This is a genomic window from Acrocarpospora macrocephala (genome assembly GCF_009687865.1).
Classification (GTDB): Bacteria; Actinomycetota; Actinomycetes; order Streptosporangiales; family Streptosporangiaceae; genus Acrocarpospora; species Acrocarpospora macrocephala.
This window is the reverse complement of sequence record NZ_BLAE01000038.1, coordinates 57,672-106,230: the sequence shown is the minus strand read 5'-3', so window position 1 is coordinate 106,230 and position 48,559 is coordinate 57,672. Positions and strand designations below refer to the sequence as shown.

The following is a 48,559-nucleotide window of genomic DNA, read 5'->3' as shown; positions in this document are numbered from 1 at the left end:
GCGGCGCAGGAGCGTGCCGCCGCGCTTGCCGAGCTAGGGCGCCCGCCCTCCGCGTTGGAACAGCAAACAGCCCCTGCCGGTGTAGGCAGGGACCTGGCCGTTCTCGTCGCTGAGGTAGCCGTGCTTGCCGACGTACACGAAACAGGCCGGGAGCGGCACACCCGAGGTCAGCACCACGGGGAAGTCGTCGAGGGGAGAAGCCGCCGGTCGTAGTTGCGTTCGGTGGCGTCGAGAATTTCGTGCTGTGGCTCGTCGAGCCACAGCACGAACAAGCGTGAGGTCTCACCGGGTACGGCGATAGGGACGGCGGGGACATAGCCGTTCCGATTGATGTGAGTTGGCACGCCGGGGCCGATGCCTGTGACGTCGGCCAGGGTCAAGGGGGTGACTGGCCGAACGGCGTGGTTGACGAACTTGCGGTGGAGTTGGCTAGGGGCGGCGTTGAAGCTGACCGCGATCACGCGGTACCGCTCGGACATCGGCGCAGCGCCGAGCTGGTCGAGGTGGTCGTCCAGGCGGCCGAGGTCGGTGTCGAGCACCCACGCTTCGGCCGGCTCTCCATCGACCACGTCGAGGCGGGTGAACTGGCCGTCGGCGAACAGGCCAGACGTCGGGGGGATTCGGCCGGGATAGGTGCGGAGGCGTGTCAAGGGGTCGTCGGCGAACAGGTCGTCGACGTAGAACTCGGGCGCGCTCACGTGGCGTCCAGTTCGTACACCATGACGTGTCGGTCGCCCGGAAGCACGGAGACCATAACCCGGACGGGTCGACCGCTGGCGTCGTAGCCCGTTCGGATGCGCTCCGCAATGGGCGTTCCGGCGGGCTGGCCGACCAGTGCCCCGATCACGCTGGCCAGCTTGTCGGCGTTGTCCAGGCCCCACCGTCGCGAGGTAGATACCCATACCGGTCACCGCTGCGGCCGTCACCGCGGCCCCCGCCCAGACATGCACGCGTCTTGCCAAAACCGCCATCATCGTGACCACCACAGCCGATTCCCAATGGGTACGAAGCGCGTGGTCACGATTTCAAGATCTCATTTCCCACAGCACCGAAGCAGCCACCTTCGACACGCGACCCTTGGCAATCACCCCCGGAGTCGAAGCGTCTGGCTGTTACGTGGACGCGCGTCAGTCCATGACCGAATGCAGAAGGGCCATGATGCCCGTGCCGACGCCCACTCCCGTCGCCAGATTTGCTGTGGAAAGCCCGATCGCTACGCCTGCGGCTACAGCCACAGTGAAGATTAGGACCCATCGCTGCGGCAATCGAGTCGGCTCAGTAAGGCCATCGGGGTTATTCCGTGATTTCCTCTGGAATAGGCTAACCATCGAAACGTCCTTCCTTCTCGCGAGTGGTAGACGCTAGAATTCCCCGTATCGTTCGTTTCTTAGAACGACGCGCTCTTCACGCTATTTCATGGTGGCACGCGAATCCGTGGCATGGGTCAGGGCTTAATCACGGCCCGGTCTCGCATCGATGCCGTGGTATCTCGTTTTAGTAAGGTGCTTGTGGCCGCCGATCTTGTACGGCCTGGGCACAGGTCCGCTAGCTGTGCGAAGCGGCGTCTGGTGCCTTAACGTGCTGGTGCCGCTTCGGCTTGGTCGTGTGGTCCCGGGCCCGGCGGAGAAGCGACGTTGGTGTTGGTGCGTACGCCAGATCTGCGCCAAGTGCATCGTCGGACAGGACGCGGCAGTGCGGCGGCGTATCTCGGAGGCCCTGTCAGACGAGTGATCGTTGGGCAAGCATTGGGATGGATCAACCGCAAGCAGCGGCTGACAGCCGTTGATCGCCGGACGCGAAGAAGCGCCTGTGACCATCGTTCGTGCAGGTCACGGGCATTTTCGGTGGATACCCCCGGTAGAAATCGAACCCACAACACCAGGTTTAGGAAACCTGTGCTCTTCGGGCTGCGTAGCCGCGGGGGAATCTATCCTCGACGCCATGCAACGAGTGGTGTTTCTAGTCCGACTCTGCGAGTTCGGTGGTTTGGTCGGATTGTGGGGGGTGGAGGACGTCGAGGACTTGTTGGCCGTACTTGGCTAGTTTGTTTTCGCCGATGCCGCTTATTTGGCCTAGTTCGGTGAGGGTGGTGGGGGTGCGGGTGGCTATTTCGCGGAGGGTGGCGTCGTGGAAGATGATGTAGGCGGGGAGGCCTTGTTCTTTTGCGGTGGCGCCGCGCCAGGTGCGGAGGTTTTCGAAGATTGCTTGGGCGGTTTCGGAGAGGTCGGAGGCTTGGAGGCGGGTGGTGGGGGTCTTTGGGTCGGACTTTGAGGAGGAGCGGGAGGGTTTGCGTTCGGGTTCGCGGCGGAGGAGGACCTGGTGGTTGCCGCGGAGGACGTCGGCGCTGGCGTCGGTGAGGATCAGGGTGCCGTAGTCGCCTTCTACGGTGAGGAGGCCTTGGGCCAGGAGTTGGCGGATCACGCCGCGCCATTCGGATTCGCGGAGTTCGGTGCCGATGCCGAAGACGGTGAGGGAGGCGTGGTCGTGCTGGAGGACCTTGTCGGTTTTGCGGCCTAGGAGAATGTCGACTATTTGGCCGGCGCCGAATTTCTGGCGGCGTTCGCGGTGGAGTCGGAGGACAGTGGAGAGGAGTTTCTGGGCGGGGATGGTGCCGTCCCAGGATTCCGGCGGGGTTTTGCAGGTGTCGCAGTTTCCGCAGGGGGAGCTTTTCTGGCCGAAATAGTCGAGGAGGCGGACTCGGCGGCAGTCGATCGTTTCGCAGAGGGCGAGCATGGCGTCGAGGTGGGTGCCTAGGCGGCGGCGGTGGGTGTCGTCGCCTTCGGAGGTTTCGATCATGCGGCGTTGCTGGACGACGTCTTGGAGGCCGTAGGCGAGCCAGGCGGTGGACGGCTGGCCGTCGCGGCCGGCGCGGCCGGTTTCCTGGTAGTAGCCTTCGACGGATTTGGGCAGGTCGAGGTGGGCGACGAAGCGGACGTCTGGCTTGTCGATGCCCATGCCGAAGGCGATTGTGGCCACCATGACGAGGCCGTCTTCGCGCAGGAAGCGGGCTTGGTTGGCGGCGCGGGTCCGGGCGTCCAGGCCCGCGTGGTACGGCAACGCGGGGATGTTGTTCTGGGTCAGGAATTCGGCGATCTTGTCGACGGAGGCCCTGGACAGGCAGTAGACGATGCCCGCGTCGCCCGGGTGCTCGTTGCGCAGGAGGTCGAGGAGCTGGCGTCGAGGCTCGTTCTTCGGGGAGATGCGGTATTCGATGTTGGGGCGGTCGAAGCTCGCGACGAAGTGGCGGGCGTTCTCCAGGTTCAGGCGGGCGGCGATCTCCGCGTGTGTGGCCGGGGTGGCGGTCGCGGTCAGCGCGACCCTGGGCACGCTGGGCCAGCGCTCGTGGAGCGTGGACAGAGCCAGATAATCCGGCCGGAAATCGTGCCCCCACTGGGCGACACAGTGCGCCTCGTCGATGGCGAAGAGTGAGATCTTCCCCCGCTCCAGCAGTCGCAGGGTCGCGTCCACCCGCAGGCGCTCGGGCGCGAGATACAGCAAGTCGATCTCGCCCGCGACGAAGCACGCCTCGACCGCCTGACGTTCGTCGATCCCCTGCGTGGAGTTGAGGAAGCCCGCTCGCACACCAAGCGCCGTCAGGGCGTCGACCTGATCCTGCATCAGCGCGATGAGGGGCGAGATCACCACTCCAACGCCGTCTCTGACCAGCGCCGGAATCTGGTAGCAGAGCGATTTTCCACCACCGGTCGGCATCAGCACGAGCGCGTCCCCACCGGTTACGACATGCTCGATGATCTCCTGTTGTCCCTCCCGGAAGGAGTCGTAGCCGAAGATCTTCCGCAGCACGTGGGTGGCGGCACTCGCCGTGGGATCCGACGCCTCGACGTCTTCCACGGCCACGCCCTCGGGGGAAATCACCCGCCTACCCTACGAGACCGCCAACCCACCTGGATCCAACCTGTGGATAACTGTCCGAGCAGCTTCCCATCACCCCACGGAGTTCACATATCGATCTCACCACCCCTGGGAGGCGGGATCGCGCCAGCGCAATTCCTCCTTCATGCGGTGAGCTGCTGGCATCACCGTTGAGTACGCAGCAAAGCGAGTGCCGAACACATCCGCTGATCCCAAGATCGCATTGCTGGTGGGAGGCTGCGGACATTCCCGCGTCCACGGCGAGACGCACCGTCATGAGATACCAGCCGGCCCGCAGATCCTGCTTGTCACCCTCACCGGCCGCACCTGCGCCGTCCGCACGACAGCCTCGCCGGGGAATCGGGTCGGGCCTCATGGGCGGCGCGCACCCGCCTAGCGGAGGAATGCCGCAGATACTCCCGCGTCCACGGGGATGTGGAGGCCGGTGGTGTGGGTCAGCTGGGTGAGGAGGAAGACGGCTTGGGCTATGTGGTCGGGGAGGACTTCCTTCTTCAGGAGGGTGCGCTGGGCGTAGTACTCGCCCAGGCGGTCTTCGGGGATGCCGTAGACGGCGGCGCGGTTGGCGCCCCAACCGGAGGCGAAGATGCCGGAGCCGCGGACTACGCCGTCGGGGTTGATGCCGTTGACGCGGATGGCGTGTTCTCCCAGTTCGGCGGCGAGGAGGCGGACCTGGTGGGCCTGGTCGGCTTTGGCGGCGCCGTACGCGAGGTTGTTGGGGCCGGCGAAGACGGCGTTCTTGGAGGAGATGTAGATGATGTCGCCGCCCATGGCTTGGGCGATCATGACCCGGGCGGTTTCGCGGGAGACGAGGAAGGAGCCGCGGGGCATTACCTGGTGCTGGAGGTCCCAGTCGGCGGCGGTGGTGTCGAGGAGGGAGCGGGACAGGGAGAGGCCGGCGTTGTTGACTACCAGGTCGATGCCGCCGAAGGCGAGGACGGCGGTGCGGACGGCGCCGGTGATCTCCTCCTCTGAGGTGACGTCCACCTGGACGGCTATCGCGGATTCGCCCAGTTCCGCCGCTACTTTTTCGGCGGCGGTGAGGTCGCGGTCGGCGATGACGACGCAGGCGCCCTCGGCGGAGAGGCGGCGGGCGGTGGCGGCGCCGATGCCGGAGCCGCCACCGGTGACGAAGGCGACCCTGGTGGCGAGGGGGCGGGGTGGCGGCATACGGCGGAGTTTGGCCTCTTCGAGGTCCCAGTATTCGATGCGGAATTTCTCGTATTCGTCGATGGGGGCGTACGAGGAGACGGATTCGGCGCCGCGCATGACGTTGATGGCGTTGACGTAGAACTCGCCGGCGACGCGGGCGGTCTGTTTGTCGCGGCCGAAGGAGAACATGCCGACGCCGGGGATCAGGACGATGGCGGGGTCGGCGCCACGCATCGGCGGGGAGGCCGGGGTGGCGTGGCGTTGGTAGTAGGCGGCGTACGCGTCGCGGTAGGCGGCGTGCAGCTCGCGGAGGCGGGCGATCGCCTCGTCGAGGGGGGCGTCGGGGGGCAGGTCCAGAACCAGGGGGGCGACCTTGGTGCGGAGGAAGTGGTCGGGGCATGAGGTGCCGAGGGCGGCCAGGCGGGGGTGTTCTGCCCGGGACAGGAAGTCGAGGACCTCAGAATTGTCGGTGAGGTGGCCTACCATCGGGGCGTCGGTGCTGGCCAGTCCTCTGACCAGCGGAAACAAGGCGGCCGCGCGTTCGCGTCTGGTCGCTTCTGGGAGGGGGTCGAAGAGCGTGGGACCGAAGGGTTCTGGGCGGCCGTGCTGGGTGAGGTATGCGCTCGCGGTCTGGATGATCTCCAGAGAGTTGTGCTGGCACTGGGCGGAGGTGTCGCCCCAGGCGGTGATGCCGTGGCCGCCGAGAATGACGCCGATGGCGTCCGGGTTGTCGCGGCGGATGGCGGCGATGTCCAGGCCGAGCTGGAATCCTGGGCGCCGCCACGGCACCCAGGCCACCCGGTCGCCGAAGATCGTCCGAGTCAGGGCCGGACCGTCGGCGGCGGTGGCGATGGCTATTCCCGCGTCGGGATGCAGGTGGTCGACGTGAGGCGCGTCCACCAGTCCGTGCATCGCCGTGTCTATGGACGGCGCCGCACCACCCAGACCGTGCCGGCAGAAGTCGAAGGCGGCGACCATCTCGTCCTCACGCTCGACCCCAGGAAACACATCGACTAGCGCCCGCAATCGATCAAGCCGCAACACGGCCAGCCCGGATTCCGTTAGCGTGCCAAGATCGCCACCTGATCCTTTGACCCACATCAAGTCGACCTCACCACCGGTGACGGGATCGGTCGCCATTCCCTTGGCGGACGCGTTCCCGCCCGCGTAATTGGTATTGCGGGGATCCGCCCCAAGTTCATGGGCTCGGCTCAGCAGTTCCTCAACGGCGGGGTTCATCCCGTCTCCTTACTTGATCATTAAATAGAGAACCGAGCGACATCACCCTGGACAGGCGGGAACGAACGTCCGCTCGTCCGGTAGGTCCCGCCGGGAGAGGACGGCATCGGTCGAGACTTCCAACCCGAACGGGGGCGGGGTCACAGTGGTGCCGGATCCCGGTCGGATGAGTGGCGCCGACCCCACTCATCCGACCGGGAAGCCCAGGCACTCCAGCCTGCCAGGGTGCCGCACTCATCCGATCGAGATGGTCACGCACCCCAGCCTGCCTGAGCGCCGCCAACCCGTTCTGTGACGATTTTCTCGGGGTAGCCGGACGCGGCATAGGCGGCCATGGGGTCGGGGGCGAGGGACATTTCCTGGCGGAGGTCGGCCAGGAGGGGGCGGACGTCGGTGTTGTACGCGTCCATCAGGACGGCGTTGGCGGCTAGGACGTCGCCGGCGGTTTGGGCGTTGGCGAGGGCGGCGCGGTCGACCAGGAGGGCTTTGGCGGTGGCTTCCTGGACGTTCATGACGGAGCGGATCTGGCCGGGGATCTTGGGTTCGATGTTGTGGCACTGGTCGAGCATGAAAGCGATGCCGGAGGTGTAGCCGCCGCCGCGGATCACCTCGTACATGATGCGGAAGAGCTGGAAGGGGTCGGCGGCGCCGACCATCAGGTCGTCGTCGGCGTAGAAGCGGGAGTTGAAGTCGAAGCCGCCGAGTTTTCCCTCGCGGAGCAGGAAGGCGACGATGAACTCGATGTTGGTGCCGGGCGCGTGGTGGCCGGTGTCGACGACGACCTGGGCTTGAGGGCCGAGACGGAGGCAGTGGGCATAGGCGGTGCCCCAGTCGGGGACGTCGGTGGCGTAGAAGGCGGGTTCGAAGAATTTGTATTCGAGCAGGAATCGCTGGGACGGGCCGAGGCGGGCGTAGACCTCGGTGAGGGCCTCGGCCAGGCGGTCCTGGCGGGCGCGGATGTCGTCCTGGCCCGGGTAGTTGATGCCGTCGGAGAACCAGAGTTTGAGCGTGTCGGAGCCGGTGGCGTCCATGATGTCGACGCAGTCGAGCAAGTGCTGGATGGCTTTGCGGCGAACCCGGGCGTCGGGGTTGGTGACGCTGCCGAGCATGTAGTCGTCGTCCTGGAAGACGTTGGAGTTGATCGCGCCGATGCCCACGCCGAGCTCGCGGGCGTGCCGGGCCAGGTCGGCGTAGTCGTCGACGCGGTCCCACGGGATGTGCAGGGCGACCGTGGGCGCGACGCCGGTGAACAGGTGCACCTGCGCCGCGTCGGCGATCTTCTCGTACGGATCGCGCGGCACGCCACGCTGGGCGAACACCTTGAACCGGGTGCCCGAATTCCCGTACGCCCAGGAAGGAGTCTCGATGTGCTGCGCTCTCAACTGGGCCTTTATATCCACAGTCATCCCCGATTCAGTCAAGGTGGAAAACCTCGGTCAGTGGTCGCATGTCCTCGTCCGGCCGCCCGTCGAGGGCTTCGAAGTACGGCGCCATCTCGGCCTGCCAGCGGGCGTTGACCGACGTCGCCGCCATCCCCGAGCGGGCCAGCGCGAAGTCGTCGGTCTCCAGGTAGCCGACCAGCAGGCCGTCGTCGCGGAGGAAGAGGGAGTAGTTCCGCCACCCGGTCGCGCGGAGCGCGTCGAGCATGTCGGGCCACACGGCGGCGTGGCGTTCGCGGTATTCGGCCAGCCGCTCAGGCCGCACCTTCAGCAGGAAGCAGACGCGTTCCATGAGGTCCTTTCACGAGCCTGAGCGTGGGCCATCGGAATCGTCAGAAGTCGAAGTCGTCGATGTTGTCCTTGGTGAACACCGTGGGTTTGCCGAGCAGGATTTCGCCCTTCGCGCCGATGGTGTATTCGCCGAGCTTCCCGGCCTTGAACTTCTCGCCTTCGGCGCCGCTGATCTGGCCGGAGGCGAGCGCGGCGGCGGCGTACGACGCGAGGTAGCCGAGGTCACCGGGGCTCCACAGTTCGAAGCCGTCGATGGTGCCGTCCTTGACGAACTTGCGCAGCTGGTTGGGGGTGCCGAGGCCGGTCAGTTTGACCTTGCCCTTGAACGAGGAGTCGGACAGGTAGCGCGCGGCGGCGGCGATGCCGACGGTGGTCGGGGAGATGATGCCGGCCAGGTCGGGGTAGGCGCGGAGCAGGCCCTGGGTCTCGGTGAAGGACTTCTGGTCCTCGTCGTTGCCGTAGGCGACCTTGACGAGTTCCATGTCCTTGTATTCGGGTTTGGTCAGCTCGTCCTTCATGAACTCGATCCAGGTGTTCTGGTTGGTCGCGTTCGGGGTCGCCGAGAGGATGGCGATCTTGCCCTTGTGGCCGATCTGCTCGGCCAGCAGCTGCACTTCGGTGCGGCCGAGGTCTTCGGCGCTGGCCTGGTTGACGAACAGGTCGCGGCCTTCTGGCGCGGTGTCGGAGTCGTAGCTGACGACCTTGATCCCGGCGTCCTTGGCCTGCTTGAGGGCGGGTACGACGGCGTTGGGGTCGTTGGCGGAGATGACGATGGCGTCCTGTTTCTGCTGGATCAGGGTGTTGATGTAGGAGACCTGGGAGGAGGCGCTGGCCTCGGACGGGCCGACCTCCTTGCCTTCGCCGCCGAACTCCTTGGCCGCTTCGATACCGCCCCCGTTGGCGATCGTGAAGTACGGGTTGTTGACCTGCTTGGGCAGGAAGGCGATCTTCAGTCCGGGTTTGATGGGGGCGTTCGGGTCGGCGGCCGCCGAGGAGGCGGGCGCGGCGGCCGAGGCGGACGCCTGCTGGGCCACATCGTCCCTGGTGGTCCCGCCGCAGGCGGTCGCCAGCAGGGCGAGACCGGCTACGAGCGCCAGGGGGCGCCACACGTTTCGCGTAGTCATGGTGCCGATTTCCCTTCGAGTGGTGGTGAGGTGCGCCGCCGCCAGACCGCCCCGAGATTCGGCGCCAGCACGGACGCGACGAGCAGCAGGCCCGTCACGAAATTGAGGACTTCGTTGGCGACGTCGGCGAGGATGAGCGCGTTGCGCACCACGCCGAGCAGCAGCACCGCCATCAGCACGCCGGGGAGGGTGCCGCGCCCTCCGAAGATCGACACCCCGCCGAGCAGGACGGCCGCGATGACGGCCAGCTCCAGGCCGGCGCCGTTGTCGGCCCGGGCGGAGGCGTACCGGAATGTGAAGATCAGGGAGGCGAGGGCGGCCATCGCGCCGGAGGCGACGAACAGCCAGAATCGGATGCGTTTGACCCGGATTCCGGAGAAGAACGCGGCCTCTTCGTTGGAGCCGAGGGCGACGATGGACCGGCCGAGCGAGGTGAAGTGCAGGATCACCACGAATAGGACGGCCAGCACCGCGACCAGCAGCGTCGCAACCGGGATCGGGCCCAGGGTGGATCCGGCCAGGCTGGTGTAGGCGGGCGGGAGATCGGCTACCGCCTGATCGCCGAGGATCACGTAGGCCAGGCCGCGATAGAGGGCGAACGTGCCGATCGTGACGGCCAGCGACGGCAGTCCGAGCCTGGTCACCAGGAATCCGTTGAACGCGCCGCACAACCCGCCCGCGACCAGACAGATCGGCATGATCGCCTCAATCGGGAGCCCGGCGTTCCACAGCCATCCCAGAACCGCGCACGACAGGCCAAGCGTGGAGGCCACCGACAGGTCGATCTCAGCGGCGACGATGACCAATGTCATGGTCAGCGCCATCAGCGCGATCTCGGTCACGTCCAGCAGGAGAAAAGACACGTTCGAGCTGTTGGCGAAGCCGTCCACGCCAAGCGAGGCCCAGGTCGTCACCGCGACAAGCAGGATAAGGATCAGGCCTTCCCACCGGTGGAACAGGGCCGCCGGGGAAAAGGAGGCCGAGATCCCGCCGCCTCCAGAACCGGTGACCATGGCAACAGCGGGGAGCTCGGAATCAGCCGGGGCAGCCGAGTCTGCGGGATCAGCGGGCACCGCCGCATGCCCGGAGGCGGGAGGAGCCGAGGCGGCCAGGTCAACCGGAGCGGCGGAATCAACGGGACTCGCGTCATGTCCGGAAGAGGGAGACGCGGGGTCGGTCAGGGCAGCCGAGTCTGCGGGATCAGCGGGCATCGCCATATGTCCGGGAGCGGGAGGCGCGGAGTCGGCCAGGTCGGCCGGGGCGGTGGAGTCTGTGGGATCAGGTGGCATCGCGATGTCTCCTTCGGCGGAGAGTGGCGGCGACGCGGAGCGCGAGGAGGCGGTCCAGGACGATGGCCGCGATGATCAATGCGCCGTTGATGGCGGTTTGGGCTAGGGCGTCGACGCGGAGTACGGCCAGGGCGCTGCTGATTCCCGTGAGGAGGAGGGCGCCGAGGGCAGCGCCGTACACTGTGCCGCTGCCGCCGAAGATGGCCACGCCGCCGACGACGACCGCGGCGATGACGTCGAGTTCCTTGCCGGTGGCGGCTCCGGCGTCGACGGTGCCGAATCTGGCCGCCCACATGGCTCCGGCGAGTCCGGCCAGTGCCCCGCTCGCGACGAAGGCCGTGATGACGCGCTTTCGCACCGGGATTCCGGCTAGTACGGCCGCCGCCGGGTTGGATCCGATCGCGTACAGTTCGCGGCCGGAGCGCAGGTTGCGCAACATCCAGCCGACGGCCAGGAGCACCACGATCGCGACCAGTGCGAGCAGCGGAAACCCGAGGAGCGATCCGGAGCCTAGCGAGAGGAATGATTCGGGCATGTCGGCGGCGTTGACCTGGAGGCCGCCCGCCCAGGCGTAGTCGATGCCGCGGAAGGCGTACAAGGTGCCGAGGGTGGCGACCAGGGCCGGAACCTTGGCCGCGCCGACGAGCAGGCCGTTGATCGCGCCGCAGGCCGCGCCGAGCAGGACGCACCCGGCGACGACGACCACGATCGGCAGGCCAGGATTCTCGGCCAGGATCAGAGCGCCCCCGAACGCGGACAACCCGACCACCGAACTGACCGACAAATCCACGTTTCTGGTGATCACTACGAGTGTCTGGCCGACCGCCAGCATCGCGATGATGGAGGAGTTGAGCAGGATGTCGCGGAGGCTGTCCAGTCCCAGGAACTGCGGGTTGACCGCCCCCGTCACGCCGAACAGCACAGCGAGGGCGATCACGATGCCCAGCTCCCGAACGCGGGCCACCCGATCGACCAGCCCGCGCCCGCCATTCCGGAGCACGGTCCCGGACCGTTTCGCGGTAATGGTCACGCTCCTCCCCCTCCAAAACCGCACGATCCACGACTCGGCACCCCGTATGCCCGCGTCCCAGACGCCCGCATCTCAAACGGCCCCACCCAGAACGCCCGCGCCCCAGACAACGACGCTTCAGAAGGCCCCATCCAAGACACCCGCATCTCAAAGGACGCCGCCCTAAACACCCGCGCCCCAGACGCCAGCACCTCAGAAGGCCCCACCCAAGACACACGCATCTCAAAGGACGCCGCCCTAAACACCTGAGCTCCAGACGTCGGCACCTCTGGTGGCCACACCCAAGACGCCCGCATATCCGGGCGCCTCACGGCCGAGCCCCCGACCGGCGAGCCTCGATAGGCCTCCACCGCCGTAGGCGACATATCCGTCATGACGGAGCCCTTCCTGTTGCGGCAGCCATGACTGTTTCCTCGGTCGCGGATTCGCGAGGGATCTCCGACACCAGGCGGCCCTCGTGCATGACCAGGACGCGGTCGGCCATGCCGAGCACCTCCGGGAGCTCGGAGGAGATCATCAGCACCGCGATCCCGCCCACGGCCAGTTCGGACAGCAACCGGTGCACCTCCGCCTTCGTGCCCACGTCGATCCCCCGCGTCGGCTCGTCCACGATCAGCACGGACGGCCGCCTGGCCAGCCACTTCGCCAGCACGACCTTCTGCTGGTTGCCCCCGGACAGCACGTCCACCGCGTCGGCGAGGCTCCGATGCCTGAGCTGGAGCCGCTGCGCCCAGTCGGCGGCGCGCAGCCGTTCCGCGGCCCGGGAGATCAGCGGGCCGTGCCGTACTTCGGCGAGACCTGGCAGGGCGATGTTGCGCTCGATCGACAGGTCCATGACCAGGCCCTGCTGGCGGCGATCTTCGGGGACCAAGGCCAGGCCGAGGGCCATGGAGGCGGTCGGGCTGCCAGGGCGCAGGCGGCGGCCGGCGATCTCGACGGAACCGGCGTCCCAGCGGTCGATGCCGAAGACCGCGCGGGCGACCTCGCTGCGGCCCGCGCCGACCAGACCGGCCAGGGCGACGATCTCGCCGCGCCTGACCTCGAAGGAGATGTCGGTGAAGACGCCCTCGCGGGTCAGCCGCCGTACCTGGAGTGCCACCTCGCCGGGGACGGCGTCCTGCTTGGGGAACAATGCGTCGAGGTCCCGGCCGACCATGCGCCGGACCAGGTCGTCGGGGGTGATGTCGGCGATGAGGTCGCCCGCGACGTACCCGCCGTCCCTGAGCGTGGTCACCCGCTGGCAGAGGTCGAAGATCTCGTCGAGCCGGTGCGAGATGAACAGGACCGCGCAGCCCTGGTCGCGGAGCGAGCGGGCCACGCCGAAGAGCCGGGTGACCTCGGTGCCGGACAGCGCGGCGGTGGGCTCGTCCATGATCAGCACGCGGGCGTCCCGGGAGAGCGCCTTGGCGATCTCGACCAGCTGCTGGTCGGCGATGGACAGGCCGCGGGCGGGCTGCTCGGGGTCGAGCGGCACGCCGAGCCGGGCGAACAGGGCCCCGGCCTGGGCACGCATGGCCCGCCGGTCGATCCTGCCGAGCCGGCCGCGCGGCTGGCGGCCCATGAAGATGTTCTCGGCCACCGACAGGTCGGGGAAGAGCGTCGGCTCCTGGTATATCACCGCCACCCCGGCGGCCTGCGCGTCGGCGGGGCCGTGGAACTCGACCGGCTCGCCGTCCAGCAGGATCTGGCCCGCGTCCGGCCGGTGCACGCCGGAGAGGATCTTCACCAGGGTGGACTTGCCCGCGCCGTTCTCGCCCGCGAGCGCGTGCGCCTCTCCGGCGGGCAGTGCCAGGGAGACCTCACGCAGCGCGCGTACCGCGCCGAAGGACTTGCTCACCCCTCGGAGCGCCAGCACGGGCGGCGGCGTGTCGGCCATGAGCCCCTCCCGACTTAGAAAAACGTTTCAAAGTTGTGGAGGAGAGTAGGTCAGTGTTTCCGGACCGTCAATAGCCGGTTAAGGTGCGATTTCTCGCGACAGGCCCAGCCGACCAGGGGCTGTTCTTGCCTGCAGGACCGTTGTTACGTTTTAATCAAGCCTTATGCATAGCCCCGTGGGCATCAGGGACGTCGCCGAGCACGCAGGCGTGTCGCCGGGCACGGTCTCGAACGTGCTCAACCGGCCGGAGAAGGTGTCGGCGGCGACCCGGGCGAAGGTCGAAGCGGCGGTGCGGGAACTCGGATTCGTCCGGCACGGCTCCGCGGCGACCCTGCGGGCCGGACACAGCAAGACCATCGGCCTGTCCGTGATCGACATCGGCAACCCGTTCTTCACCGACGTCACGGCGGGGGTCGAGGAGGTGGCCAGCGATCTCGGTTACGCGGTGATTCTCAGCAATTCGGCGGGATCGCGGACCAAGGAGGAGCGCAACCTGCTCGTGCTGGCCGAGCAGCGGGTGCGCGGCGTGCTGATCACCCCGTCGGACGAGGATCCGACCCGGCTGGACCGGCTGCGCGAACGCGGCATCATGGTCGTCCTGGTCGACCATCCCGCGCATCGCCCCGACCAGTGCTCGGTCGCGGTCAACGACATCGCCGGCGGCACGACCGCCGTCACCCACCTGCGCTCCGGCGGCGCGACCTCGATCGCGTACGTCACCGGCCCGCTCACCATCCGCCAGTGCATCGACCGCCGGGCCGGAGCCGAGCGCGCCCTGGGCGGGGCGGAACTGCGGGTGATCGAGATGGCCGCGATGACGCCCCGCGCGGGTCAGCAGGCGGCGGCCAAGATGATCGCGGAGGGGGACCTGCCGGACGCGATCTTCTGTGCGAACGATTTACTCGCGCTCGGCATGTTGCGCGGGCTGACGCACGCGGGGATCCGGGTGCCGGACGACGTGGCGCTGATCGGGTACGACGACATCGATTTCGCGGCGGCGTCGGCCGTGTCGCTGACCTCGATCCGGCAGCCGACGCATCAGCTGGGGCGGGTGGCGACCGAACTCCTGCTGGACGAATGCGATCATCCAGACACGCATGCTCACCAGCAGATCATGTTCCAGCCGGAGCTGGTGATCCGGGAGTCCACCCGGTGAGCAGGTTCGCGGCGGTCGACCTGGGCGCCTCCAGCGGGCGGGTGATGGCCGGCGATCTCGACAACGGCCTGAGCCTGACCGAAATCCATAGATTCGCGAACGGCCCGGTGCGGGTACACGGCACGCTGCACTGGGACATCCTCGGCCTTTACCGCGAAATCTTGTACGGCCTGCGCGCCGCCGGGCCAACGGCTTCGATCGGAATCGACTCTTGGGCCATCGACTACGGACTGATCGACGCCCGGGGAGCCTTGATCGGGAACCCCGTGCACTATCGGGACGCCCGGACCAACGGCGTGCGAGAGCGGGTACTCGCCGAGATCACATCAGCGGATATGTACGACATATCCGGATTGCAGTTCCTGCCGTTCAACACGGTCTACCAGCTGCTGGCGGATCAGTTGGAGGACGCGGAGACGATGCTCCTCATCCCGGATCTGCTGAGCTATTGGCTGACAGGTGAGATCGGCGCCGAACTCACCAACGCGTCCACAACCGGACTGCTGGACGTCAGGACCCAGAGCTGGGCATATCCACTGATAGACCGACTCGGACTGCCGTCGAAGCTCTTTCCGCCTCTGCGGCTACCCGGCAACCCAGCAGAGTTCGGCCGGGATTTGCCGGAACAGACCGGAATCGGCGGGGCGCGGACCGATGCGGCCAAGCAGACCAGTTGGACCGGAAAGCTGTGGGCCGAAACGGAACAGCCGACCAATTGGACCGGCAGACCGACGGCCGAGCACACCAGCGGGGCCGAAATGCGAGGGGCCGAAGTGGGTCAGCCGACCGGTTGGACCGGCAGACTGACGGCCGAGCAGACCGGCTGGACCGGCAGGCTGAGGGCAGAGGTGGCCGAGGAGATCGGCTGGATGGGGAAAGTGACGGCGGTGGCTTCGCATGACACCGCGTCGGCTGTGGTCGCCGTGCCTGCGACAGATCCGGATTTTGCGTATATTTCGTGCGGCACGTGGTCGCTGGCCGGGGTGGAGTTGCCTGCGCCCGTCCTCACGGACGAAAGCCGGGAGGCCGGATTCACGAACGAAGCCGGGATTGACGGGACTGTTCGATATCTGCGGAATGTCATGGGATTGTGGCTGCTGCAGGAGTCGTTGCGGACGTGGGGTAACCCAGAGCTCGGCCCCCTGCTCGCCGCAGCCGCCCAGGCCCGCCCGTTCGCCGCGATCGTCAACCCCGATATGCCGATATTTCTCCCGCCGGGCGATATGCCTGCCCGGATCGCGGCGGAATGCCGCCGTACCGGCCAGGAAGCGCCCGGGGATCTGCCGGGCTTCGTGAGATGCGTCCTGGAAAGCCTGGCCCTCGGACACCGAATGGCCATACGCCAGGCGATCGCGCTGTCCGGGCACCGGGTGAACGTGATCCACCTGGTCGGCGGCGGAAGCCGGAACACGTTGTTGTGCCAGCTGACCGCGAACGCATGCGGCCTGCCCGTAGTGGCGGGTCCGACCGAGGCCACCGCACTTGGCAACGTTCTCGTGCAAGCACGAGCGGCAGGCGAGATCGGCGGACTGCCCGAGATGCGCGCACTGGTCGCGGCAACCCAGGACCTGAAGCACTACCAACCGCAAGGCGGCGACTGGGCCGAGGCCGAAGCCCGGATTCAGGGGTAATCCAGCGGCTCGCGAGTGGCCTCCTCGGGCCGAAGCCGAGATTCACAGATACGTCCAGCTGCTCCGCTTCGTCCCCCTCTGGCCGAGGCCACAGCCTGGATTCAGAGATAGATCCGCTGCTCCCGCTTGGCCTCCTCGTATCGGACTCTGGCCTCGCGAGCCTCTGGATTCTCGGCGACCTCGGCGACCGGCACATCCCACCACGCGCTCGCTCCAACGCCGGACCCGGTCTCCGGCCGGACGTACACAACGGTAGTCCGCATCGCCTCCCGCGCCTTGACCAGCGCGGAAACGAGCTCGGCGCGATCTCCGGCGCGCAACACGTCCGCCCCCAGACTGGCGGCGTTCGCGGCGAGATCCACCGGAAGCAACTCCCCGTCCAGCCCCCCAGAAGCCCCGCGAGCTCGATACGCGGTGCCAAGCCGCCGAGCCCCCACCGCCTCCGAAAGCCCCCCGATCGAGGCGAACCCATGGTTGTCGACGAGCACCACGATGAGCTTGACGCCTTCCTGCACGGCGGTGGCGATCTCCTGCGCCATCATCAGGTACGACCCATCCCCCACCAGCACGAACACCTCGCGCTCCGGCGCGGCGAGCTTCACCCCGAGACCGCCCGCGATCTCGTAGCCCATGCACGAGTAGCCGTACTCGACGTGATAGGAGTGCGGCCCGGCCGCCCGCCAGGCCCGATGCAGGTCGCCGGGCATCGATCCGGCCGCGTTGACGACGACGCCGTCCTCCCCCACCGCGTCGTTGACCGCGTCCAGCACGACGGCCTGCGTGAACCCTTCCAGCACGGCGCGCTCCGGCCGCTCGAACGTCCACCCGGCACGCCAGCCATCCGGCCCAAGCACCCGCAACGCCTCACGCGCGTCCGCCACCAGCATGGTGCCCGCGTGTTTGGCGGCGTCGAAGGCGGCCACGTTCACGTTCAGGAACCTGGCCTGGCCGAAGAGCGTACGGGAGGCGGTGGTGAAGTCGCTGTAGCGGGTGCCGATGCCGATGACCAGGTCGGCTTTGCGGGCGAGCGCGTTGGCGACGGCGGTTCCGGTGTGTCCGATCGCGCCGACGTTGCACGGATGGTCGTGGCGCAGGGACCCTTTGCCCGCCTGGGTTTCGGCGACCGGAACGCCGTACTCCTCCGCGAATTCGGCGAGTTCGGCGCACGCGCCGCTGTAGATGACCCCGCCACCGGCGACGATGAGCGGGCGGCGCGAGCTCCTGAGCAGGGTGCGGGCCCGTTCCAGCGCGGCCGGTTCCGGCACGGGCCGGGCGACATGCCAGACACGCCGGGCGAACAGCTCCTCCGGCCAGTCCCACGCCTCGGCTTGCACGTCCTGCGGCAGCGCCAGCGTGACCGCGCCGGTCTCGGCCGGATCGGTGAGCACCCGCATCGCCGCCAGCAGCGCCGACGGCAGCTGCTCCGGCCGATTGATGCGATCGAAGAACCGAGAAACCGGCCGCAGCGCATCGTTGACGCTAACGTCAAAGGACCGTGGATCCTCCAGCTCCTGCAGCACCGGATTGGCGACCCTGGTCGCGAAGACATCGCCGGGCAGCAGCAGCACGGGAATCCGATTGATCGTCGCCAGCGCCGCGCCCGTGACCAGGTTGGTCGCCCCAGGCCCGATCGACGTCGTGCACGCGAACGTGGACAGCCGATCCAACGTCCGCGCGTACCCCACCGCCGTGTGCACCATGGCCTGCTCGTTCCTGGCCAGATAGTACGGCAACGCGTCGCCGATCCCCGCCCCCCGCTCAGCCAGCGCCTGCCCGATCCCCGCCACATTCCCATGCCCGAAAATTCCGAAAACGCCCGAGATCAGCCGACGTTCCACGCCATCGCGTTCGGACCACTGGTTCGCCAGGAATCGCAGGAGCGCCTGCGCCACGGTGAGTCTCATCGAGCCGCCTTCGTCATCGGTACCCGCGGGTCGACCGCCTGATCGGCCCACGACGCCCGGATCCACGCATGCCGCGGATCATCACAGAACGCCATGGACCTCTCGTCAGCGGGACCGGCAAGCACATTCAGGTAATACAGGTCATACCCGGGCGCGGCCATCGATGGCCCGTGATACCCATGCGGGACAAGCACCACATCCCCGGACGAAACCTCGGCCAGCACCTCATGCGTGCCGTACACCCGCTGATACCCGGGCCCGCCCTCGAAGTAGTAGATCTCCTCCAGAACCGCCTCGCACTCGGACAGCTCATCGTGTTTGTGCGGCGGGTACGACGACCAGTTGCCCTCCGGCGTCAGCACCTCCACGGCCACCAGCCGATCACAGTCGAACGCGCCGGGCGCGCAGAAATTGTTCACCTGCCGGCTGGCCTGACCCGCTCCGCGCACTTCGACGGGAACGTCCGCGGCGGGGCCGTACCGGACCGGGAGACGCCGGGTCGCGCGCGCGGACGGCAACGCGACCCGCCCCTGCCCGGTGATCGTGACGCTGGTCCCGATCGGCAGGTACACGAAGTCGCTCACCGCGGCGAACACCGACTCCCGACCGTGCAGCGAGATGTTCACCCCGTCCGCGACCACGTCGAACGACCCCGAAAGCGGAAGGACCAGCATCTCCTGGTCGCCGGTCTCGAACTCCACGGGACCGTCGGCGATCCGCAGGCCGCAGTAGGTCCAACCGGCGGATTCCGGTGTGATCTCCACCGCCCAGGGGCCCGCGCCGGCCGTACCGAACGGAATATAGGTCACGTCTCCTCCAGCAGGCCCACGGCCGTGTCGACGGCGGCGGTCACGTCGTCATCGGGCGGGTAGAGCAGGGCGCGTCCGACGACGAGCCCGCGTACCTGCGGCAATCGCAACGCCTTGCTCCAGGACGCGTACACCTCGTCGGGCGCGTGCACGGGATCCCCGCCGAGCAGCAGCGTCGGCAGGGTGGTGGCTGTCATGATCTGCTCCATATGCGGCACCACCGGGACTTTCAGCCAGGTTCGCGCAGAGGTGGCCCCGAGTGCCTGGCCCACGGAGATCGCCCGGATCATCCCTTCTGGCGATAGATCGTGCTTCACCACGCCGTCCACCAGCTGGGACCAGAACGGCTCGACCATCGCCATCAGTCCGCGTTCCGCCAGTTCGGTGACCGCCTGCGCGCAGTTGGCCAGCGTGTCGGCGGTCGCCCGATCGTCGACCCCGATCCGGCAGAGCATCTTCCCGCCGTCGAAACCCATCCCCGCGATCGCCTGGGGCGTATATGCCGTGAACCGGTCATCGAACTCGAACGCGGTGCCCTGCAGCCCGCCGCGGTTCATCGACCCAATGACGATCTTGTCGTTCAGCAGCCCGAGCAGCAGCAGGTCCTCCAGCACATCGGGCGTGCCGAGCACTCCGTCCACGCCGGGCCGGGACAGCGCGGTCGCCAGCCGATCGAGCAGTTCCACCCGATTCGCCATCGCGGTCGGACGTGCTCCGACCCCGATCATCCCCCGCGCCGGATGGTCGGCCGCGATGATCAGCAACTGCCGCCCGGTGGCTCGCAACGGACGCCGCCGCCGGGCGGACGCCGCCTCCGCCACCCGCTGGGGCTGCCAGGCGCGCAGTTCCAGCAGGTCGCGGTAGTCCTGATCACGCATGTGAGGCCTCTCCGAGGGCGTGCTCGATTTCCGCGACGGTCGGCATGGCGGGAGCGCACGCGAGCCGGCCGGCCACGATGGATCCGGCCGCGTTCGCGTACCGGAGGGTTCTGGCCAGGGGCCAGCCCGAGAGAAGCCCATGGCAGAGCGCGCCGCCGAACGCGTCGCCCGCGCCCAGCCCGTTGACGACCTCGACCGGCACCGGCGGCACCTCGACCACCTCGTCCGCGGTCATCCCCAGCACCCCACCGCCGCCCTGCTTGACCACCGCGAGCGTCACCCCCGCCGCCAGCAGCGCCACCCCCGCCTGGTACGGCTCCCGCGTGCCGGTCGCCACCTCTACCTCGTCGAGATTGCCGACGGCGACGGTCACGTGCCGGAGCGCGTCCTTCACCCGTTCTTGGGCGTCTTTGCGGCCGCTCCAGAACATCGGGCGGTAGTCCAGGTCGAGGACGGTGTGGGTTCGGCGACCTCGGGCGTTCCAGGCGGCATAGTGCGCGTCGAGGGATGGCTGCTGGGACAACCCGGTCATGGTGGTCCAGAACAGGTCAGCCGAGGCGATCTCCGCGAGGTCCAGTTCGTGTGGGTGGATCTCTAGGTCGGGGGCTTTGGGGAATCGGTAGAAGTAGAGCGGGAAATGGTCGGGCGGGTGGATCTCGCAGAAGGTCACCGGGGTCGGCAGGTGGGCGACCGGGGTGACGTGCCGGTCGTCCACGCCGTATTCGCGAAGCGCGTCGTGGATGAACTCGCCGAACGGGTCCGCGCCGGTCCTGGTGATCACCGCACTCGACCGCCCCAGCCGCGCGGCGGCCACGGCCACATTGGTGGGACTTCCGCCCAGGTATTTCCCGAACGTCTCGACGTGACGCAGGGAAACGCCCACCTGAAGTGGATAGACGTCCACCCCGACTCGACCCATGGTCAGCACTTCGGTCACGGCCTGCTCCGCGGGGAATTCGGGCTGACACAGATGGTCGACCCTGCACCGCGAACCGGGAAGATTTCCGATTTATCGGTCATGACAGGTTCCATCTGCCGAGCGACGCGAACGATGACAGCTGCGGCGCGCAAGGCTGGAGGCGCGTCCACACCAACGCGGCCGATGGCGGATATGTCGGTCATGGCAGGGCCCGCAGGCAGTGGAAGCTGTGCGGACGATGACGGCCTCGGTGCCCAAGGCTGGAGAGCGTCCGTAGCGACCCGGGTGATGGCGGATATGTCGGTCATGACAGGGCTTGGAGGTAGTCGAGGCTGGTGCGGACGTTGGTGATTGGGCCTTCGCCTGGGGGTGGGGTGGTGGTGAGGATGACGTCCTGTTCCATGACGTACCAGCCGTCGTAGGAGGATTTGGTGAGGCTGGCGATGATGCCGGCGATGTCTACGTCGCCCTCGCCTAGTGGGCGATATATCCCGATTTTTACGGCTTCGGTGTAGCTGAGGGCGCCTGTTTGGACCTGGGCGGCGAGGGTGGCGTTCACGTCTTTGAGGTGGGCGTGGGCGATTCGGTGGGGTTCGCGGAGGGCCAGGTCCAGGGGGTCGGTGCCGCCGATGAGGAGGTGGCCGGTGTCGAGGCAGAGTTTGATGCCGCACCCGTCGAGGACGCGGCGGACTTCGGCGGCGTTTTCCACCATCGTGCCGACGTGCGGGTGCAGGGTGACCTGGCGCGGGAGTTCGGCGGTGATCCGGTCCAGGTTGCCGAGCAAGGTACGCCAGCCATCGGCGTCGAGGGTGGGTCTGGTGTCGTACCCGTCCGCGCCGGTGACAGCGGCGAGGACCACGACCGTCTCCTCCGCGAAGCTCTCGATGAGATCCTTCAGCCCCGGGAGAGGGTCATGCCCGGGTTGATGCAAAACCACAGGGACGAACCCCCCAATAGCCCTCATATCGTGATTTTTCAGGATATCGGGTGATAGGAAGCCGTCGGGGCCAAGTTCGGTGGCGGCGAGACCAAGGGCGCGCATCTCGGCGAGCACCCGATCGGGGTCAAGCTGGTGACCCCACCCGGGGACCTCGCAAACACCCCAGGAAATCGGCGCGGCCGCGATCTTCATATGACCACCTCGGACAGGCGGACCGGGCGGTCATGGTTTCTGGAGAGATCGGCTGCTTCGGCGATGTACAGCGCGGCCAGTGCGTCATCCACCGAGCAGGGGCTTTCCCCCGTTTCCTGCACCGCCGCCAGGAAGGCGATCAGCTCCGCCCGGTACGCGGCCTCGAACCTGCTCTGGAATCCCGGCCACGGATCCCCCGGCGGTTGCAGCCCTTCGGTGCTGGTCAGCGGCACTCGGGGGTCAAGGCCGACGGCTCGGGTCGCGATCGTTCCGGCGAGTTCCATCCGGACGTCGTACCCGCCGCCGTTGTACCGGGAACCCTGCAGGGTGGCGAGCGTGCCGTCGTCCAGCGTGAGCACGGCCGCGCTGTTATCGACGTCACCGAACTCTACGAAGAAGGACTCGCCCCGATTCGACCCGGTCGCGTAGACGGTCTCGACCTCACGCCCGGTGACCCAGCGCAGAGCGTCGAAGTCATGGATATGACAATCCCGGAATATCCCCCCAGACTTCGCGATGTACGCGGCCGGAGGCGGAGCCGGATCCCCGGTGATCATGTGAACCCGATCCAGCCGCCCCAGCTCCCCCTTGAGCAACGCCTCCCGCGCCGCCTGATATCCGGCGTCGAAGCGCCGCTGAAACCCGATATGCACCAGCACACCGCTGCGCTGCACGGCCTCCCGGACCTTCAACGTCTCTGGCACATCCGGCGCGGCCGGTTTCTCGCAGAACGCCGGAACCCCCCGGGCGCACGCCTCGATCAGCAACTCCGCGTGCGACCCGGTAGGCGTCGCGATCACCACCGCGTCGGCGTCGAACGGATCTCCCGTCCTCGCGTTCAACGCGATGGCAATACGGTCGGCCAGTTCCCCGTTCTCATCGTGGACGACCAGGTCTTCGACGAGCCCGGCCAGCGTTCCCGCATGAAACGCACCGATCCTGCCAAGACCCAGCAATCCCACACGCATGACGAAACTCCTTGTCCGGGGCTTCCAGTTCTAGTTCAATTTCCGGAAAGGAGTCAATAGTTTGTCCTGACATATGGACGTACCAGCCGGTCGGATCTTCTCCCGACGGGCCCTGGCATATAGACGTACCATCTGATCGGCCCTTCTCCCGGCGGGCCCTGGCATATGGACGTGCCCGCCGGTCGAATCTTCTCCCCGCGCGGGTTCTCCGGCGATCGGCCCGGATCGTGTTCCTCGGTCAGATTCCGCGCAGGAGGTCGTCGAGATCGGCGCGCAGGCGATCGGCGTCGGCGAACAGGAGCGCGTGCATTCCCACCGTCTCGGCAGCGGTCACGTTGGGCGGGCGGTCGTCGATGAAGACACACTCTGCGGGCCGGGCGTCGAGGGCAGACAGGACGGCCGTGTAGATCTCCGGGCTGGGCTTGGAGATGGCCATCCTGCTGCTGAAGAAGCGGTGCTCCAGGTCGGCCATCCAGGGCACGTCGTCGAGGGCGTCGGCCAGTTCGTGGGGAGCGTTGGACAGCAGGGCCACGCCCAAGCCCTGGCTCTTCAGATCAGCGATCAGCTCGACGGTCGCCATATCCGGATTCAGCCAACTGGTGATGTCGAGCCGGACCAGCTCACCGGTCGCCTCTGCGGTGAAGTCGGCTTCGAGGGTCTTCTCCACGGCCGACCAGAAGTCCCCCGCGGTCATCAACCCTCGGTCGTAGGGGTCACGATGTTCCCAATAGGCCACCCAGAAGCGGTCGGACTCGACTCCGGCGACGGCGACCATGCCGTCCCGAGCCGACTGCGGCTGATGCCGCCCTACTACTCCGGCGAAGTCAAAGATGATCCAACGCATAACGGGCAATTATGCCCACCATCCCTCGTCCCACGGCCAGCACCAAAAGTTGATCACCGAATCTCGCGGAGAACACCCAAGAGAACGCCACCGACTCCTGAGTTCCAGGAAGCCATCCCGGAGGCGGCCAGACAAGCTCTTGACTTTAAGGGCCCGCAGAGCAATAACTCATAGATCCTCAAGCCACTGACCTCAACGTGGTCGAGGCCACCCGGCGGCGTCGTCTCGTCGTCGCGCAGCGCCTCCACGGTCGCGCTCAGCTCCCGGGCTCGCCCAGCCGACGAACCCTGGATGAGCACGCAAGTTAATTCTTTGCGGGCCCTAACCACCAACCAAAGGACGCCGACCCGCCCTCTTGGCGCCGGTACGGCGAGCACCATCACCGGCGTGAACGGCGCCGAATAACGGCGAGCGACCCGGCGACCTCCAACGGTCATGGCCCGGCGATGCCCTTCAGGAGAAATCACCTGGACACGCTTGCCGGAAGATGGGCACGTAGAGCCGACGTGCCCAATCCGGTGGGCAGATGGTCTGGAGCGCGGCGGTCGGGCTTCTCGTAGACTCGCTATAACGGCGAGCGACCCGACGACCCCCAACGGTCATGGCCCCGGCGATGCCCTTCGGGAGAAATCACCTGGACACGCTTGCCGGGAGGTGGGCGCGTAGGGCCGACGTGCCCAATCCGGTGGGGAGATGGTCTGGGGTGGCGCGGCGGTCGGGGTTCTCGTGGACTCGTTTGAGTTCGGCTTCGGTGTAGCGGGCGCAGCGTAGGTGCCATTCGAGGATGCCTGACATCCACTCCTTGAGATCGTCGGCCTGCCGGGTGAGGGCGGTTTGGGCCTCGGGTGTCAGGTCGGGGCGGGCGGCCAGCAGGGCGGGGAGTTCGTGGTCGGCCAGGTGCTCGAACTGGCGCATCCGGGCGGTCATCAGATCGGCCACGACGTCGCGGGCGGTGAGGCGATCCACGTCGAGGAACTTCTCGACGACCAGGACCAGGTTGTGCGCCTCCCCCTCGTATTCGATCTCCTTCTGATAGGAGAACAGGTCGTTGGTGAAGGCGGCGTAGTCCAGAGCGGCAGTCTCCAGCTCGCGGAGGACCCGGTGCTGATAGATCTGCTGCGGAACCACGTCCATGCTGCTCATTCTGGCGAGGGCGCTGGTCATCTCGGAGCCGAAGGTGCTGCGGCGCATCTCGACGTAGTCGATCGGATCGGGGATGCGGTTCTGGGCCTGGTTGGCCAGCTCCCACTCCCAGGCCGCGAGCATCTTCTCCACGCCGACACGGAACAGCTGACGACCCTGGCGAGTCATCGGCTCGGCCGTACGCCGCCAGAGATCATGGAGGCCACGTTCGAGCGGATTACCGGGAAGCAGAACGGGCTGGTCATCGTCGAGGGGCATGAACTGGATCAGGCGTTCAGTGCAGAGCCGCGCCGCGAGCAGGTCACGGCTCGCTCCGAACACGGCCGGGTAGAAGTCGTCGCCATACGTCCCCCAGGCCAGCCAGTCGGCGGACAGGTCGACCTGTTCGGAGTTCCCGCCCGCGTTGATCATCGCGGCGCAGTGCGCGAAATCGAACCCGCGGAAGCGCCGCTCATCCCACAGCCCGCCGATCTCCACCCCGGGGACCGAGTCGAAGAAACCCATCTCCCGAGCCCACCCGACCCCATGCCGGCGGGCCGTCTCCAGATGCGGGCTCATCCTGACCGGGTAGGGCATGTGGAAGCCGGGCAGCGGAAGGTGCCCGACCGGCTGGAACGGCACATGCGAGTGCTGCTTCGCCCAACCGCGCAGGCCCTGCTTCCCGGTCGCAACCAGCTGCCGCAGGCTTCCGGTGCCCAGCCCGCTCGGGCCGAGCGGCAGCCCTTCGGGAACCGCTCCCTCGTTCATGTACCGGCTGGATCGCACGTGCCACTCGTGACCGCCGGACTGCCAGTCCTGTAGGCCCTTCACATACGCGGCGACGGCGGCCTGCTCGTGCGGCGGGGCACCGTGGCCGGCCAGCAACCCGGGCACCTCGGTGAGCGCGGTGTTCTCGAACTGCTGCAACCGGGAGGTGAGCAGATCGTTGACGAGCTCGGCCGCCTCCTGCGTGGGCACGCCGAAGAACCGTTCGAACACCAGCACCGCGTTGGAGTTCTCCCCCTCCTCCTCGACCTCACGCTGGTAGGAGAACAGGTCGTTACGCAGGTGCACGGCGTCGGAGAACGTGTCGCTCAGCACGGTGATCGGCCGTTCTCCGGCGAGGGCGTCGGGAAGCTCGGCGGAGACGTACTCCACCAAGTTGGCGGACCAAGGCGCACCGCCGACGCGGCGGCGCATCTGCACATACTCGATGGGGTTGGCGATCCGCCCGCGGTCGATGTTCTCCAGTTCCCACATCGATTCGGCCATCAGGTTGCGGGTGCTGGTGATGAACCGCCGCCGCCAGCCCTCCGACATGGCCGGGACGGTCCGCTCCCACAGATCCTTCAGCCCGGCTTCGGCGGGATTGTTCGCCTCCGGCGGCGAGTCGGACATGAACAGTTCCAGCCGATCGAGGTACGCCTGCGCCCCCTCCAGGTCGCGGGAGTGCTTGAACTCCTCCAGGAAGTGGTCGTCGAAGAAGAACACCCACACATACCAGTCGGTGATCAGGTCCAGGGTGGGCCCGTCGCAGTCGGGATGGGTGTAGCCGCACATGAGCGCGTAGTCCATCCTGGCCAGCGCGGTCTCGTCCCAGACCAGCCCGCCCCCGGGTTTGGGCGCGTCCAGCATGCCCATCTCCTTGGCCCAGGCCATGCTGTGCGCGCGGGAACGTTCCACATGCGTGTTGAGCCTGGCCGGATACGGCACGTAGAAGTCGGGCAGCGTGAATGCCTGCATCGTTGCGACCCCCCAGTCTGAACTCCGGATTACCAACCCCGGACCACGAGTTTACCTGTACTCGCAGTGACGACCCTCGCACTCAAAGTGCGCGAGCGCAAGCGCAGGAACCCAACCCTCAGGCCACAACCACGTACCGCGATCACACAAACCCCAAGCTTCCCAAAAGCCGCAAAGCCACCACCACGATGAGCCGGAAGCCCACTGCGGGGATCTTCCGGAGGTTTGTCCAGGTATGTAGCAATCACGAGGTTTTCCGAGAAACGTCCGGGGAGGGGACAAACATGGATATTCCAGAACTCCATCAGCGTGCCATGGAAGGCTTCGGAGAGCGTGTTCACGCCGTCGGCGAGGACCAGTGGGGCCTCAGCACGCCCTGCTCCGACTGGAACGTGCGCATGCTCGTCAACCACATCGCCGGCGAGAACATGTGGACGGCCCCGCTGATGGCCGGGCAGACCATCGCCGACATGGGCGACTCCTTCGCCGGCGACCTGCTCGGCCCGGATCCGGTCAAGTCCTTCGACGCGTCCGCCGAGGAGGCCATCATGGCCGTGCACGAGCCGGGCGCGATGGAGCGCACCGTGCACCTGTCCTTCGGCGACGTCCCCGGCTCCGAGTACGCGACACAGCTGTTCGCCGACATCCTCGTCCACAGCTGGGACCTGGCCAAAGCCACCGGCGGCGACGAGAGGCTCGACCCGGAACTGGTGGCCGCCTGCGCGTCCTGGTTCACCGACGAGGAGGACGCCTACCGGGCCGCCGGGCTGATCGCGCCCCGCGTGGGCGTGTCCGGCGACGCCGACCAGCAGACCCGGCTGCTCGCCGCCTTCGGCCGCGATGCCTAACAGGGGCGTTTCCGGGTGAATCGTCCAGTGAAAAATGGGGACGAACTGGGGTGGTGGGTGGAGCGCACCCTGCCCGCCGCCCGAGGGTTTCCCGGGTGGCGGGCAGGGTGGGATCAAGCCCCGGTCAGGGGTAGTTGACCAGGTTCGCGACGTTGGTGGATGAATTCGAGGGTCCACCGGTCGTGTTGATGATGTTCCGGATCGTCCCGACCCCGCCGAGCGACACGGTCACCATGTTGTGGAACCGTACGCCGGGTGTGTTCGGCACTTCGAAGGCGCGCGCCGCGATGACGCCGGGATTGACGTTGAAGTAGCAGTAGCTCCCCAGACCCCACGCTTCGTGCGTGGTGACCGTGTTGGCCACCTTGTAGGCGGCGTAGCCCTGCGTGCTCCCGTTCATCCAGGCCGCCTGGTTCGGCGGGTCGTACGGCATCTCGTTCTGGTAGAAGTACGTCCGCCCGCCGTTCCCGTTCCACACCGTCTGGTACTGCTGGTAGTGCTCGACGAACAGGCCGTACATCGTGACGTCGTTGCCGTTCACGGTCAGCCCGTTCGCGGCCGTGTTGGAGTTCCATCCGATGCCGCTGCCGTGGTCGCCGCGCCAGATCCAGGTGTGGTCGCCGATCACGTTGTGGCTGTTGACGACCAGGCTCTGGGTGGCCTTGCCGACCGCCGCGCCGCCGACCCGGAAGTACACGTCGTGCAGCGAGGTCGGGTTCGCCGCGTGCGAGGCGGCGGATCCGGCCGGTCCGACCTGCATGAGCATCGGCGAGTTGGTCGTGCCCGCGTCGAACAGGATTCCGGCGACCTTGACCCCGTCCACGTCGGCGACGGTCATCGCGGTGACGCCGTTGTCGGGGATGAACGTGGCCAGACCCAGCCCGAGCACCACGGTGTTGGCCCGGGTCACCCTGATCGTGTCATTGAGGTGGTAAACGCCCGGGGTGACCAGCAGGTCCTGGCCCGCGGCCAGCGCGGCGTTGATGTTGGCCGCCGTGTGCCCCGGCTTGACGACGAAGAACTGGCTGATCGGCAGCGAGCTGCCCGCCGGGTTCCCGCCGCTCCAGCTGGTGCCAGTCGAGTTGGTCCGCAACGCCGGGACGAACACCTGGTAGGCGCCCGCCTGGTCGATGTAGAGGAACGGCTTCTCCCGGACCACCGGCGTGGTGGCCACCCGCGTATACGGCGGATTCGGGAAGTTCCCGCTCGGAGCGTTCGTCGCGCCCACGAACACCATGTTCCAGTTGGAACCCGTCCAGCTGCCCATCTCGGTGTTCCGCGTCAGCCACTGCTGCTGCGACCCCGACCGCACCTGACCGTCGATCTTGGTGTCCGCGAACAGGCCGCCGCTCGACCAGCCGCCGTCGTCCAGTTGCAGGTTCCCGCGCAAATGCATCCGCCGGTACGGCGCCGCCTGCGAAACCGCCCACCGATCATTCCCGCCGGGCGGATTGACCGACATGTTCTCCACCCCACGCCAGAAGTTCTGCGTGGCGTTGCCCTGGAACCAGTCAGCCTCAGCATGCACAGGCCCATTTATCGTGACATTGTCCGGCGACAACCCCAGCCCGAGCACCTGGGTGTAGAACCCGACGTTCACATCCACGTTGTACGACCCCGGCCGGAACAGCAGCGCGAACCGGTTGCCGCCGAACTGGTTGGTCTGCTGCTGGCTGAACACGGTGTTCAACCGGCTCTGGATGGTCGAGGCGGGCATCGACGGGTCGAAGATGCTCACGTTCGGCCCGAGATCCGGGTTGGGCCCCGGCGGGGGCGGGCCGCCGCCGAAGGTGAACGACTGGGCGGCGGTGCCGTTGCACGTGTACTGCTGGAACTGCACGCTGTCTCCCGTGGCCGCGCCCGGCACGTCGAGGCATTTGCCGCTGAGCCGGTTGACGAAATGGTAGGAGCCGCCCGGCTCCTCCACCGCCTGCCACTGCTGGTTGTTGCCCCCGCCGTACGCCCAGAGCTGGATGGGCGCGCTGTCGGCGGCGGAGACGTTCGTGACGTCCCAGACCTGGGCGGCGTTGAGCGCGCTGTTGACGCGGAAGTAGCCGCCGCTGGTGGCCTGGAACTGCCAGGACTGCGCGGTCGAGCCGTTGCACGAGTACTGCTGGACCGCGGTCCCGTTGGCGGACGCCGCCGCGCGGGCGTCGACGCACTTGCCGCTGCCCCGGTTCACCACCGTGGTGAAACCGGTCGGCGGGGCCGCCTGAGCCGGGCTGGACAGCCCGACCAGCGACCCCGCGACCAGCACCAGGGCGGTCAGGGCGCTCCTGATGGACATCCGGGCTCCTTAGAAGCCGGCCGTGATGCGAGTGAAGTCCCAGTTGGCCTGGGGGGTGCCGCTACAGGTGTCGTTGAGACCGCCGGAGCACGGCCGGTCCCGGTTGACCGACCAGTACGCGAACCGGGTCAGCCCGTGGGAGTTGGCCCAGTCCCGAATCTGAGTCCAGACCCCGGTCGTGGTGATCTCGCCCTGGTCGGAACTGCCGTTCATGCCGGAGATGCCCATCCGCGCGTACGCCTGCGCGTCGGTCCAGCCCCACGCCGACTTGAGCGCGTTCTTCAGGCCCTCGGAGGCGTTGACGGTGGCTTGGTACATATTGCCGTGCCCGCCGAAGTTGAACGGCATGATCGTGTAGTTGTCGATCGGCACGTTCAGCGCCCGCGCCTGGTTGATCAGCCGGATGCCGTCGCCGGTCGGGCCGTTGAGGCCGGTGCCGAAGGTGACCGCGATCTTCACGTTCGGGTTGTTCTGCTTGACGATCTTCAGGCCGTTGAGGATGCGGTCCTGGACGGTGTAGTTGGAGAACTCGTCGGTGTTCTCGATGTCGAAGTCGACCACGGCCGGGCCGACCGCGTTGATGACCTGCTGCACGGCTCCGGCGTACGCGGCGGGGGTGGCGCAGTTGGGGCCGAGCTTGTTGCCCGACCAGCCGCCGAAGGAGACCTGCACGCTGCCGCCGGCCGCCTTGATGGAGTTGATCGTGGACTGGTCGACGCCGCCGGTCAGCGGCCTGCTGCCGTCCCAGCGCGGCACGCAGCCGCCGCCGGACAGGATGAACGCCATGGTGAAGGAGCGGATGCCGGTCTGGCTCATCACCGTCGCGGCGTTGGGCGGGCTGCCCCAGCCCATGTAGAGGTAGGGCGCGCCCGGCATCTTGCCCGGTGGGGGCGGCGGGGGCGGGTTGGTGCCGGTGGGCAGCGTCCAGCGCTGGTTGGCGCTGGCGAAGCAGTCCCAGATCTGGAGGGGGGTGCCGTCGGCCGAGCTCGGGCCGGTGGCGTCCAGGCACTTGCCGAGCGCGCGGAGGGTGCCGTCGCCCTGCGGAGTCCAGATCTGGGCGGCGGTGCCGTTGCAGTCCCAGATCTGCACCTTGGTGCCGTTGGCGCTGCTCGCGGCGTTCACGTCCAGGCACTTGCCGAGGGCACGGATGGTGCCGTCGGTGCCGGTCGTCCAGGATTGGGCGGCGGTGCCGTTGCAGGTGTAGAGCTGGACCTGGGTCCCGTTGGCCGAGTTGGCGGCGGCGACGTCCACGCATTTGCCGCCGTATCCGGTGATCTGACCGGTCGCCGCCGACGCGGGCGTGACACCGGTCGCGACGAGGGCGAGCGCGACGGCACCGGCCGCCAGGACTCGCGCTAATCGGGGGCGCTGAAGGGGCATGTTCGTCTCTCCCGGTTGTTCACTTCTTAAATTAACCCGGATATAACTCCTCCTAGGCTGGCCCTGTCAATAGGAAAGTTTCCTAATGAATGTGGAGATCTCAGCCGGTCGGAGGAGGTACGCTGGCGATCGCTCCGGGTGGGGAGTAGGCGTGAGCATGCCCATAAACGCAGGGAAGGGATGCCCTGGTTAGGTGAGACTTAGTTAGTGTAGCCTTACCTAAAATTAGTCGGGTGATCCGGAGGATTTTAGGTGGGTGGGGGTCGGGAGGTCCTGTGGCGTGCGGTCCGCGGGCAGCGGCGCGACGTTCTCGTGGGGTCGCTGCTGGGGGCGGGCCATCAGGCCGGTGAGGTGGCGGTTCCCGTCCTCATCGGCGTCGTCATCGACCAGGCCGTCGCTTCGGGTGATCTGACCGCTCTCCTGGGCTGGCTCGCCGCGCTCGCCGCCGTGTATGTCGGTCTTTCCTTCAGTTTTCGGTACGGCGCGCGGGCCGGAGAACGCGCCGCCGAGCAGGCGGGCCATGAGCTCCGGCTGGAGCTCGTGCGGCGGGTGCTCGATCCGCGCGGCGGGGCCGAGCAAGGCCGCTTACCTGGGGCGTTGACCACGATCGCGACCGAGGACGCGAAAAGGGTCGGAGCCGTGAACATGGCCGCGATCATGGGAATCGGCGCGCTTTTCGGTGTCCTGGTGGGCGCGGTGGTGCTGCTGCGGATCTCGCTGCCGCTCGGCCTGCTGGTGCTTTTGGGTACGCCCCTGCTGCTGCTGGCCGGACATCTCCTGAGCAAACCTTTGGAACGCCGCAGTGACGCCGAACAGGAACGAGCCGCGCACGCGTCTGGCGTCGCCGCCGATCTGGTGACCGGATTGCGGGTGCTCAAAGGCATCGGCGCGGAGTCGGCGGCCGTCGCCCGGTATCAGCGGACCAGCCGGGAATCGCTGGTGGCCACCCTGCGGGCGGCGCGTGCGGAGGCCTGGCAGTACGGGATGGTTCTCGCGCTGACCGGCGGTTTCATCGCGGTGGTCGCGCTGATCGGCGGGCGGCTCGCCCTCCAGGGCGACATCAGCCTGGGCCAGCTGGTGTCGGCGGTCGGACTCGCCTTGTTCCTGCTCGGTCCGCTCGAAGTCTTCTCCTGGGTCAACGCCGAACTCGCCCAGGGGCGCGCGTCGGCGACCCGGATCGCCGACGTGCTCACCACTCCCCCGGCCGTCGCCCCCAGAGAAGGCGCTGAATCGCGCGCCGGAAATAGCGCGGGACTTCCTGAAGCTGGCGCGCTTTCCCCTGGCGCGCTCCCCCATCCGGTGCGCGGTGAACTGCGCTTGCGTGGCGTTCGTTGTGATGGGTTGACGCTCGACCTGCACGTCTCCCCCGGCGAGATTCTTGGCGTGGTCGCCACGGATCCAGCCCATGCCACCACGCTGCTGCGCTGCCTCGGACGCCAGACCGACCCGGACGCCGGAGTGATCGAACTCGACGGCGTGCCCCTCACCGGCGTGGACCCCGCCGATCTCCGGCTGGAGGTGCTCGTCGCCGAGCATGACGCCGACCTGTTCGAGGGAACCCTGCGCAGCAATGTGGCCGCCAGCGACGGCGCGCTCGAACGTGTCCTGGTCGCCGCGGGTGTGGACGAGGTCGCGCGGGGCCTGCCGCTCGGCGTGGACGCGCCGGTGATCGAGCGCGGGCGATCGTTGTCGGGCGGCCAACGCCAGCGGGTCGCGCTCGCCCGGGCGCTCGCCGCCGACCGGGCGGTCCTCGTGCTGCACGATCCGACCACGGCGGTCGACACCGTGACCGAAGCGCGGATCGCGGGCGGACTGCGGGAGATCCGGCAGGGCCGTACCACGATCGTGGTCACCACCAGCCCCGCCCTGCTGGCGATCACCGACCGGGTGGTGCTCCTGGACGCCGGCCGCGTCGCCGACGCGGCCCCGCACGCCGACCTGGTACGGCGGAACGCGGTCTACCGCGGGGCGGTGCTCGCATGACCGACTTGAATTCCGGCGTGGACCGTGAACTGCTGCCCACGGCCACCCCCGCGCGAACCAGGGCGGCGGTCCTCGAACTGCTACGGCCGCATCGAGGGCTCGCCATCGGCGGCTTCGCCGTCATGATCGGGGCCACCGCGATCGGGCTGCTCACCCAGCCGCTGCTGGGCCACATCGTGGACCTGGTCGCGTCGCGGAGCGCGCTCGACTCGCTGACCGTTCCGGTGATCCTGCTCGTCGCCGTCGCCGTCGTCCAGGGCGGCGCGACCGGGCTCGGGCTGTCGCTGATCGCCCGGCTCGGCGAGACCGCGCTGGCCCGGCTGCGGGAACGTTTCGTCGGGCGGGCGCTGCGGCTGCCGCTGGAGCAGGTGGAGAAGGCCGGTTCCGGTGATCTCACCGCCCGGGTCACCGGCGACGTCGCGCAGGTCGCCGAGGCGATGCGGACCGCGCTGCCGGAGCTGGCCAGGTCGGTGCTGGTGATCGTGCTCACCATGGTCGCGCTGGCCGTGGTGGACTGGCGGTTCCTGCTGGCCGCGCTGCTGGCGGTGCCGTTCCAGGCGCACACGGCGCGGTGGTACGTGCGCAACGCCGTACCCCTCTACGCGCGGCAGCGGATCGCGGGCGGCGCGCAGCAGCAGCAGTTGCTGGAGAGCATCGGCGGCGCGGCGACCGTGCGGGCCTTCCGGATGGAGAACGAGCACGTCGAGCGGGTCACCGAACGCTCCAGGCGCGCGGTCGACCTGACCATGCGCGGCGTCTGGCTGGTGCTGCGCTTCTACAGCCGCCTGCACGTCGCCGAGTACATCGGCCTGGCCGCCGTCCTGGTCGCCGGCTTCCTCATGGTCCGCTCGGGGATGACCTCCATCGGTACGGCTACCGCCGCCGCCCTCTACTTCCACGGCCTGTTCGGCCCGGTCAACACCGCCCTTGTGCTGATCGACGACGCCCAGTCCGCGGCCGCGAGCCTGGCCCGCCTAGTGGGTGTCATCGACCAGCCCGAACCGCCGGAGCGTACGGCCGAAGCCACGGCCACGCCGGAGGAGGCGGTCGCGGTGGCGGGGCTGGGTCACGCGTACGAGCCGGGGCGGCCGGTCCTGCACGGCATCGACCTCACGATCGGGCGGGGGGAACGGGTGGCGCTGGTCGGCGCGAGCGGCGCGGGCAAGACCACGCTGGCCCGGCTGATCGCGGGCGTGCACGTCCCGGTGACCGGTTCGGTGCGGTTCGGCGCGCGCGAGCGGGTGGCGATGATCACCCAGGACGTGCACGTGTTCGCCGGATCCCTCGCCGCGGACCTGCGCTTGGCCCGGCCCGGCGCGACCGACGCGGAGTTGCGCGAGGCGCTCACCCGGGTGGACGCGCTGACCTGGGCGGAGACGCTGCCCGAAGGCCTGGACACGATCGTCGGCGAAGGCGGCCACCGGCTCACCGCCACGCAGGTCCAGCAGATCGCGCTGGCCCGCCTGATTCTCACCGATCCGCCGATCGCGGTGCTGGACGAGGCCACCGCCGAAGCGGGCAGCGCCGGAGCCCGCGTCCTCGAAAAGGCCATCGACCAAGCCATCGAGGGCCGGACCGCGCTGATCGTCGCCCACCGCCTCAGCCAGGCCGCCACCACCGACCGCGTGGTCGTCATGGACGACGGCCGAATCGTACAAACCGGCCACCACAACGACCTGCACACCACGGACGGCCCTTACGCCGCCCTCTGGAACACCTGGACAGGCCACCGCACCACAAGTGATCCAGACTTCCCGAACTCCGCTGATTCCCCAGGAACCGCTACATCCCCCGATGCCACCCGCTCTCCCGAATCGCTCAGTTCCTCTGACCTTCCTGATTCACCTGATCGTCGCTATCACTGACGAATCCCAACCTGCGAAGGACCCCTCATGTTTCGCTCCCTGAAGGGTGGTCGGCCCGTAGCCGTGGTCGCCGCCGCCCTGCTGTTCCTCGCCACCGCGTGCGGTTCCGGGCAGGAGACCGCGGCTCCGGCCGCGTCCGCGCCCGCGGCGTCCGCGCCCGCCGAGTCGGCACCGGCGAATGTCTTCCCGGTGACGATCGAGCACAAGTACGGCAGCACGACCATTCCGGCCGCCCCGACCCGGGTGTTCACGGTCGGCCTGACCGACCAGGACGCGGTGCTGGCGCTGGGCACGGTCCCGGTGGGGACCACCGACTGGTTCGGCGGCTTCCCCGGGGCGATCGGCCCGTGGGCGAAGGACAAGCTGGGCAGTTCGCCCGTGCCGACCCTGCTGACGGACACGGGCACCGGGCCGCAGGTCGAGAAGATCGCCGCTCTGAAGCCTGACCTGATCCTGGCCCTGTACGCGGGGATCACCAAGGAGCAGTACGAGACGCTGTCGAAGTTCGCCCCGGTCGTCGCCCAGCCGAAGGAGTTCAACGACTACGGCATCCCGTGGCAGGAGCAGACTCTGCTGGCGGGCAAGGCGCTCGGCAAAGACGCCGAGGCGAAGGCCCTGGTCGAAGGGGTGGATGCGAAGTTCGCGTCGGCCAAGCAGGAACATCCCGAATTCACGGGGGCGACGGCCGTGGTGGCGACCCCGTACGAGGGGTTCTTCGTCTACGGCAGCCAGGACGCGCGGTCACGGACGCTGGCTTCGCTCGGCTTCTCGATGCCGTCGGATCTGGACGAGGTGATCGGCAACACGTTCGGGACGAGCATCAGCCGTGAGCGCGCCGACCTGCTGGACCAGAAGGTGACGGTGTGGACGGTGCCTGATCTGGTGAAGGATGTGGAGACCCTTCATAAGGACAAGCTTTACGGCGACATGTCGGTTGTGTCCGAAGGGCGGGAGGTGTTCGTGGGTGAGTCCAGCGATTACGGGGTGGCGTTCTCGTTTGTGACCGTGCTCAGCTTGCCGTACGTGATCGACCGTCTGGTGCCCCAGCTGGCGGCGGCGGTGGACGGAGACCCGGCGACCAAGGTGGAGCAGCCTACTTCCTGATCCTCGCTTGACCACACGCGATCTCACGACAGGGCCAGGTCTCATGACCTGGCCCTGTCCGTTTCGGGATCGGCTGAAGTTCACGGCTGCCGAATGCCTCAAGAGCCTGGGCGGTACGCCCAAGACACCGGGCGGTACACCCGAAGGCGTGGACATCGATGCCCTTCCCAGCACGAGCTGCGTGGCATCTGAACGCGATCCTGCACGTCGACCGACCGGATTCCCTGGCTCTGCCCCTCCCGTCGCCTTTCACGCCCCGCCAAAAGGTGGCGAGACGGGTCACCGGCCCCGGCATGACCAAGTCCCGCGACTATCCGCCCAAGTCGACGGTGTTGACCCGCGCGAAGGGGCCGGGCATTCTCTCCCGGCCCCTTTCCGCGTCTCAGGACTCGATCAAGCTCTTGGGGCGTAGGTCGGTCCAGTTGGTTTCGATGTAGTCCAGGCAGTCCTGGCGTCCGGTCGGGCCGTGGACGACGGTCCAACCGGCTGGGACGTCGACGAAGTCGGGCCACAGGCTGTGCTGGCCCTCGTCGTTGACGAGGACGGTGTACACGCCGTCGGGGTCCTCGAAGGGGTTGCTGCTCATGCGGGGGTTCCTTCCGTTTCGACATGGTCCACCAGGGCTTCGAGTGCCCGGAACCAGGATTGTGCGAGGTCGGTGACCGCCTGCTCGGAGAGGAGGCGGGAGGCGTATGTCCAGGTGACGGTCAGTTCCGGGCCGGTCGTCCGGTCCTCGGTGAGAGCGTTGAGGGTGAGGGCGTGGGACATCGGCAGGTCGGGGTGATCGCCGAGTTCGAGCTGCTCGGGTGCCCAGGACCAGTCGGTCGCTTCGGGCAGCCCGAATCGGCCGAGGTAGTTGAACTGGATCGACGGCTGAGCCAGGCGGGCCAGTTCGGGTCCGGTCTTGGGGTTGAGGTGGCGGAGCAAGCCATGCCCGATGCCTTCGGACGGGAGCGCGGCGAGACCGTCCCTGATCCGGGCGACCGCTTGGTCGGGCGGGAGCCCGGGTGCTGGATCCAGCCGGACGGGCACCACGCTGGTGAACCATCCGACGGTTCTTGAGAGGTCGGCGTCCCCGGTCCTGCCGTGAGTCTCCAAATCCACGAGCACGTCCTGGCCGCCCCGCCAATCCGCGACCGCCCGCGCGAGCGCGGCAAGCAGCACATCGTTGACGCTCGCGCCGAGTTCAGCGGGAACCCTGCTGAGCAGCGGTCCCGTCCAGCGGGTGGGCAGCGTCAGGGAGACATGACGAGCGGTCTCCGCGACGTCGAGAGAGGGATCCAATGACAGGTCACGGCGACCCGCCAGGCCAGACATGCCGGCCTCAACCGGTTCGCTCGCCACGCCTACCCTGTCTGACACGTGCTTTTCGCCGGGCTCAATTGAGCTACTGGCCACGACTTCTGTGGTTGGTCGTTCTGAGGATGGGTGGGCGCTGCCGGGCGCATCCGCGTCGCCGAAGGCAGCTTCATCGCCTGGAGCCGCCGAGTCGCCCGGCAGGGCGGGACGACCGGATAGGACTGATGTCCAAAGAGGCAGTTCGTCTTCGGTTGTCGGGTCGGTGGCGCGGTCGATGAGATGGTGCGCCCAGAGGCGGAATGGGGTCTCGACCAGCTCCAAGGTCTTGTTCTCCCATGCCGCGACCAGGTCGGGGAGGAGGATGCGCCAGGAGACGCCGTCCACCGCGAAGTGATGGATGAGCAGGAGGAGGCGTCCTGGTTGGGTTTGGCCCGCGTCGAACCAGACGGCACGGACCATGTCGCCTGTACCGGGATTCAGGGTGGATCTGGCTTGTTCCGCGTGTGTGGCGATGATGTCGGCGGTTACGGATTCGCAGGGGATCCGGGTGAGCCAGGTGGCCGCGTCCGTGGTTTCGGGGATGCGGAGGGTCCAGGTCTCCGAGCGATCCAGGCGGGCTCGGAGCATGTCGTGGCGATCAGCGAGGGCCTGCAAGATGGCGACCAGGCGCGGTTCGTCCAGATCAGGCGGGGTTTGGAGGAGAGCGGACTGGTGGTAGCCGTCGATCGGACCGCCTCGCTCGCGGAGGGCGTGCATGATCGGCGTGAGCGGTACGGTGTGTTCCCGCTCACGGGTGGCGACGGTGGCCAGCGAAGCGACCGAGCGATAACGGAACACCTCTCGCGGGGTGATCTGGAAGCCGGCCGACCTGGCCCGGCTGACCAGGCGCATGGCGACGATGCTGTCTCCGCCTTGGGCGAAGAAGTCGTCGTCGGCGCCGATACCGGGCAGGCCGAGAACCTCAGCAAAGATCGCGGCCAAGGCCTGTTCTGTCTCCCCTTCGGGCGCGCGCCCCGCGATGGTGAAGTCGGGCGCGGGGAGGGCATTGCGGTCAAGTTTGCCGTTGGGCAGCAGCGGGAGCGCATCCAGCACCACCACCGCGGCCGGAACCATGTAGTCCGGCAGGACGGCAGCGGTCATCGCCCGCAACTCCGCCGAGCGAACAGCGGCAGTCACCGCCCGGTGTTCCCCTGAACCGGCGATACTCGCCCCCGGGTGTTCCTCCGAATCGGCGACACTCGCCCCCCGGTGTTCCTCCGAACCGGTGGCGCTCGCCCCCCGGTGTTCCTCCGAACCGGTGGCGCTCGCCCCCCCGTGTTCCTCCGAACCGGCGGCACTCGCCGTCCAGTCTTGCGCCGGGCGTGCAGTGTCGGTCGCACTCGGAGCACCGGACTGGATGCCGGTGCCGTTGTCGGCACCGGGGTGGCGAGATTCACCATCTGTTTGAAGAGTGGCGGTTGTCGCTCCTAGTTCTGCGGGATGGGTGGTGTCGTCGGCGAGGACCACGTAGGCGACCAGATGGCGGACGCCTGGGTGGTCTTCGCGGGCGATGACCACGGCTTGGGTGACCGAGTCGGATCGGTCGAGGACTGCTTCGATCTCGGCCGGTTCGATTCGGAAGCCGCGGATCTTGAGCTGGTCGTCGGCGCGGCCGCCGTATTCGAGGTGGCCGTCCGCGTTCCAGCGGGCCAGGTCGCCGGTGCGATACATCCGGTGGCCGTGAGGCCCGTACGGGTCGGCGGTGAAACGCTCAGCGGTGAGGTCGGGCCGGCCGAGATAGCCGCGGGCCAGGCCGGGGCCGGAGAGGTAGAGTTCGCCGGTCACGCCTGGCGGGACGGGGCGGAGTCCGGCGTCCAGCACGTACGCGCGGGTGTTGCCGACCGGGCGGCCGACGGTGGGATGGTCGCTGTCGGACACGCGGGCGATCAGCGCGTCCACGGTGGCCTCGGTGGGGCCGTACAGGTTGACGGCCTCGGTGGAGCGGAGAGCGGCCAGCTGCGACCAGAGCGAGTCGGGGACGGCTTCGCCGCCGACGCCGACGATCGCGAGCGGGCATTCGCCGTCCTGGATCAGCCCCGATTCGGCCATCTGGGCGAGGAAGGACGGGGTGACCTCGATGAAGTCGATTCCCTCGGCACGGATGGCGGCGGCCAGCAGATCGGGGTCTCTGCGGGTTTCGTCGTCCATGACGTGGAGGGCGTGGCCGTCCAGGAGCCAGAGCTGCGGCTGCCAGGACGCGTCGAAGGAGAACGACCAGGCGTGGCCGACCCGCAGGTGACGCCGACCGGTGCTTCGCTTGGCGACGTCGTGGAGCATCCGCCGATGGCTGCGGAAGAGGTTGACCACACCGCCATGGCTGATCACCACGCCCTTGGGCTTGCCGGTCGACCCCGAGGTATAGATCACGTACGCCGGATGCCTCGGGTCGATCGCAACGCCGAGATCGTCTCCGGAAACAGTGATTTCCGCCTCCCGGGAACCCCCTGGCCCGGTATCGATCGGAGCGGCGACATCATCCCTGGAAGCGATGGTTCCCATCTCCCGGGAACCCTCAGACCCGCTGGCGGCGGTACCGATCGGAGCTGCGAGATCCTCCCTGGAAGCGATGGTTCCCATCTCCCGGGAACCCTCAGACCCGCTGGCGGCGGTACCGATCGGAGCGGCGAGATCCTCCCTGGAAGCGATGGTTCCCATCTCCCGGGAACCCTCAGACCCGCTGGCGGCGGTACCGATCGGAACGGTGAGATCGTCCCTCGGTATGGACGTTCCCGTCTCGCGGGGACTCGCTGGCTGGCTGGAGGAGCTGTCGATTGCGTCGATCCGGATCTGCGGCACGTCCTCCGGCAGCGGGGTATCGGCGGTGGTGAGTGCCAGCAATGGGCGGGCGTCGTCGAGCATGTCCCGGATGCGGCCGTCAGGGAGGTCCGCGTCGACCGGAAGATAGGCGGCGCCCGATTTGAGGACGGCCAGGATCGCGAGGATGTAGTCGGCGCTACGCGGGAGCGAGAGCGCGACGATCCGCTCCGGCCGCGCGCCGCGCGCCACCAGCAGCCTGGCCAGCCGGTTCGCCCGCTCGTTGAGTTCGGCGAAGGTCCACCTGGTCGTCCCTGCCACGACGGCGACGGAGTCCGGCGTGGCCGCGACCTGCGCCTCGAAGATGGCCGGAATCGTGCTGGCTTGACCAGGGATGGCGGTGTCGTTCCACGTCTCCAGGATGGTGCGTCTGTCCTCGGAGGTGAGGATATCGATTCGCCCGACCGACTGCCCCGGGTCGGCGATCATCGCCTCGAAGACGCGCACCATGGAGGTGCCCATCCGCTCGGCCGTGGCGCGGTCGAACAGATCGGGCCGGTACTCGGCGGTCAGTGACAGCCGCTCCCCGGGCTCGACCGCCCAGGTGAACGGGTAGTGCGTCGAGTCCTGGTGATCGCGGACGGTCAGCCGCAGGCCGTCCTCTGGTCCCCCCGCGTCTGGATACGACTCGAAGACCATCAGCGTGTCGAACAGTTCACCCAGTCCGGCCTGCCGCTGAATGTCGGCGAGGCCGAGATGCTGGTGCTCGATGAGCAGGGACTGCTCGTTCTGAACCCGTGCGAGGAACCCGCTGAGGGGTTCACGCTCCCGGATCCTGGCCCGGACCGGAACCGTGTTGATGAACAGGCCGATCATTGCCTCCACCCCCGGCAGCTCCGGCGGCCGCCCGGCCACGGTCGCGCCGAACACGACGTCGTCACGCCCGGTGAACCGGGAGAGCACGACACCCCAAGCGCCCTGAACGAGCGTGTTGAGGGTGACGCCGTGCCTTCTGGCCAGCGCGGTCAGGGCCTCGGTGAGCCCGGGAGTGAGCAGCGTGGTGATCGTCTCCGGAACGGCCGGCACCCGGTTCGGGTCCGCGGGCACCAGATGCGTGGGCCCGTCCAGCCCGTCGAGCGCTTGCGCCCAGGCCGTTCTCGAAGCGTCTGCGTCCTGGCGGGCGAGCCACCCGAGGTAATCCCGGTAGGGCGGTATCGCGGCCGGACGGCTCCCGGCGTACAGGTCGGCGAGTTCACGCATCAATGGCGGCACCGACCAGCCATCCAGTAGAAGATGCTGGTGGGAGAGGACCAGCCGGTGGTGGCCGGGCCCGACCCGGGCCAGCAGCAGCCGCAGCAGCGGCGGCGCCTCCGGCCGGAACCGGCGGCGCTCCTGGGCCAGGTAATCAGCCCAGCTCGCGTCCGTCTGGGACAGATCGACGTGCCGCCAGGGCAGCGTGACCTCGCGCGCGATGACGGCGACCGGCCTCCCCGTGGACAGGTACCGGAACCCGGCACGCAGGTTCTCATGCCGGTCGAGCAACTCCTGACCGGCGGCCCGCAACCGCTCGGCGTCCAGCGGGCCTTCGATGTCGTACGACACCTGGACGGTGTACACGTCCGGCCCGGCGTCCAGCGACGCGTGGAACAGCAGTCCGGCCTGTAGCGGTGAAACCGGCAGGACCTCCGCCCCCATCGGGATCTCGGCCCGTTCCTCGGCGGAAAGCTCGACGAGCGCATCCTGGCCATTCGCCAGGTGGTCGTCGCCGTAACCATTCCGGCCGAATGCGGTGGGCACCGTGGCGACCCCGGCCAGGGCGGCAGCCGTCCGATGCCGGAAGACGTCCCGCGGCGTGATCGTGAGTCCCGCCGCTCGCATCCGGCTGACCAGCTGCATGGCGATGATGCTGTCCCCGCCGAGCGCGAAGAAGTCGTCCTCCGCGCCGACCCGCTCGAGCCCGAGCACGCCCGCGATCAGCTTGACCATCAGCTCCTCACGCGCCGTGCTCGGCAGGACCGCCCCCACCTCGGCGGCGAAGTCCACCGCGGGCAGCGCCTTCCGATCGAGCTTCCCGTTCGGGGTCACCGGCAGAGCGTCGACCGCCACGAAGGCCGACGGCACCATGTACTCGGGGAGAGCAGCGGCGACGTGGGCCCGCAAACCAGCTGGAACGTGAGTGACCTGCGGCTCCGCTACATCCTCAGCGCGTACAGACCGATCCGGCGCGACATCGGCAGTCGCTTCGGGGATGACCCCCGCGACGTCTGCGGGCCAACGCACTTCGGGAGCGGCTTTGGGTACCACATAGGCGATCAGGCGTTGGTCGCGGACGATGACGGTGGCGTGGGCGACGGACTCGTGCCGGGTGAGGACGGTCTCGATCTCGCCTAGTTCGATGCGGAATCCGCGGATCTTGACTTGATCGTCGGCGCGGCCGAGGAAGTCGAGCGAGCCGTCCGGGTTCCAGCGGGCGAGGTCGCCGGTCCGGTACATCCGCGTTCCGGCAGGACCGTGCGGGTCGGCGATGAAGCGTTCGGCGGTCAGGCCGGGGCGTGACAGATATCCGCGCGCGAGCTGGACGCCCGCCAGGTAGAGCTCTCCGACGGCTCCCGGAGGAACCGGCCGAAGACCGGCGTCCAGGACATAGGTCCGGGTGTTCCAGACCGGGCGCCCGATCGGAACGCCGGCGGATCCAGGGCGGATCTCGATGGCGGTCACGTCCACGGACGCTTCGGTCGGCCCGTAGAGGTTGTGCAGTTCGGCGTCCAGGACCTGGTGGAACTTCGCGGCGAGCGCGGCCGGGAGGGCCTCGCCGCTGCACATCACCCGTCGTAGCGCCGCGCACCCGGCCGCGGTGGGTTCGTCGAGGAAGGCTCTCAGCATCGAAGGAACGAAGTGGACGGTGGTGACCCCTTCGGCCTGGATGAGTTCTGCCAGGTAGGCGGGATCCCGATGCCCGTCGGGCCGGGCGACGACCAGGGCCGCACCCGTGATCAGCGGCCAGAAGAACTCCCACACGGACACGTCGAAACTGGACGGCGTCTTCTGCAGGACACGATCCCGAGCCGTCAGGCGATAGGTGTCCTGCATCCAGAGCAGCCGGTTGACGATGCCCTCCTGCGGCACGACCACGCCCTTCGGACGCCCGGTCGAACCCGAGGTGTAGATGACGTACGCGGGATGCCGCCCGTCGTACCGCTGCGGCAGATCGCCCAGGGGACCGTCTGGAAGGCCGTCGCGGAGCACGCAGACGGGCTCGGCGTCCCGCAGCATGAACTCCAGTCGCTCCTCCGGATAGCCGGGGTCGAGCGGCAGGTACGCCGCTCCCGCCCGATGCGCGGCCAGCAGGGCCACGACCAGGTCGACCGATCGCGGCAACGCCACGGCGACCGTACGCTCCGGTCCGGCGCCCATGCCCGCCAGCACCCGCGCGGTCGTCTCCACCCGTTCGTCGAGTTCCGCGTAGGTGAGCCGCTGTTCTTCGAAGATGAGGGCGAGCGCGTCCGGCGTTCGAGCGGCCTGCGCCCGGAACAGTTCGGGCAGCGTCGTGTCGGGCACCGGCCGAACCGTGTCGTTCCACGCCGTCAGGACGAGATCGCGTTCATCGTCGGCGAGCACGTCCAGGTCGCGGACCGGACGGCCGGGCTCGGCGACGATCTGCTCCAGCAGTTTGACCAGCCGCCGGGCCACCCGCTCGACGGTGGCCTCGTCGAACAGGTCGGCGCTGTACTCGATCCAGCCTTCCAGCGCGTCGCCGCGCTCGATGAAGTCGAAGCTGAGATCGAACTTGGCGGTCTCCTGGCCGAGCGGTTCCGGCGTGGCCGCCAGGCCGGGCAGATCGAGCGTGCCGTTCTGGTCGGTCAGGTAGACGACCATCACCTGGAACAGCGGATGCCGGGCCAGCGACCGGGACGGATTGATCGCCTCCACCAGCCGCTCGAATGGCAGATCCTGATGCTCGTACGCCGCCAGGTCCGTCTCCCGGACCCGCCCCAGCAGGTCCGCGAATGTTGGCGTGCCGGAAATATCCGTACGCAACACGAGCGAGTTGACGAAGAAGCCGACCAGATCTTCCAGCTTCTCGTCGCCACGCCCGGAGATCGGCGTGCCGAGGGGAATGTCGTCACCCGCGCCGAGCCGGTGCAATAGGGCGGCGACGGCGGCCTGGGTGACCATGAACATGCTGACGCCGTGCGCCCGAGCCAGCCTCCGCAGCCCGCGCGCCAGTTCCGGCTCGACGGTCAGCCCGACCGCACCGCCTTGGTGGCTGCCCTCGTCAGGCCGGGGCCGGTCGGCGGGCAGCGGAAGCTCCTCCGGAATTCCGGCGAGCGCCTCCCGCCAGTAATCGAGCTGATCGGCCTGAGTGACGTCCAGGGAGTCGCGGTGCCACTGGGTGTAGTCGATGTACTGCACCGGCAGCGGCGCCCAATCAGGCGCCCGGCCTTCGCACCGTGCCCGGTATGCCTCGGCCAGGTCCCGCCGAAGCGGCCGATCGGACCATTCATCGGCCGCGATGTGGTGCACGACCAGCAACAGCACATGCTCCCTCGGCGCGACCCGGAACAGCCACGCCCGAACGGGGACTTCATGGTCGAGTTCGAACCCGCGCCCGGCCGCCGCGGCGAGCCTCCCGGCCAACTCGCTCTCCGCAACATCTTCCCTGTTGAGGACGGCGTGCGCCTGCTCAGGCGTGAGCACGAGCTGATACGCCTGCCCGTCCCGTTCGGGAAACACCGTGCGCAGGCTCTCGTGCCGCGCCACCAGATCCTGAACCGCGGCATCGAGCGCGTCCACGTCCAGGTCCCCCGACAGCCGCCAGGCCATCGGGATGTTGTACGTGGAGTCAGGCCCTTCCAGCCGATGCAGCACCCACAACCGCTGCTGCGCGAACGACAACGCCGGGAACTCGGGCCGTACCTCGATGGGAGTGGGCGCGGGCCTGACCTCGCCCGCCTGCCGCAGCCGGGCGGCGAGCCGTTCCGGGGTCGGCGCCTCGAAGACCTCGCGCAGCGAGACCTCCGCGCCCAAATCGGCGCGAATCCGGCTGACCAGCCGCATCGCCAGCAGCGAGTGGCCGCCCAGCGCGAAGAAGTCCTCGTCGACCCCGACCCGTTCCGCGCCGAGCACGGCGGCGAACAGCTCACACATGATCTCTTCACGCGCGTCCCTGGGCCGCCGCCCGGAGATGGAGGCGGCCGATTCCGGGGCGGGCAGCGACGTGCGATCCAGCTTCCCGCTGATCGATCGAGGGAGCGCGGCGAGTTCGACGAACGCCCCCGGAACCAGGTGCTCGGGCACGCGCGCCGCCACATAGGCACGCAATTCGGCGATGTCGAGGCGGGTGCCGGCCACGTAGGCGACCAGTCGCCGTACGCCCGGGGTGTCCTCGCGGATCACGACGGCGGCCTGGGCGACGGCGGGGTGGCCGCGCAGGACGGCCTCGATCTCGCCGGGCTCGATCCGGAAGCCGCGGAGTTTGACCTGGTCGTCGGCCCGGCCAAGGAACTCCAGGGCTCCGTTGGAGCGGCGGCGGACCAGGTCGCCGGTGCGGTAGAGGCGCCCGCCCGGCTCGCCGAAGGGGTCGGCGACGAAGCGTTCCGCGGTCAGCGCGGGACGGCCGAGATAGCCGCGCGCGAGCCCTTCGCCGGACAGATACAGCTCGCCGGGAACCCCGGCCGGAACGGGTTGCAGGGTCGCGTCCAGCACATGCGCCCGGGTGTTGGCGATCGGGGCGGCCCATTCCCGCGGGCCGTGCCAGCCGTAGGCGTCGACGGCGCATTCCGTCGGACCGTACAGGTCGTGCACGACCGTGTGGGGAAGGGCGCACAATCGTGCCCAGAGTTCGGGCGAGGTGGCTTCGCCGCCGACGGCGAGGACCTTCGGCAGGTAGCCGTCCAGGAAGCCGTGGTGGATGAGTTCCTGCAGGTAGGTAGGGGTGAGGTCGATGAAGCCGAGCTCGTGGTCCGCGACGTAGTCGAGGAGCGCGGCCGGGTCGGTCATGGTGCGTTCGTCCAGAACATGCAGTTCGTGGCCGGCGAGGAGCCAGAGCAGCGGCTCCCATGAACCGTCGAAGCTGAACGACGCCGCGTGCAACGCCCGGAGCACGCCCGGTCCCGCCGGATCGATGAGATCGGCCCGATGTGACCCGAACAGGTTGCTCAGCCCGCGATGCGTCCCGACGACGCCCTTGGGCATTCCGGTTGAACCCGACGTGTAGATGACGTAGGCGGCGGAGTCCGGTGGCACCGAGACAGGCGCGAGTCTCCCGCCGGGTTCGAGATCGTCGAGTGTGACCGCTCCGGGCAGGTCGAGATCGGCCGTGCTCAGAACGCATGCCGCGCCGGTGTCGTCGAGCATGTATCGCAGGCGTTCCACCGGATAGGCAGGGTCCAACGGCAGATATGCGGCGCCTGCGGAAAGCACGCCGAGAATTGCCGGAACCATCTCCGACCTGGGCAAAGCCAGGCCGACCACGTCCTCGAACCCGATCCCCCGTTGCTTGAGCATGCGGGCGATGCTGGCAGCCCGCACCGACAATTCCGCGAAGGTCAATCGCCTGCCGCCGGTCACGAGAGCGGTCTGATGGGGTTTGTTCCAGACGGCTTCGGCGAACAATTCCGGCACACTGCGCCGCTCGATCGGCCTCTCGGTGTCATTCCAGCTGTTCAGACGCTCTTCGGCGGTGAGCACCGAGAATCGGCTGATGGGAGTTCCAGTTTTCTCCGCCAGGAGTCCGAGCAGGGCGACGGCGCGCTCGGCGAGGGACTGCGCGGTGCCCGGATCGCACCGATCGGTCGCGTACTCCAGCAGCAGGGTGATTTCGGAGACATGGTCGACGAAAGTGAAGTCGAGGTCGAATTTGGCGGTCTCGATCCGGGTCGGCCACCACTCGGTGGCCAGTCCCAGCACGTCGGGGTCCCCGTCCGGGCGGTAGTGGTAGCCCAGCATTACCTGAAATAGCGGGTTACGTCCGGGCACGCGGGGCGGGTTGATCGTCTCGACCAGGCGCTCGAAGGGCAGGTCCTGATGTTCGAACGCGGCCAGATCCGCGTCCCTGATCCGCGCCACCAGCTGGGCGAACGTCGGATCTCCGGACAGATCCGCGCGCAGGACCAGCGTGTTGACGAAGAAGCCGACCAGGTCGTCCAGGTTCTCATCGGTTCGACCGGCGATGGGAGCGCCGAGAGGGATGTCGTCTCCCGCGCCCATCCGGTGGAGCAGCGCGGCGACGCCCGCCTGGAGCAGCATGAACATGCTCGTCCCGGTTTCCGCGGAGAGCTCCCGCAGCGCGCGGGCCGTCTCGGCGGGCACGTCCGCCCGAACCAGTCCACCCCGCCCGTCCGGATCCGCCGGCCTGGGCCGGTCGAGCGGCAGCGGAATCTCCTCGGGCAGCCTGTCCAGCACGCGCGTCCAGAACCCGAGCTGCCGCTCGCCGTCGCCCGCCAGCAGGTCGCTCTGCCAGATCGTGTAGTCGGCGTACTGCACCGGCAGCGGCGCCCACCCCGGCTCGCCGCCGCCCTTTCTGGCCTGGTACGCGACGTCCAGATCCGCCAGGAACGGCCGATCCGACCATTCATCGGTGGCGATGTGATGCAACACGATCGCGACCACGTGATCGTCCGCTCCGACCCGGAACACATCCGCCCGAACCGGCATCTCCCCGGCCAGGTCGAACGGCCGCCGAACCGCTTCCCGCACCTGTTCGTCCAGCTGCTCCGGCGTGCAGTCCCGCACCGCGAAGCCCGGCTCGCCATCCAGGATCAGCTGGTACGGCTCGCCCTCGTGTTCCACGAAAACCGTCCGCAGCGCCTCATGCCGCAGAGCGACATCGGCCAGCGCCCGCCGTAACGCGTCCAGGTCCAGTTCCCCGCGTAGCCGTACGACAAGGGGGAAATGGTACGCGTCGCCGCCGCTGAGCCGCTCGGCCAGCCACAACCGGCGCTGCGCGGCCGACACCGGAATCCGTTCGGGCCGGTCGGCGACCGCCACCACGGGCGGGCGCGCGGGCTTGCCCGCGTCCGCGCGTTCGGCCAGCAGCGCGGGCGTGGGCGCTTCGAACAGGTCGCGGATCGCCAGTTCGGCGCCGAGCTCGACTCTGGCCCTGCTGATCAGCCGCGTCGCGAGCAGCGAATGCCCGCCGAGATCGAAGAAACTGTCCTCCGCCCCGGCCTCCGGAAGCGCGAGAACCTCCGCGAAGAGCCGGCAAAGCACCTCTTCTCGCGGGGTACGCGGTCCGCGCCCGTTTGACGCCACCACGGATTCTGCGTCCGGCAGCGCCGCGACGTCGAGCTTCCCGTTGTCGTTCATTGGAAGCCGGTCGAGCACGACGAAAGCCCCGGGAACCATGTAGTCGGGCAGTTCCTGCCGCAATTCCTCCCGGACTCGGGCCACCAGCCCTCCGGCCTGTCGCCCCGTCACGGGCGCGTTCGCGTAAGGAGGAGTGCCGCCTCCTTGCCGATACAGCCCCGAAGTGAGGCGAACCTCGCCGCGGATGAAGACCGCCTCGAACCGCCCGGCTTCTCCCGACCAGGTGGTGAGCAGCTGATACCCCTCCGCGGCGGCG

Annotated in this window: 27 protein-coding genes and 1 tRNA gene (1 of these 28 running past the window's edge); 6 read left to right on the top strand and 22 right to left on the bottom strand. The window is 68.2% G+C overall.

Annotation, left to right across the window (positions count from 1 at the left end):
- Positions 1-167: 167 nt before the first annotated feature.
- The 10 genes from Amac_RS31410 to Amac_RS31365 form a co-directional block, all read right to left on the bottom strand.
- Positions 168-698, bottom strand: coding sequence for a hypothetical protein (locus tag Amac_RS31410; protein WP_155358037.1), 531 nt, complete (start codon positions 696-698; stop codon positions 168-170).
- Between the two features lie 1,147 nt (positions 699-1,845).
- Positions 1,846-1,925, bottom strand: a tRNA-Arg gene (locus Amac_RS31405).
- A 34-nt stretch (positions 1,926-1,959) separates the two neighbouring features.
- Positions 1,960-3,852: a DNA helicase RecQ gene (gene recQ / locus Amac_RS31400; RefSeq protein ID WP_155358045.1), complete on the bottom strand. Its 1,893-nt coding sequence runs from the start codon at positions 3,850-3,852 to the stop codon at positions 1,960-1,962.
- A 414-nt stretch (positions 3,853-4,266) separates the two neighbouring features.
- Entirely contained in the window at positions 4,267-6,282 is a 2,016-nt protein-coding gene (locus Amac_RS31395; RefSeq protein WP_155358036.1) for a bifunctional aldolase/short-chain dehydrogenase, read from the bottom strand.
- A 251-nt stretch (positions 6,283-6,533) separates the two neighbouring features.
- A complete protein-coding gene (rhaI, locus tag Amac_RS31390) occupies positions 6,534-7,688 on the bottom strand; it encodes an L-rhamnose isomerase (RefSeq protein WP_155358035.1) in 1,155 nt (384 codons plus the stop codon).
- A 7-nt stretch (positions 7,689-7,695) separates the two neighbouring features.
- On the bottom strand, positions 7,696-8,013 hold the full coding sequence (locus Amac_RS31385) for an L-rhamnose mutarotase (RefSeq protein WP_155344406.1): 318 nt from the start codon (positions 8,011-8,013) through the stop codon (positions 7,696-7,698).
- Between the two features lie 40 nt (positions 8,014-8,053).
- Positions 8,054-9,136, bottom strand: a complete 1,083-nt coding sequence (gene rhaS, locus Amac_RS31380; protein ID WP_155358034.1) for a rhamnose ABC transporter substrate-binding protein — start codon at positions 9,134-9,136, stop codon at positions 8,054-8,056.
- Complete coding sequence (locus Amac_RS31375) at positions 9,133-10,425, bottom strand: ABC transporter permease (protein WP_246268839.1); 1,293 nt, start codon at positions 10,423-10,425, stop codon at positions 9,133-9,135. The genes rhaS and Amac_RS31375 overlap by 4 nt, the downstream gene beginning before the upstream one ends.
- Positions 10,415-11,455: an ABC transporter permease gene (locus tag Amac_RS31370; RefSeq protein WP_246268838.1), complete on the bottom strand. Its 1,041-nt coding sequence runs from the start codon at positions 11,453-11,455 to the stop codon at positions 10,415-10,417. Before Amac_RS31370 ends, Amac_RS31375 begins: the two co-directional genes overlap by 11 nt.
- 370 nt (positions 11,456-11,825) lie before the next feature.
- Complete coding sequence (locus tag Amac_RS31365) at positions 11,826-13,331, bottom strand: sugar ABC transporter ATP-binding protein (protein WP_155358033.1); 1,506 nt, start codon at positions 13,329-13,331, stop codon at positions 11,826-11,828.
- Between the two features lie 175 nt (positions 13,332-13,506).
- Between Amac_RS31365 and Amac_RS31360 the strand changes: the two genes are divergently transcribed.
- Positions 13,507-14,487 (top strand): LacI family DNA-binding transcriptional regulator, encoded by a 981-nt coding sequence (locus tag Amac_RS31360; RefSeq protein WP_246268836.1) that lies wholly within the window; start codon positions 13,507-13,509, stop codon positions 14,485-14,487.
- A gap of 44 nt (positions 14,488-14,531) precedes the next feature.
- Entirely contained in the window at positions 14,532-16,118 is a 1,587-nt protein-coding gene (locus tag Amac_RS56545) for a rhamnulokinase (RefSeq protein ID WP_246268840.1), read from the top strand.
- A 101-nt stretch (positions 16,119-16,219) separates the two neighbouring features.
- On the opposite strand, the gene iolD is transcribed toward Amac_RS56545, so the two are convergent.
- The 8 genes from iolD to Amac_RS31310 all read right to left on the bottom strand — a co-directional run bounded on the left by iolD (position 16,220) and on the right by Amac_RS31310 (position 26,437).
- Positions 16,220-18,022 (bottom strand): 3D-(3,5/4)-trihydroxycyclohexane-1,2-dione acylhydrolase (decyclizing), encoded by a 1,803-nt coding sequence (iolD, locus tag Amac_RS31345; protein WP_155358031.1) that lies wholly within the window; start codon positions 18,020-18,022, stop codon positions 16,220-16,222.
- Entirely contained in the window at positions 18,019-18,831 is an 813-nt protein-coding gene (iolB, locus tag Amac_RS31340) for a 5-deoxy-glucuronate isomerase (RefSeq protein WP_155358030.1), read from the bottom strand. The genes iolD and iolB overlap by 4 nt, the downstream gene beginning before the upstream one ends.
- On the bottom strand, positions 18,828-19,709 hold the full coding sequence (locus Amac_RS31335; RefSeq protein WP_155358029.1) for a Cgl0159 family (beta/alpha)8-fold protein: 882 nt from the start codon (positions 19,707-19,709) through the stop codon (positions 18,828-18,830). The genes iolB and Amac_RS31335 overlap by 4 nt, the downstream gene beginning before the upstream one ends.
- Positions 19,702-20,646, bottom strand: coding sequence for a 5-dehydro-2-deoxygluconokinase (gene iolC, locus Amac_RS31330; protein ID WP_246268834.1), 945 nt, complete (start codon positions 20,644-20,646; stop codon positions 19,702-19,704). The genes Amac_RS31335 and iolC overlap by 8 nt, the downstream gene beginning before the upstream one ends.
- Before the next feature lie 286 nt (positions 20,647-20,932).
- Positions 20,933-21,565: a sugar phosphate isomerase/epimerase family protein gene (locus Amac_RS31325; RefSeq protein ID WP_246268832.1), complete on the bottom strand. Its 633-nt coding sequence runs from the start codon at positions 21,563-21,565 to the stop codon at positions 20,933-20,935.
- Positions 21,566-21,756: 191 nt separating this feature from the next.
- On the bottom strand, positions 21,757-22,728 hold the full coding sequence (locus tag Amac_RS31320) for a Gfo/Idh/MocA family protein (protein WP_155358027.1): 972 nt from the start codon (positions 22,726-22,728) through the stop codon (positions 21,757-21,759).
- 238 nt (positions 22,729-22,966) lie between these two features.
- Positions 22,967-23,572 carry an HAD family hydrolase gene (locus Amac_RS31315; RefSeq protein WP_155358026.1) on the bottom strand — a complete coding sequence of 202 codons (606 nt, stop codon included), beginning with the start codon at positions 23,570-23,572 and terminating at the stop codon, positions 22,967-22,969.
- Positions 23,573-24,202: 630 nt separating this feature from the next.
- Positions 24,203-26,437 carry a terpene synthase family protein gene (locus tag Amac_RS31310; protein WP_155358025.1) on the bottom strand — a complete coding sequence of 745 codons (2,235 nt, stop codon included), beginning with the start codon at positions 26,435-26,437 and terminating at the stop codon, positions 24,203-24,205.
- Positions 26,438-26,751: 314 nt separating this feature from the next.
- Between Amac_RS31310 and Amac_RS31305 the strand changes: the two genes are divergently transcribed.
- Positions 26,752-27,285: a TIGR03086 family metal-binding protein gene (locus Amac_RS31305; RefSeq protein ID WP_246268830.1), complete on the top strand. Its 534-nt coding sequence runs from the start codon at positions 26,752-26,754 to the stop codon at positions 27,283-27,285.
- A gap of 124 nt (positions 27,286-27,409) precedes the next feature.
- On the opposite strand, the gene Amac_RS31300 is transcribed toward Amac_RS31305, so the two are convergent.
- Positions 27,410-29,572 (bottom strand): RICIN domain-containing protein, encoded by a 2,163-nt coding sequence (locus Amac_RS31300; RefSeq protein ID WP_155358023.1) that lies wholly within the window; start codon positions 29,570-29,572, stop codon positions 27,410-27,412.
- A 9-nt stretch (positions 29,573-29,581) separates the two neighbouring features.
- On the bottom strand, positions 29,582-30,952 hold the full coding sequence (locus Amac_RS56540) for a chitinase (RefSeq protein ID WP_155358022.1): 1,371 nt from the start codon (positions 30,950-30,952) through the stop codon (positions 29,582-29,584).
- Between the two features lie 252 nt (positions 30,953-31,204).
- Here Amac_RS56540 and Amac_RS31290 point away from each other — a divergent pair, with 252 nt between their 5' ends.
- The 3 genes from Amac_RS31290 to Amac_RS31280 are packed head-to-tail and all read left to right on the top strand — an operon-like array spanning position 31,205 to position 35,904.
- Positions 31,205-32,935 carry an ABC transporter ATP-binding protein gene (locus Amac_RS31290; protein ID WP_155358021.1) on the top strand — a complete coding sequence of 577 codons (1,731 nt, stop codon included), beginning with the start codon at positions 31,205-31,207 and terminating at the stop codon, positions 32,933-32,935.
- Positions 32,932-34,800: an ABC transporter ATP-binding protein gene (locus Amac_RS31285; protein WP_155358020.1), complete on the top strand. Its 1,869-nt coding sequence runs from the start codon at positions 32,932-32,934 to the stop codon at positions 34,798-34,800. Before Amac_RS31290 ends, Amac_RS31285 begins: the two co-directional genes overlap by 4 nt.
- Positions 34,801-34,827: 27 nt before the next feature.
- Positions 34,828-35,904 carry an iron-siderophore ABC transporter substrate-binding protein gene (locus Amac_RS31280; RefSeq protein ID WP_155358019.1) on the top strand — a complete coding sequence of 359 codons (1,077 nt, stop codon included), beginning with the start codon at positions 34,828-34,830 and terminating at the stop codon, positions 35,902-35,904.
- A gap of 382 nt (positions 35,905-36,286) precedes the next feature.
- Here the strand turns inward: Amac_RS31280 and Amac_RS31275 are convergent, their stop codons facing one another.
- Together Amac_RS31275 and Amac_RS31270 are read right to left on the bottom strand one after the other, a co-directional pair.
- Complete coding sequence (locus Amac_RS31275) at positions 36,287-36,490, bottom strand: MbtH family protein (protein ID WP_155358018.1); 204 nt, start codon at positions 36,488-36,490, stop codon at positions 36,287-36,289.
- Positions 36,487-48,559, bottom strand: partial view of a non-ribosomal peptide synthase/polyketide synthase gene (locus Amac_RS31270; RefSeq protein WP_155358017.1) — the 3' portion only. 10,625 nt of this gene lie beyond the right edge of the window; 12,073 of the gene's 22,698 nt are visible here — the last part of the coding sequence; its start codon lies off the right edge, out of view; its stop codon occupies positions 36,487-36,489. The genes Amac_RS31275 and Amac_RS31270 overlap by 4 nt, the downstream gene beginning before the upstream one ends.

Excerpts from the sequence above, each read along its gene's own strand:
- Amac_RS31275 (WP_155358018.1), bottom strand. The coding sequence starts at position 36,490 with ATGAGCAGCAACCCCTTCGAGGACCCCGACGGCGTGTACACCGTCCTC.
- Amac_RS31320 (WP_155358027.1), bottom strand. The coding sequence starts at position 22,728 with ATGCGTGTGGGATTGCTGGGTCTTGGCAGGATCGGTGCGTTTCATGCG.
- Amac_RS56545 (WP_246268840.1), top strand. The coding sequence starts at position 14,532 with ATGGCCGGCGATCTCGACAACGGCCTGAGCCTGACCGAAATCCATAGA.
- Amac_RS56540 (WP_155358022.1), bottom strand. The coding sequence starts at position 30,952 with ATGCCCCTTCAGCGCCCCCGATTAGCGCGAGTCCTGGCGGCCGGTGCC.
- Amac_RS31395 (WP_155358036.1), bottom strand. The coding sequence starts at position 6,282 with ATGAACCCCGCCGTTGAGGAACTGCTGAGCCGAGCCCATGAACTTGGG.
- Amac_RS31315 (WP_155358026.1), bottom strand. The coding sequence starts at position 23,572 with ATGCGTTGGATCATCTTTGACTTCGCCGGAGTAGTAGGGCGGCATCAG.
- Amac_RS31365 (WP_155358033.1), bottom strand. The coding sequence starts at position 13,331 with ATGGCCGACACGCCGCCGCCCGTGCTGGCGCTCCGAGGGGTGAGCAAG.
- Amac_RS31385 (WP_155344406.1), bottom strand. The coding sequence starts at position 8,013 with ATGGAACGCGTCTGCTTCCTGCTGAAGGTGCGGCCTGAGCGGCTGGCC.
- Amac_RS31300 (WP_155358023.1), bottom strand. The coding sequence starts at position 29,572 with ATGTCCATCAGGAGCGCCCTGACCGCCCTGGTGCTGGTCGCGGGGTCG.
- rhaI (WP_155358035.1), bottom strand. The coding sequence starts at position 7,688 with ATGACTGTGGATATAAAGGCCCAGTTGAGAGCGCAGCACATCGAGACT.
- iolD (WP_155358031.1), bottom strand. The coding sequence starts at position 18,022 with ATGAGACTCACCGTGGCGCAGGCGCTCCTGCGATTCCTGGCGAACCAG.
- rhaS (WP_155358034.1), bottom strand. The coding sequence starts at position 9,136 with ATGACTACGCGAAACGTGTGGCGCCCCCTGGCGCTCGTAGCCGGTCTC.
- Amac_RS31285 (WP_155358020.1), top strand. The coding sequence starts at position 32,932 with ATGACCGACTTGAATTCCGGCGTGGACCGTGAACTGCTGCCCACGGCC.
- Amac_RS31280 (WP_155358019.1), top strand. The coding sequence starts at position 34,828 with ATGTTTCGCTCCCTGAAGGGTGGTCGGCCCGTAGCCGTGGTCGCCGCC.
- Amac_RS31305 (WP_246268830.1), top strand. The coding sequence starts at position 26,752 with ATGGAAGGCTTCGGAGAGCGTGTTCACGCCGTCGGCGAGGACCAGTGG.
- Amac_RS31310 (WP_155358025.1), bottom strand. The coding sequence starts at position 26,437 with ATGCAGGCATTCACGCTGCCCGACTTCTACGTGCCGTATCCGGCCAGG.
- Amac_RS31375 (WP_246268839.1), bottom strand. The coding sequence starts at position 10,425 with ATGCCACCTGATCCCACAGACTCCACCGCCCCGGCCGACCTGGCCGAC.
- Amac_RS31335 (WP_155358029.1), bottom strand. The coding sequence starts at position 19,709 with ATGCGTGATCAGGACTACCGCGACCTGCTGGAACTGCGCGCCTGGCAG.